49 protein-coding genes, 1 tRNA gene and 1 pseudogene (2 of these 51 running past the window's edge) are annotated in these 57016 nt (G+C 71.6%); 27 read left to right on the forward strand and 24 right to left on the reverse strand.

Going from position 1 to position 57016, the window contains the following annotated elements; translation table 11 throughout:
• The 4 genes from ABZX75_RS11540 to ABZX75_RS11555 all read left to right on the forward strand — a co-directional run.
• On the forward strand, positions 1–900 hold the 3' portion of the coding sequence (locus tag ABZX75_RS11540) for a methyltransferase domain-containing protein (RefSeq protein WP_355410124.1). It extends 279 nt beyond the left edge of the window; 900 of the gene's 1179 nt are visible here — the last part of the coding sequence; its start codon lies beyond the left edge, outside the window; its stop codon occupies positions 898–900.
• Between the two features lie 52 nt (positions 901–952).
• A complete protein-coding gene (gene nth, locus ABZX75_RS11545) occupies positions 953–1825 on the forward strand; it encodes an endonuclease III (RefSeq protein ID WP_355409957.1) in 873 nt (290 codons plus the stop codon).
• 115 nt (positions 1826–1940) lie between these two features.
• Complete coding sequence (locus ABZX75_RS11550) at positions 1941–2654, forward strand: CoA pyrophosphatase (RefSeq protein WP_355409958.1); 714 nt, start codon at positions 1941–1943, stop codon at positions 2652–2654.
• Between the two features lie 13 nt (positions 2655–2667).
• On the forward strand, positions 2668–3870 hold the full coding sequence (locus ABZX75_RS11555; protein ID WP_355409959.1) for a MarP family serine protease: 1203 nt from the start codon (positions 2668–2670) through the stop codon (positions 3868–3870).
• A gap of 42 nt (positions 3871–3912) precedes the next feature.
• Here the strand turns inward: ABZX75_RS11555 and ABZX75_RS11560 are convergent, their stop codons facing one another.
• From ABZX75_RS11560 to ABZX75_RS11585, 6 genes are all read right to left on the reverse strand, one after another.
• A complete protein-coding gene (locus ABZX75_RS11560) occupies positions 3913–4086 on the reverse strand; it encodes a hypothetical protein (protein WP_355409960.1) in 174 nt (57 codons plus the stop codon).
• 129 nt (positions 4087–4215) lie between these two features.
• Complete coding sequence (locus tag ABZX75_RS11565; RefSeq protein ID WP_355409961.1) at positions 4216–5184, reverse strand: alpha/beta hydrolase; 969 nt, start codon at positions 5182–5184, stop codon at positions 4216–4218.
• Positions 5181–5639, reverse strand: coding sequence for a phage holin family protein (locus ABZX75_RS11570; protein WP_355409962.1), 459 nt, complete (start codon positions 5637–5639; stop codon positions 5181–5183). The genes ABZX75_RS11565 and ABZX75_RS11570 overlap by 4 nt, the downstream gene beginning before the upstream one ends.
• A 53-nt stretch (positions 5640–5692) precedes the next feature.
• The gene (nhaA, locus tag ABZX75_RS11575; protein ID WP_355409963.1) at positions 5693–7123 is read right to left on the reverse strand and encodes a Na+/H+ antiporter NhaA; all 1431 of its coding nucleotides are present in this window, start codon (positions 7121–7123) and stop codon (positions 5693–5695) included.
• 215 nt (positions 7124–7338) lie between these two features.
• The gene (gene acs, locus ABZX75_RS11580) at positions 7339–9336 is read right to left on the reverse strand and encodes an acetate--CoA ligase (protein ID WP_355409964.1); all 1998 of its coding nucleotides are present in this window, start codon (positions 9334–9336) and stop codon (positions 7339–7341) included.
• 214 nt (positions 9337–9550) lie between these two features.
• Positions 9551–11962: a SulP family inorganic anion transporter gene (locus ABZX75_RS11585; protein WP_355409965.1), complete on the reverse strand. Its 2412-nt coding sequence runs from the start codon at positions 11960–11962 to the stop codon at positions 9551–9553.
• Between the two features lie 235 nt (positions 11963–12197).
• Between ABZX75_RS11585 and ABZX75_RS11590 the strand changes: the two genes are divergently transcribed.
• On the forward strand, positions 12198–13535 hold the full coding sequence (locus ABZX75_RS11590) for a hypothetical protein (protein ID WP_355409966.1): 1338 nt from the start codon (positions 12198–12200) through the stop codon (positions 13533–13535).
• On the opposite strand, the gene ABZX75_RS11595 is transcribed toward ABZX75_RS11590, so the two are convergent.
• Complete coding sequence (locus ABZX75_RS11595) at positions 13489–14601, reverse strand: ATP-binding protein (protein ID WP_355409967.1); 1113 nt, start codon at positions 14599–14601, stop codon at positions 13489–13491. The two genes, ABZX75_RS11590 and ABZX75_RS11595, sit on opposite strands and share 47 nt — an antisense overlap.
• A 109-nt stretch (positions 14602–14710) precedes the next feature.
• Between ABZX75_RS11595 and ABZX75_RS11600 the strand changes: the two genes are divergently transcribed.
• The gene (locus ABZX75_RS11600) at positions 14711–15592 is read left to right on the forward strand and encodes an oxidoreductase (protein WP_355409968.1); all 882 of its coding nucleotides are present in this window, start codon (positions 14711–14713) and stop codon (positions 15590–15592) included.
• Positions 15593–16064: 472 nt separating this feature from the next.
• Here the strand turns inward: ABZX75_RS11600 and ABZX75_RS11605 are convergent, their stop codons facing one another.
• Entirely contained in the window at positions 16065–16946 is an 882-nt protein-coding gene (locus ABZX75_RS11605) for an HAD-IB family hydrolase (protein WP_355409969.1), read from the reverse strand.
• Positions 16947–17478: 532 nt separating this feature from the next.
• Here ABZX75_RS11605 and ssd point away from each other — a divergent pair.
• From ssd to ABZX75_RS11640, 7 genes are read left to right on the forward strand one after another with little or no spacing between them, the layout of a single operon-like run.
• Complete coding sequence (ssd, locus tag ABZX75_RS11610) at positions 17479–18627, forward strand: septum site-determining protein Ssd (RefSeq protein WP_355409970.1); 1149 nt, start codon at positions 17479–17481, stop codon at positions 18625–18627.
• Positions 18624–19772, forward strand: a complete 1149-nt coding sequence (locus ABZX75_RS11615; RefSeq protein ID WP_355409971.1) for a TadA family conjugal transfer-associated ATPase — start codon at positions 18624–18626, stop codon at positions 19770–19772. Before ssd ends, ABZX75_RS11615 begins: the two co-directional genes overlap by 4 nt.
• Positions 19769–20653: a type II secretion system F family protein gene (locus ABZX75_RS11620; RefSeq protein ID WP_355409972.1), complete on the forward strand. Its 885-nt coding sequence runs from the start codon at positions 19769–19771 to the stop codon at positions 20651–20653. Before ABZX75_RS11615 ends, ABZX75_RS11620 begins: the two co-directional genes overlap by 4 nt.
• Positions 20653–21429, forward strand: coding sequence for a type II secretion system F family protein (locus tag ABZX75_RS11625; protein WP_355409973.1), 777 nt, complete (start codon positions 20653–20655; stop codon positions 21427–21429). The genes ABZX75_RS11620 and ABZX75_RS11625 overlap by 1 nt, the downstream gene beginning before the upstream one ends.
• Positions 21430–21464: 35 nt before the next feature.
• A complete protein-coding gene (locus tag ABZX75_RS11630) occupies positions 21465–21662 on the forward strand; it encodes a DUF4244 domain-containing protein (RefSeq protein ID WP_355409974.1) in 198 nt (65 codons plus the stop codon).
• Between the two features lie 16 nt (positions 21663–21678).
• Positions 21679–22026 (forward strand): TadE family type IV pilus minor pilin, encoded by a 348-nt coding sequence (locus ABZX75_RS11635; protein WP_355409975.1) that lies wholly within the window; start codon positions 21679–21681, stop codon positions 22024–22026.
• Between the two features lie 47 nt (positions 22027–22073).
• Positions 22074–22475, forward strand: coding sequence for an Rv3654c family TadE-like protein (locus ABZX75_RS11640; RefSeq protein WP_355410125.1), 402 nt, complete (start codon positions 22074–22076; stop codon positions 22473–22475).
• Here the strand turns inward: ABZX75_RS11640 and ABZX75_RS11645 are convergent.
• Positions 22381–24930 carry a DEAD/DEAH box helicase gene (locus tag ABZX75_RS11645; protein ID WP_355409976.1) on the reverse strand — a complete coding sequence of 850 codons (2550 nt, stop codon included), beginning with the start codon at positions 24928–24930 and terminating at the stop codon, positions 22381–22383. The two genes, ABZX75_RS11640 and ABZX75_RS11645, sit on opposite strands and share 95 nt — an antisense overlap.
• Before the next feature lie 81 nt (positions 24931–25011).
• Here ABZX75_RS11645 and bldG point away from each other — a divergent pair, with 81 nt between their 5' ends.
• The 10 genes from bldG (at position 25012) to ABZX75_RS11695 (ending at position 41433) form a co-directional block, all read left to right on the forward strand.
• Positions 25012–25353, forward strand: a complete 342-nt coding sequence (bldG, locus tag ABZX75_RS11650; RefSeq protein ID WP_073917433.1) for an anti-sigma factor antagonist BldG — start codon at positions 25012–25014, stop codon at positions 25351–25353.
• 100 nt (positions 25354–25453) lie between these two features.
• Entirely contained in the window at positions 25454–25894 is a 441-nt protein-coding gene (locus ABZX75_RS11655) for an ATP-binding protein (protein ID WP_355409977.1), read from the forward strand.
• A 461-nt stretch (positions 25895–26355) separates the two neighbouring features.
• The gene (locus ABZX75_RS11660; protein WP_355409978.1) at positions 26356–28758 is read left to right on the forward strand and encodes a sodium-translocating pyrophosphatase; all 2403 of its coding nucleotides are present in this window, start codon (positions 26356–26358) and stop codon (positions 28756–28758) included.
• 162 nt (positions 28759–28920) lie between these two features.
• The gene (locus tag ABZX75_RS11665) at positions 28921–29484 is read left to right on the forward strand and encodes a small secreted protein (protein WP_355409979.1); all 564 of its coding nucleotides are present in this window, start codon (positions 28921–28923) and stop codon (positions 29482–29484) included.
• Between the two features lie 317 nt (positions 29485–29801).
• A complete protein-coding gene (locus ABZX75_RS11670) occupies positions 29802–31313 on the forward strand; it encodes a methyltransferase (protein WP_355409980.1) in 1512 nt (503 codons plus the stop codon).
• A 166-nt stretch (positions 31314–31479) separates the two neighbouring features.
• Positions 31480–31677 (forward strand): hypothetical protein, encoded by a 198-nt coding sequence (locus tag ABZX75_RS11675; protein WP_355409981.1) that lies wholly within the window; start codon positions 31480–31482, stop codon positions 31675–31677.
• 267 nt (positions 31678–31944) lie between these two features.
• Positions 31945–34767, forward strand: a complete 2823-nt coding sequence (topA, locus tag ABZX75_RS11680) for a type I DNA topoisomerase (protein ID WP_355409982.1) — start codon at positions 31945–31947, stop codon at positions 34765–34767.
• 226 nt (positions 34768–34993) lie between these two features.
• Positions 34994–38218 carry a dTMP kinase gene (tmk, locus tag ABZX75_RS11685; RefSeq protein WP_355409983.1) on the forward strand — a complete coding sequence of 1075 codons (3225 nt, stop codon included), beginning with the start codon at positions 34994–34996 and terminating at the stop codon, positions 38216–38218.
• Between the two features lie 128 nt (positions 38219–38346).
• Positions 38347–39558, forward strand: coding sequence for a DNA polymerase III subunit delta' (locus ABZX75_RS11690; protein ID WP_355409984.1), 1212 nt, complete (start codon positions 38347–38349; stop codon positions 39556–39558).
• Between the two features lie 306 nt (positions 39559–39864).
• Positions 39865–41433, forward strand: coding sequence for an alpha/beta hydrolase (locus tag ABZX75_RS11695; protein ID WP_355409985.1), 1569 nt, complete (start codon positions 39865–39867; stop codon positions 41431–41433).
• Between the two features lie 52 nt (positions 41434–41485).
• On the opposite strand, the gene ABZX75_RS11700 is transcribed toward ABZX75_RS11695, so the two are convergent.
• The gene (locus ABZX75_RS11700; protein WP_355409986.1) at positions 41486–43018 is read right to left on the reverse strand and encodes an MFS transporter; all 1533 of its coding nucleotides are present in this window, start codon (positions 43016–43018) and stop codon (positions 41486–41488) included.
• 190 nt (positions 43019–43208) lie between these two features.
• Between ABZX75_RS11700 and ABZX75_RS11705 the strand changes: the two genes are divergently transcribed.
• Positions 43209–43282: transfer RNA gene (locus ABZX75_RS11705), tRNA-Thr, on the forward strand.
• Positions 43283–43330: 48 nt separating this feature from the next.
• Here the strand turns inward: ABZX75_RS11705 and ABZX75_RS11710 are convergent.
• The 14 genes and pseudogenes from ABZX75_RS11710 to ABZX75_RS11775 all read right to left on the reverse strand — a co-directional run bounded on the left by ABZX75_RS11710 (position 43331) and on the right by ABZX75_RS11775 (position 54572).
• Entirely contained in the window at positions 43331–44716 is a 1386-nt protein-coding gene (locus tag ABZX75_RS11710) for a tyrosine-type recombinase/integrase (protein ID WP_355409987.1), read from the reverse strand.
• A 63-nt stretch (positions 44717–44779) separates the two neighbouring features.
• The gene (locus ABZX75_RS11715; RefSeq protein WP_355409988.1) at positions 44780–44980 is read right to left on the reverse strand and encodes an excisionase family DNA-binding protein; all 201 of its coding nucleotides are present in this window, start codon (positions 44978–44980) and stop codon (positions 44780–44782) included.
• Positions 44981–45255: 275 nt separating this feature from the next.
• Positions 45256–46392 (reverse strand): annotated as a pseudogene (locus ABZX75_RS11720) (DUF3631 domain-containing protein); the annotation flags it as partial.
• Positions 46389–46745: a hypothetical protein gene (locus tag ABZX75_RS11725; RefSeq protein ID WP_355409989.1), complete on the reverse strand. Its 357-nt coding sequence runs from the start codon at positions 46743–46745 to the stop codon at positions 46389–46391. The pseudogene ABZX75_RS11720 and the gene ABZX75_RS11725, both read right to left, overlap by 4 nt.
• Complete coding sequence (locus tag ABZX75_RS11730) at positions 46742–47644, reverse strand: bifunctional DNA primase/polymerase (RefSeq protein WP_355409990.1); 903 nt, start codon at positions 47642–47644, stop codon at positions 46742–46744. Before ABZX75_RS11730 ends, ABZX75_RS11725 begins: the two co-directional genes overlap by 4 nt.
• A 71-nt stretch (positions 47645–47715) precedes the next feature.
• Positions 47716–47895 (reverse strand): hypothetical protein, encoded by a 180-nt coding sequence (locus ABZX75_RS11735; protein ID WP_355409991.1) that lies wholly within the window; start codon positions 47893–47895, stop codon positions 47716–47718.
• Positions 47896–47908: 13 nt separating this feature from the next.
• Positions 47909–48394 carry a hypothetical protein gene (locus ABZX75_RS11740; protein ID WP_355409992.1) on the reverse strand — a complete coding sequence of 162 codons (486 nt, stop codon included), beginning with the start codon at positions 48392–48394 and terminating at the stop codon, positions 47909–47911.
• Positions 48395–48624: 230 nt separating this feature from the next.
• Positions 48625–50688 (reverse strand): hypothetical protein, encoded by a 2064-nt coding sequence (locus tag ABZX75_RS11745; protein WP_355409993.1) that lies wholly within the window; start codon positions 50686–50688, stop codon positions 48625–48627.
• Between the two features lie 2 nt (positions 50689–50690).
• Entirely contained in the window at positions 50691–52304 is a 1614-nt protein-coding gene (locus tag ABZX75_RS11750) for a hypothetical protein (RefSeq protein WP_355409994.1), read from the reverse strand.
• Positions 52305–52383: 79 nt separating this feature from the next.
• A complete protein-coding gene (locus ABZX75_RS11755; RefSeq protein WP_355409995.1) occupies positions 52384–52725 on the reverse strand; it encodes an RRQRL motif-containing zinc-binding protein in 342 nt (113 codons plus the stop codon).
• Positions 52725–52949, reverse strand: coding sequence for a hypothetical protein (locus ABZX75_RS11760; protein WP_355409996.1), 225 nt, complete (start codon positions 52947–52949; stop codon positions 52725–52727). The genes ABZX75_RS11755 and ABZX75_RS11760 overlap by 1 nt, the downstream gene beginning before the upstream one ends.
• Positions 52946–53983, reverse strand: coding sequence for a DUF2637 domain-containing protein (locus ABZX75_RS11765; protein ID WP_355409997.1), 1038 nt, complete (start codon positions 53981–53983; stop codon positions 52946–52948). The genes ABZX75_RS11760 and ABZX75_RS11765 overlap by 4 nt, the downstream gene beginning before the upstream one ends.
• Positions 53980–54306, reverse strand: coding sequence for a DUF6303 family protein (locus ABZX75_RS11770; protein WP_355409998.1), 327 nt, complete (start codon positions 54304–54306; stop codon positions 53980–53982). Before ABZX75_RS11770 ends, ABZX75_RS11765 begins: the two co-directional genes overlap by 4 nt.
• The gene (locus ABZX75_RS11775; protein ID WP_355409999.1) at positions 54303–54572 is read right to left on the reverse strand and encodes a DUF6284 family protein; all 270 of its coding nucleotides are present in this window, start codon (positions 54570–54572) and stop codon (positions 54303–54305) included. The genes ABZX75_RS11770 and ABZX75_RS11775 overlap by 4 nt, the downstream gene beginning before the upstream one ends.
• A 548-nt stretch (positions 54573–55120) precedes the next feature.
• On the opposite strand from ABZX75_RS11775, the gene ABZX75_RS11780 reads away from it, so the two are divergent.
• The 3 genes from ABZX75_RS11780 to ABZX75_RS11790 form a co-directional block, all read left to right on the forward strand.
• Complete coding sequence (locus ABZX75_RS11780) at positions 55121–55501, forward strand: GntR family transcriptional regulator (protein ID WP_355410000.1); 381 nt, start codon at positions 55121–55123, stop codon at positions 55499–55501.
• A gap of 185 nt (positions 55502–55686) precedes the next feature.
• Entirely contained in the window at positions 55687–56811 is a 1125-nt protein-coding gene (locus ABZX75_RS11785; protein WP_355410001.1) for a hypothetical protein, read from the forward strand.
• An 18-nt stretch (positions 56812–56829) separates the two neighbouring features.
• Positions 56830–57016 carry the beginning of a creatininase family protein gene (locus tag ABZX75_RS11790; RefSeq protein WP_355410002.1) on the forward strand. It continues 524 nt past the right edge of the window, so the window shows 187 of its 711 coding nt (coding positions 1–187); the start codon lies at positions 56830–56832; the stop codon falls past the right edge of the window.

Here is a 57016-nt window from a genome sequence, read left to right on the forward strand (position 1 = left end):
GTCCCGTCCAGCTCGAATTCCATGCCGACCATGGTTTTCTCGATGCTCGACGCGCTGAACGTCGGGCCGGGACACAAGGTGTTGGAGATCGGCACCGGCACCGGCTGGAATGCGGCGCTGCTCTCCCACCGGGTCGGTGCTGAGAACGTCGTCACGGTGGAAGTGGACGAGGCCAGCGCGAGAGATGCGCGGGGCCGTCTGAAAGCGGCTGGATTCGAGCCGCTTACCGTCGTCGGGGACGGGGCCGAGGGATACGCCGACGGGGGCCCGTATCACCGCGTAATCGCCACGTGCTCAATCGGCAGCGTGCCCCGGCAGTGGATCGCGCAGACAAAGCCGGGCGGGCTCATCGTCGCGCCGTGGGGACCGACGTACGGCGGGGAAGCTGTGGCCCGTCTCGCTGTGGCCGAGGACGGAACGGCTACCGGATGGTTCCTCGGGTCGTCTGCGTTCATGCGGCTACGCGCCCAGCGCACGGAGCGGACGCACGTCCGGGAATACCTCAAGGGCCGGAAGTGGCCAGCGGACGGACGGCAAAGCATGACCAGCATTTCCCCGGAATCGGTGGGGGACTGGCCGGTCATGTTCGCAATCGGGGTGCAGGTTCCCGGCGCATTCCCGTGGGCCGAGAACTACGGCGACGGCTCGTACACGCTGTGGCTCCGGGATACGGAAGTCACGTCGTGGGCAACCGTGGATTTCGTGCCCGGCCGCGAGGAATTCGAGGTCTACCAGTCCGGCCCGCGCGATCTCTGGAATGAGGTGGTGACGGCTTACCTCTGGTGGGACGAACAGGGACGGCCGGGGTTCGAGCGGTTCGGCCTCACCGTGGACGACGGCGGCGAGCGGGTGTGGCTCGACCGGCCAGACAACCCCGTGCCCGTTACCGGGGGTCCCTGACAGTCCGCTGCGGCCCGCTGGTGGCCCCGTCTGTGCGCTTCCCCCATGGCGCATGGGCGGGGCCTTTACGCTGGCCGGTATGGCGGAAGAGACCCGGTTGGCGATGGTCCGGCGGGCACGGAAGATCAACCGTGCTCTTGCCGAGGTGTACCCCTATGCGCACTGCGAGCTAGACCACGTGAACGCGTGGCAACTGTTGGTGGCAACGGTGCTCAGCGCTCAGACGACAGACCTGCGTGTGAACCAAGTGACCCCGGCGCTGTTCGCCAAGTACCCGCGTCCGGCTGATCTGGCCGGGGCCGACCCGGCAGACGTTGAGGAGCTGATCCGGCCCACGGGGTTCTTCCGTGCCAAGACTCGGAGCATCACCGGGATTGCCGCTGCTGTGATGGCCGACCATGACGGCATGGTGCCGCGCACCCTCGCTGAGCTGGTGAAACTTCCCGGGGTCGGCAGAAAGACGGCGTTCGTCGTGACCGGCAACGCGTGCGCCTGCGAGGCAAGCCGGGCGGGTGATCCTGACCATGGTGCTAATGTGACGGACCCCTTCGGCGTCCCCGGGATCACCGTCGACACCCACTTCGGCCGGCTGGTCCGCCGCTGGAAGCTGACCGAGCAGGAGGACCCGGAGAAGGTCGAGGCGGAGATCTGCGCGATCTTTCCGAAGAGCGAGTGGACGATGCTCTCGCACCGCGTCGTCTTCCACGGCCGCCGCGTCTGCCATGCGCGCAAGCCCGCGTGCGGCGCCTGCGCGATCGCCCCGCTGTGCCCGGCGTACGGGGAGGGCGAGACCGACCCGGAGAAGGCGAAGAAGCTGCTCAAGTACGAGATGGGCGGATACCCGGGCCAGCGCCTGAACCCGCCGCCGGACTACCCGGGCCGGCCGGCCCCGCCGCTCGGCGGCTCGGGCCCTGCCGCAGATTGAGGCGGGTCCGGGGCGGCCGCCCCGGCACGGCGCCGGCAGCGGCGAAGCGGCCGTAGGAACGAATCGGTATCCGGACCGCGTTTGGCGGTGTGGGAGAACACGGACAGGGGTGCCTATGACGCGCGGTACACGGGACGAGGCCACAGCGGCCCGCGAAGGCAGCGGCCTGGCCGTCACCACCGACGGGCTGCCCACCTGGCTCGATCCCGTCGCGGCGGCCGCCCGCACCGTCGAGCCGCGGCAGCTCAGCCGCTTCCTGCCGCCCGAGGACGGCCGCGGCCGCCAGTCCGCCGTGCTCATCCTCTTCGGCGAGGGCCCCCGCGGCCCCGAGCTGCTGCTCATGGAGCGCTCCGGCAGCCTCCGCTCGCATGCCGGCCAGCCCTCCTTCCCCGGCGGCGCCCTCGACCCCGAGGACGGCGACCCGCGGACCAGCGGCCCGCTGCGCGCCGCGCTGCGGGAGGCCGAGGAGGAGACAGGGCTGGACCCCGCGGGTGTCCAGCTCTTCGGGGTGCTGCCCCGCCTCTACATTCCCGTGAGCGAGTTCGTCGTGACCCCGGTCCTCGGCTGGTGGCGTGAGCCGAGCCCGGTCGGCGCCGTCGACCCGGCCGAGACGGCCCGCGTCTTCACGGTTCCGGTGGCCGATCTCACGGATCCCGCGCACCGTGTCACGGTCGTCCACCCCGGCGGCTACCACGGCCCCGCCTTCACGGTCGAATCGGCCCTGGTCTGGGGTTTCACCGCCGGGGTGATCGACCGGATCCTGCACTTCGCGGGCTGGGAGCGCCCCTGGGACCGCTCGCGCCAGGTCCCGCTCGACTGGCGCGCATGAGACGGTGGCTCACGTGAACGTGCTGGACATCCTGTTGTTGCTCGCTGCCGTGTGGTTCGCGATCGTCGGCTACCGCCAGGGGTTCGTCGTCGGCATCCTGTCGGTGATCGGCTTCCTCGGCGGCGGTCTCATCGCCGTTTCCCTGCTTCCGCTGGTCTGGGACCGGGTGACCGACGACGGCACCCAGGTGTCCACCACGGTCGTGGTCCTCGCCGTGGTCGTGATCATCGTCTGCGCCTCGATCGGCCAGGCCTTCACCACCCATCTCGGCAGCAGGCTCCGGCGCCACATCACCTGGTCTCCGGCGCGCGCGCTCGACGCGACCGGCGGAGCCCTGGTCAATGTGGTCGCGATGCTGCTGGTGGCGTGGCTGATCGGTTCGGCGCTCGCCGGGACCTCGCTTCCCACGCTGGGCAAGGAGGTCCGCAACTCCAAGGTGCTCCTCGGCGTGTCGCGGGTGCTGCCCGACCAGGCGAACACCTGGTTCTCGGACTTCAGTTCGACTCTGGCGCGCAACGGCTTCCCCCAGGTGTTCAGCCCGTTCTCCAACGAGCCCATCACCGAGGTCAGGGCGCCCGACCCGGGGCTCGTCGACAGCCCCGTCGCCGAGCAGGCCAAGCGCTCGATCGTGAAGGTCGTCGGCACCGCGCCCAGTTGCAGCAAGGTGCTGGAGGGCACCGGCTTCGTCTTCGCGCCCGGCAAGGTGATGACCAACGCGCACGTCGTCGGCGGGGTCGGCGAGCCGACCGTGCAGGTCGGCGGCGAGGGCAAGCTGTATGACGGCAAGGTCGTGCTCTATGACTGGGAGCGCGACATCGCCGTCCTCGACGTGCCCAAGCTGAAAGCCCCGCCGCTGGAGTTCTCCGACAAGGACGCGGTGAGCGGCAGCGACGCGATCGTCGCCGGATTCCCGGAGAACGGCGCGTACGACGTCCGCGCGGCCCGTGTCCGCGGCCGGATCAACGCCAACGGTCCCGACATCTACCACCGGGGTACGGTCCGCCGCGACGTCTACTCGCTGTACGCGACGGTCCGCCAGGGCAACTCCGGCGGCCCGCTGCTGACGCCCGACGGCAAGGTGTACGGGGTCGTCTTCGCGAAGTCGCTGGACGACCCGAACACCGGTTACGCGCTGACGGCGGACGAGATCCGCGACGACATCCGGATCGGCAAGACCGCCGATCGCCGGGTCGAAAGCCAGGGCTGCGCCCTCTGAGCCGTACGGGCACGGCGGCCCGTACGACCCGTGGGGGCGGCTCTACGTCCGCGGGTGGCGCAGGCGCGCCGAGACCCAGCGGGCCCGGCGGCGCAGGATGCGTGGAATCCCGAGCCGGAGGTCGCGGCCGTGCCGGCCCGGCCTCTCCTGGGTGCCCGGCGTCACTGCCGAGCGGCGTTCGTGTGCGGTGTCACCGTAGTCGTGCGTCCAGCTCATACTCCGAGCTGTGCCCGTGGCCCAAGGTCGGTAACCCCGTCCGGGGCGGCCAATTGGCGTATGCGCCGGGCAATTGAATGCTTGTAAGACAGACGTACGAGCTTGCGTACGCGCCGACCTGTCGGTCCGTCAGCGGTCCGGCTCGGGATCCTTAAGCCAGTTCACCAGCTCGGTTGAGAAGGCCACGGGATCCTCCTCGTGCGGGAAGTGCCCCAGACCGTCGAACAGCCGCCAGCGGTACGGGGCTTCGACGTACTCCCCGGACCCGGCCGCACTGCGCGTCCGCATCACCGGGTCGAGCGAGCCGTGCAGGTGCAGCGTCGGGACCCGCACCGGCCGCTTCATCCGGCGGTTGAACTGAAGCCCGTCCGGGCGCGCCATCGACCGCATCATCCAGCGGTACGGCTCGATCGAGCAGTGCGCGGTGGACGGGATGCACATGGCCCGCCGGTACACGGCGAGGGCCTCGTCGGCCGAGTCGTCCTGGAGCCGGGGCCCCGACCAGTCCCGGATCAGCTCGCCCACGAGCGCCCCGTCGTCCGCGACGAGCTGCCGCTCGGGCAGGAACGGCCGCTGGAATCCCCAGATGTGCGAACTCGCACGCGTCTGCCCGAAGTCCGACAGCATCGCCGACCGCCAGCGGCGCGGATGCGGCATGGAGGAGACGACGAGCCGGCGCACCAGCTTGGGCCGCATCACGGCCGCCGTCCAGGCGAGGTAGCCGCCCAGGTCGTGCCCGACGAGCGCGGCGTCCGGCTCGCCGAGGGATCGTACGACCCCGGTGATGTCGAGCGCCAGGTTGGCGGGGTCGTAGCCGCGCGGGGTGCGGTCGCTGCCGCCGACTCCGCGCAGGTCCATCGCGACCGCGCGGTATCCGGCGTCGGCGAGCGCGGTCAGCTGGTGCCGCCAGGTCCACCAGAACTGCGGGAAGCCGTGCAGCAGCAGCACCAGCGGCCCGTCACCGAGCTCGGCGACGTGGAAGCGGGCGCCGTTGGCGGCGACGTCCCGGTGCGTCACCGCTCTGCCGCCGGGGAGGTCGAGCCGTACCGCCGTGGCAGCAGTGGGGGGATTGCTGGAGTCCGGGGTGGGCGCTGTCATGAGGACGAGCGTGCCACACCCACGGCCTTGTCACTCACCGGCCGCGGGTGCGGCTTGACGGTTCCGACGAGCGCCGCGGTCCGCTTGACGGAGGCGATGGACTTCTCCGGCGGCTTGACCTTCTTGAACTTGCGTACGGCGATCAGCCCGAGCAGGGCCGCGATCAGCCAGAACGCCACACCGACGATCAGGAAGGACGCCCAGAGCGGCAGCCCGAGGTTGTGGATCCCGTAGGCCGCGGCGAAGCTCAGCACCGGCAGGGAGAAGAGCACGAGCACCCCCGCGACGACGGCGGCGCCGCCGCCGATGCCCGCGCGCTTGACGTCCAGGCGCAGTTCCGCCTTGGCGAGGGCGATCTCGTCGTGCACCAGGGCGGACATCTCGGCGGTGGCCGAGGCGACCAGCTGGCCGAGTGTGCGCTCGGCTCCCTGCGCCTCTTGGTCCACTGCGCTCATCGCTCTCTCCCTCTGTCGTCTACTGGCGGCGGCTGTCCTCCGCGTGTGTCCGATCATGCCGGACGGTCGCCCTTGTTGCTGGACCCCACCGCCGCCGTCTCGGCCTTACGGCGGTGTTCCGCGGCCCGCTCCTCGTAGATCTTCGCCATCCGGAGGTGGTAGTCGGGCTTGTCCTCCTCGTAGATGTCCGGGATGCCGTCGTGGTCCTCGTCGCGCTCCTCGGCCTCGGTGAGCGCCTTGTACGTGCGGTTGCGGAGCTTGAGCATGACGCCCGCGAGCACGGCGGCGATGAGCGAGCCGATCAGGACGGCGGCCTTCACCTCGTCGGTGAGGACCTGATCGCCGGCGAAGGCGAGCTCGCCGATCAGGAGGGAGACGGTGAAGCCGATGCCGGCGAGCGTGGCCACGGCGAGCACGTCCGGCCAGGCGAGGTCCTCGTTCAGTTCGGCCCGGCTGAAGCGGGCCGCCAGCCAGGTGCCGCCGAAGATGCCGACGGCCTTGCCGACGACCAGGCCGAGGACGACGCCGAGGGTCTCGGGCCGGCTGAAGACCTGCCCGATGGCCTCGCCGGAAAGGGAGACACCAGCGGCGAACAGCGCGAACAGGGGCACGGCCAGACCGGCCGAGACGGGCCGGACGAGGTGCTCGATGTGCTCGCCGGGGGACTGGAGCTCGCCGTCCTTGCGGGAGCAGCGGAGCATCAGGCCCATGGCGACGCCGGCGATGGTGGCGTGCACGCCGCTGTTGTACATCAGGCCCCAGATGACCAGGGCGAGCGGGACGTAGACGTACCAGCCGTGGACGTTCTTGCGGAGCAGGAACCAGAAGAGGGCCAGGCCCGCGACCGCGCCGGCGAGGGCCGGGAAGTTGATGTCGCTGGTGAAGAAGACCGCGATGATCAGGATGGCGAAGAGGTCGTCGACGACGGCGAGGGTCAGCACGAAGGCGCGCAGGGCGGACGGCAGCGAGGTGCCGATGACCGCGAGGACGGCGAGCGCGAAGGCGATGTCGGTGGCGGTGGGCACGGCCCAGCCGTCCATCGATCCGTTGCCGAAGGTGTTGACCAGGACGTAGACCAGGGCGGGCACGGCCATGCCGCAGAGGGCGGCAATCACGGGGAGGGCGGCCGCCTTGGCGTCGCGCAGGTCGCCCGCTACGAGCTCGCGCTTGAGCTCGATGCCGGCGACGAAGAAGAAGACGGCGAGCAGGCCGTCGGCCGCCCAGTGCTGGAGCGAGAGGTCCAGGCCGAGGGAGGCGGGGCCGATGTGGAAGGACCGGACGCTGTCGTAGCCGTCCGCCACGGCCGGGACGTTCGCCCAGACCAGGGCGGCGATCGCGGCCAGCAGGAGCAGCACACCACCGACGGTCTCGGTGCGCAGGGCGCCGGCTACGAAGCGGCTCTCGGGGAACGACAGCCGGCCGAGCACCGTGCGGCTCTGGTTGCGGCTGTGGTTCTGGTCGTCGGTGGGGGCGGGCGCGGCCACGAGGGGGACCTCCGGTTGGTCGACGGCATGGCGAATGCGGTTGCCGACCAGACTTCCCGGCGCACCCTGTGGTCTTTCCTTACGCTTTCAATATTTTACAAGGGCGATCTTACGAGGGCGCACGTACGGGCGCATCCGGCGATCAACACTTTAAGTGCGAAAGGGGCATCCGGCGCGGCGCGCCGGATGCCCCTCACAGCTGGCGTACGGGGGTCTCAGTCCTCGCTGCCGGCGGCCGGAAGCTTGTTCTGGATCAGGTCCATGACCGAGGAATCGGCGAGCGTGGTGACGTCGCCGACCGCCCGGTTCTCCGCCACGTCGCGCAGCAGACGGCGCATGATCTTGCCCGAGCGGGTCTTCGGCAGCTCCTGCACCGGCAGGATCCGCTTCGGCTTGGCGATCGGGCCGAGCGTGGCACCCACGTGGCCCCGCAGCTCGGCGACCAGCGTCTCGGTCTCGGAGGCGCTGCCGCGCAGGATCACGAAGGCCACGATGGCCTGACCGGTGGTCTCGTCGTTGGCGCCGACCACGGCCGCCTCGGCGACCGAAGGGTGCGAGACGAGCGCCGACTCGACCTCGGTGGTCGAGATGTTGTGGCCGGAAACCAGCATGACGTCGTCCACCCGGCCGAGCAGCCAGATGTCGCCGTCGTCGTCCTTCTTGGCGCCGTCGCCCGCGAAGTACTTGCCCTCGAAGCGTGACCAGTAGGTGTCGATGAACCGCTCGTCGTCGCCCCAGATCGTGCGCAGCATCGACGGCCACGGCTCGGTGAGGACCAGGTAGCCGCCTCCTCCGTTCGGGACCTCGCGTGCCTCGTCGTCCACGACGGTGGCGCAGATTCCGGGCAGGGCGCGCTGCGCGGAGCCCGGCTTGGTGTGGGTGACGCCCGGCAGCGGGGAGATCATCATCGCGCCGGTCTCGGTCTGCCACCAGGTGTCCACGATCGGGCAGCGGTCGCCGCCGATGTGCTTGCGGTACCAGATCCAGGCCTCGGGGTTGATCGGCTCGCCAACCGAGCCCAGTACGCGCAGGCTCGACAGGTCGAACTTCGCGGGGATGTCGTCGCCCCACTTCATGAACGTACGGATGGCCGTGGGCGCCGTGTAGAGGATGGTGACGCCGTACTTCTGCACGACCTCCCAGAAGCGGCCCTGGTGCGGAGTGTCCGGCGTGCCCTCGTACATCACCTGGGTGGCGCCGTTCGCGAGCGGCCCGTAGACGATGTACGAGTGCCCGGTCACCCAGCCGATGTCGGCGGTGCACCAGTAGACGTCGGTCTCCGGCTTCAGGTCGAAGACCGCGTGGTGCGTGTACGCCGCCTGTGTGAGGTAACCGCCCGAGGTGTGCAGGATGCCCTTCGGCTTACCCGTGGTCCCCGAGGTGTAGAGGATGAAGAGCGGGTGCTCGGCGTCGAAGGCCTGCGGCGTGTGCTCGGCCGACTGCCGACCGACCACGTCGTGCCACCAGAGGTCCCGGCCCTCGGTGAAGGCGGTGTCCTGGCCGGTACGGCGTACGACGAGGACGTGCTCGACCTGCGGGCACTTGGCCACGGCCTCGTCGATGGCGGGCTTCAGGGCGGAGGGCTTGCCGCGCCGGTAGCCGCCGTCGGCGGTGATGACCAGCTTCGCGTCGGCGTCCTGGATGCGGGAGGCGACGGCTTCGGCGGAGAAACCGCCGAAGACGACGGAGTGCGCGGCGCCGACACGGGCGCACGCGAGCATCGCGACGACCGCCTCGGGGATCATCGGCAGGTAGACGGCGACGCGGTCGCCGGCCCGCACGCCCAGCTCAGTCAGGGCGTTGGCGGCCTTGGAGACCTCGTCCTTGAGCTCGGCGTAGGTGATCGCGCGGCTGTCGCCGGGCTCGCCCTCGAAGTGGAGGGCGACGCGGTCGCCGTTGCCGGCCTCGACGTGGCGGTCCACGCAGTTGTAGGCGACGTTCAGGGTGCCGTCCGCGAACCACTTCGCGAAGGGCGGGTTGGTCCAGTCGAGCGTCTCGGTCGGCTCGGTGTCCCAGGTCAGCCGACGCGCCTGCTCGGCCCAGAAGCCCAGCCTGTCCGCGTCGGCCTGTGCATACGCAGCCTCTGTCACATTGGCAGCGGCGGCCAGGTCGGCAGGCGGAGCGAAGCGTCGCTCCTCCTTCAACAGATTGGCCAGGCTTTCATTGCTCACGACATCTCCCTTTCCCAGGGTGTCCGTTGTGTCCCCGGGCATAGCTCATCAGTCAGCGGCCCAGGTGACAAGAGGTAGCCGAGAATTGGTTTAGACCTATAGCACGTCCGGGCTTCGGGTGGGAACGGCCTACCCACGCGTGCGACCGGCGTACCGACGGCGGACGAATGGGGTACGAGCGGCGTACGAATGCCCCCTCCCGCTGCAGGGTGCGGGAAGGGGCCAACCGATTGCACGGATACGGGAGGCTATCGGTTCAGGTGTTCTGGCCGACGCTGTCGAAGACGCGGCAGTCGAAGAAGTCCTCGCCCTCGGCCAGCAGGTACGCCTGCGCCTCGCCGACGTGGAAGTACATCCCGTGCAGCTCCAGCGTGCCCTCGGCGAGCCGTCGGGCCACCGACTCGTGGGCGCGCAGGTGCTCCAGCTGCTGCACCACATTGGTCAGGCACAGCTGCTCCACGGCGTCCGCCGGGAGCCGGCCCGCGATCCGGGCCCAGGCGTGGTGCCGGCTGCGCATCCGCTCCAGGCTGGGCAGCCCGTGCCGCAGCCACCGCCGGAGCGGCGTCGTCGGAGCCCCCGGCGAGGAGTTCAGCAGCGCCTGCATGGCCCCGCAGCCCGAGTGCCCGCACACCGTGATGCTGTCCACCTGGAGCACGTCCACGGCGTACTCGATGGCCGCCGCGACCGAGTCGTCGGCTCCGGGCAGCGGGACCAGATTGCCGACATTGCGCACCGTGAAGAGGTCCCCCGGGCCGCTGGCCGTGATCATGCTGGTCACCAGCCGGGAATCCGCGCAGGTGAGGAAGAGCTGCGAGGGCTGCTGCCCCTCGCGGGCCAGCCGGGCCAGCTCGTCCCGCACGCGGGGGGCCGTGTCGCGCTGGAAGGCGCTGATACCACTGGCCAGTTGGCCGGCTCCGGGTCGGCGGCGGGGCGTGGTGGCCGGGGCCTCGGAGGCCGCTGGGGTGTCGGCCGTACGGGTCCCGGTCGGCCGGTGGTCGCAGTGGTTCTTCCACGGCGTCCACGGCCGGCAGCACTGGTGCGCCCCGCGCTGGGGGCCGCGCCGGGCACCGGAGGCCCACTCGTTCCAGTCGGCCCGGGTGGCCCGCTCGGTCCCGGAGATCCGGGCCGTGCCCGAGCGGCCGGTTACCTCGACGGAGCCACCGTGCGCCAGTTGGGAATTCCGCCAGTCCTGGAGCGTCTCGTAGGCCGCGTGATCCATGAACGAGCCGTCCAGCTCGATCACCGCGTGTCCGTCGTGCGGGATCTGGTTCAGCACCCGGCTCAGCCGCGGCACGGCGAGGAAGGTCAGCTGCCCGCGCGCGCAGACCTGGTGGACCCCGCTGTCCAGGATCTCCACCGTGATCCGGGTACGGGCCAGCCGGTGCAGGGCCAGCGCGACGGCCACCGCGATGCCGATGGCGACGCCCTCCAGGACCCCGCCGAGCACCACCGCGACGATGGTCGTGCCGTAGACCACCACCTCCCGGTGCCGGGTGACGCTGCGCAGGTGCGTGATGCTGACCATCTGCACACCCACCGCCATCACCAGCGCCGCCAGCGCGGCCAGCGGGATCAGGTCGAGGACCGGGACGAGCAGTGCGGATGCGAGCAGCACCCAGAAGCCGTGCAGCATGGTCGACCTGCGGCTGACCGCACCGGACTTGACGTTCGCCACGCTGCGGACGGCCACGCCCGTGATGGGCAGTCCGCCCAGCGCGCCGGAGACGATGTTCGCCGCGCCCTGGCCGCGCAGCTCCCGGTTGAGATCGGCCCGGGGCGGGCGATTCGCCGTACCCCTCTCGGAGGCGATCAGCTTGTCGGTCGCGACCGACGACAGCAGGGACTCCACGCTGCCGACCAGGGTGATGGTCAGCACGGCGGCGATGATGCCGAGGACCGGACCCGCGGGCAGCTCGGGCAGCGCGTGACTGCTCCAGGACGGCAGGTCCACCCGGGGCAGGGTGAGCCCGGCCAGCGTGGCGACGGCGGTGGCCGTGGCGACGGCGGCGAGCGCGGCCGGCACCTTGCGCAGGGCGCGGCCGGCGCGCCCGGGCAGCCGCGGCCAGCTGAGCAGGACGAGCAGCGTCAGCGCGCTGACGCCGAGTGCGGCCGGATGCAGGTCGGCCAACTGGCCGGGCAGCCCTTGCACATTGGCGACGGCGGAGCTCTGCGGGGTGCCGCCGAGCACGATGTGCAGCTGGGCCAGCGCGATGGTCACGCCGATGCCCGCGAGCATGCCGTGCACGATGGCCGGGCTGACCATGAGCGCGGACCGGGCGGTGCGCAGGAGGGCGAGGCCGAGCTGGCAGAAGCCCGCGAGCACGGTGATGGCGCAGGTGGTGCGCCATCCGTAGTGCTGGATCAACTCGGCGGTGACGACGGTGAGTCCGGCGGCAGGGCCGCTCACCTGGAGCGGAGCGCCGCCGAACCGCCCGGCCACGATCCCGCCGACCGCCGCGGCGACCAGCCCCGCTTGGAGCGGTGCGCCGGTGGCCAGGGCGATACCCAGGGAAAGCGGCAGGGCGATCAGGAAGACGGCGATGGAGGCGGAGAGGTCGGCGGAGAGGCCGGCCGGTAGGTGCTTGCGGGGACCCGACGGGGGGCCGGAGCCGGTGGGGAGCTCTTCGGCGGGGTCTTGGGCGGGGTGTGTGCGTGAGGTAGCTGTCATAAGGTCCCGTCTCCTCGTGGGAGGGATGAAGGGGCGGGAGTCTCAACACTCGGTAAATGGATGGTAATGGAGAGTAAAGACCCTCGGGGGGTAATACGGGCAAATGGCCGACAAATTAGCGCGTGGGGGTGATTAAGCATTTTGTACGGCTTGTCACATCCTCCTCAAAGTGGGCCGCATGGGACGTTGCGGCCCGGAAGTCCTGCGATGGCACTGTGAGGGAGAGGTGGGGCGGATGATCGCCGCCACGAAGAAGATCGCCGCCATGAAGAAGACCGCCGGCGGCTTGGTCGCCACGGCGCTGGTCCTGGGAGCGGCGGGATGCGGCTCCTCCGAGCGTGCCGGGCCCGCGGGTTCCGGAGGGCAGGGCACGAAGGGAGGCGCCCGCGCCCCAGAGGCGCCCGGGAGTGTGAACCGGCCCATCGGTGACGGCTCGACCGCCTACACCGGCCCGCAGCCGAACGTACAGAAGGTGCGGAAGCTGAAGCCCGGCGAGAAGCCCCCGCAGTTCGTGGTCTTCTCGTGGGACGGGGCCGGCGAGGACAGCCAGAAGCTGTTCTCGCACTTCCGCGCGGTCGGCAAGAAGTACAACGCCCGAATGACGTACTTCCTCAGCGGCGTGTACATGCTTCCGGAGGAGAAACGTTCCCTCTATATCGCCCCCCAACACGCCCCCGGCCGCTCCGACATCGGCTTCGGTGACCTCCAGGGCATCAAGGACACCGCCACGCAGGTGCGCGCGGCCTGGCTGGAGGGCAATGAGATCGGCACCCACTTCAACGGCCACTTCTGCGGACCCGAGGGCGGCGTCGGCACCTGGTCCGTGGACGAGTGGAAGAGCGAGATCATCCAGGCCAAGTCATTCGTCAAGAACTGGAAGACCAACGCGGGTCTGAAGGGCATGCAGGCGCTGCCCTTCGACTACGAGAAGGAACTCATCGGCGCCCGCACCCCCTGCCTCGAAGGCCAGAAGAACTTCATGCTGGCCGCCAAGGCCATGGGCGGCTTCCGCTACGACTCCAGCGGCATCAGCAAGCAGATCTGGCCCAAGAAGAAGGACGGCCTCTGGGACCTTCCGCTGCAGCTCGTGCCCATCCCGGGCCGCGCGTTCGAGACCCTGAGCATGGACTACAACTTCATGGTCAACCAGTCCGGCTCGACCTCCCAGGGCGATCCCCTGCAGCACCGGTACTGGGGCGACCAGATGCGCGACGGCCTGCTGAAGGCCTTCGACCGGGCCTACCAGGGCAACCGCGCACCGCTGATCATCGGCAACCACTTCGAGTCCTGGAACGGCGGCACCTACATGCGCGCCATTGAGGAGTCCATCAAGGCCATGTGCACCCAGAAGGAGGTCCGCTGCGTGCCCTTCCGCGAGCTGGCCGACTGGCTGGACGCCCAGGACCCGAAGACCTTGGAGCGGATGCGCACCCTCGATGTCGGCCAGGCGCCGAAGGAGGGCTGGACGAAGTTCCTGACGGCGGGACCGCCGACGCCGTCGGCCGTGCCCGCGGGTCCGGCAGGGGTCAAGCCGGCTGAGGAGCCGGCTGATGCGGATGAGGACGAGGGCTGACGAGGTCCCCCTGCTCCTCCTGGGCGTCCCCGGCCTGTCCGATCGTCTCTTCCCGCCCCTCGTGGCTCTCCCGCCCCTCGCGGCCCTCTGGTTCCCCGCGGAGTTCCTCCCGCAGGACGAAGCCGGGGTCGACCTGGTCCGCCAGGTCGACCCCGGTCTTGGCGTTCCCCCAGCTCTCCGCGTTCTTGAGGTGGAAGCGCACCATCTGCTCGGTGTACCGGTCCCAGTCGCGGTGCGCGTACGAGTCGTCGGCCGCGTCCTGGAGGGCCTGGAGGGCGAGCCGGTTGGTTGCCTCCAGCAGCTCGAAGGCGGCCGGGCGACCCTTCTCCATGGCCCGTACCCAGTCGGAGTGCCCCACGGTCACCAGCAGGTCCTCGCCCACCTCGTCCTGGAGGAACTCGATGTCCTCCGGGCCCTGCACCTTGTTGCCGATGACCTTGAGCGCCACCCCGAAGTCCCGCGCGTACTCCTTGTACTGGCGGTAGACGGAGACGCCCTTACGGGTGGGCTCGGCGACCAGGAAGGTCACGTCGAAACGGGTGAACATGCCCGAGGCGAAGGAGTCCGAGCCGGCCGTCATGTCGACGACGACGTACTCGTCCGGGCCGTCGACCAGGTGGTTGAGGCAGAGCTCGACCGCCCCGACCTTGGAGTGGTAACACGCCACGCCGAGGTCGGACTCGGTGAAGGGCCCGGTGGCCATGAGCCGTACGGGGTCGCCGTCGAGCAGGACCGTGCGCGCGCAGGCCTCGTAGACCGGGTTGTCCTCGGTGACCCGCAGCAGGCGCGAACCCGTGCCCGGCGGGGTGGTCTTGATCATCATCTCGGCGGACGCGATGCGCGGATTGGAACCACGCAGATACTCCTTGATCAGGGGCAGGTGCGCGCCCATGGCGGGCAGTTCGGCGGCCTCGTCCTCGCCGAGTCCGAGCGCGGCGCCCAGGTGCTGGTTGATGTCGGCGTCCACCGCGACGACGGGGGCTTCATTGGCGGCGAGGTGGCGGATGAACAGGGAGGACAGCGTGGTCTTGCCGCTGCCGCCCTTACCCACGAAAGCGATCTTCATGTTCACCAAGGGTAGTGGACTGATCGCGCCTCGTGGTCAAGGTGAGTGAAGAAGACCACTCCAAGGAGGGGTCGGTGCTATGGGTGCGCAGTGCGTAGGCTCCCTACTTATGAGTAGCGCTTCTGACCCCGCTTCGGCCTCTGCTTCCGCGCCCGCTTCCGCGCCTCGCCCGGCCGGTGCGGCCGACCCGCTGGCGCCGCTGGGTGCGCTGCCGGGTGTCGCCGAGTCCGTGGATTCCGTACGCAAGGCCGTGGACCGGGTCTACGGGCACCGCGTGATGCGCCGCCGCAGTGCGGAGATCACCTCGGAGGCGGCGCTGCGCGGCGCTCGCGGGAGCGCTGCCCTGTCGGGGGCCGACTGGGCGCTGGAGGAGGTGCGCCGCCGGACCGACTTCGGGTCGGAGCCGGAGGCGTTGACGGTCGGTGCCGCGTTGCGGCTGACCGCCGAGGCCGGCCAGCTGCTGAGCATCTGGCGCCAGTCGCCGCTACGGGTTCTGGCGCGGCTCCACCTCGTCGCGTCGGGGTCGACGGCGGACGGGGACGTGGTGGGCCGCCCGCGCCTCGCGGGCGAACCGGTGGACGAGCCCCTGGTGACGCTTCCCCTACCGAGCGCCGAGGAGGTCGCGGGCCGGCTCGACGGCCTGTCCCGTCTGATCATCTCGGGCGGCTCCGCCCCGGCGCTGATCACGGCGGCGGTCGTGCACGGCGAACTGCTGGCCCTGCGTCCCTTCGCCACCTACAACGGGCTGGTCGCGAGGGCTGCCGAGCGCATCGTCCTGATCAACAGTGGCCTGGACCCCAAGGCGATCTGCCCGGCGGAGGTCGGTCACGCGGAGCTGGGGCGCGACGCCTATCTGGCCGCCTTCGAGGGGTACGTCTCCGGTACTCCGGAGGGGATGGCCGCCTGGATCGCGCACTGTGGGCGCGCGATCGAACTCGGTGTCCGCGAGTCGACGGCGGTCTGCGAGGCCCTGCAGCGCGGCGCGGCGTAACGGCTGCCCGCCGTCTCTGCTCGCTCGGCCATAGGGGCGTCGCGGCTCCGGCCGTCCCCCGACATGGGTTGCGGCGACACCGTGTTGCTTTGGTGCCGCCGCTGGCAATCACGCCGAGTTACCAAGCGTCCTCGATGGTTGCCCATCAGGCCGGGAACTTTGCCCGACACCTGGTGCGGCTGGCCCGTAATCGACGGGTCGACGTCGCGTGGGTGCCCGACGTTCATGCTTCGGTCCGTGGGCCTTACTGCGTTAAAGATGATCCTCTCGGATGTTCTTTGGTCTCGCGGGCCTTGACTCCTTTGTACTCCGCTGGGCAAGCAAGCGAAACCCCTAGCCGCACTTCTTTACTTATTTGGACAATTTCGGGTCAATCGGACAGGTGTTATCGCCACGCGACAGGACATTCGGACCTGTCTGCCTCAATGCTTCGACCCTTCAAGGCCTTCAAGGCCTTCAAGATCTCAGGGCCTCACCTGGCGACGGAGGTGGCAGCGGCGAGCGCTCCGGCCCGGCGTCGGCTCGCGTACCAGACCAGTCCGGCCGTCGCGGCCGCTGCGCCCACGGCGGCCGCGGCGACCAGCGCCGGCCGCGCGGGCATCGACAGCCCCGGCAGCCGCTGCTTCAGCCGCACCGGCCGGTTGAACACCAGCACCGGCCACTGCCGCGCCACGGCCTCCCGGCGCAGTGCCCGGTCGGGATTCACGGCGTGCGGGTGTCCGACCGCCTCCAGCATCGGGACGTCGGTGGCCGAGTCGCTGTAGGCGTAGCACCGAGCGAGGTCGTACCCCTCGGACTCGGCGAGCTCCCGTACGGCTTCCGCCTTCGTGGGGCCATAGGCGTAGTACTCGATCTCGCCGGTGAAGCAGCCGTCCTCCCCCACGACCATGCGCGTGGCGACGACGCGGTCCGCGCCGAGCATCTCCCCGATCGGTTCGACGACTTCCGCGCCGGAGGTCGAGACGATCACCACGTCGCGGCCCGCCGTGTGGTGGGCCTCGATGAGGGACGCGGCCTCGTCGTAAATGATCGGGTCGATCAGGTCGTGCAGGGCTTCGGCGACGATCTCCCGCACCTGCTGCACGTTCCACCCCTTGCAGAGGGCGGACAGATACTCGCGCATCCGCTCCATCTGATCGTGGTCGGCGCCGCCGGCCAGGAAGATGAACTGCGTGTACGCGGTGCGCAGCACGGCCCGCCGGTTGATCAGGCCGCCTTGGTAGAAGGACTTGCTGAACGTCAGAGTGCTCGACTTCGCAATGACCGTCTTGTCCAGGTCGAAGAAGGCTGCGGTGCGAGGCAAGGAGTGCGGCAAGGGCTGATTTTCCACGACCCGAGCATATGCGCCCACCATTCGGCGTAAAGTGTGGCGCGTGGGTTTGCCTGAGAAGGCTCTCGGGTACACCATGGAAGTCACGGATCGTTCGCGACCGTGCTAACCCGGTCTGGCTCCTCCCCCCCCGAGTCGGACCGTGGGGACGACCCCCGCTCTCCCCCCCGGCGGGGGTCGTCGCATGTCCGGACGCGGTTGGCGTCCCTGCCTTCGGCCCAAGTGATCATCCCTCTGGCTCCTTCCTCGTACCGGGGCCTGCGCGGCGAAGGCCCTCATCCCATCAGACTCGTGACGGTGCGTAGTAGTTCCGCAGCACTCCGGAACTCACCTGTGAGAGTGACCGGGTTATTCACAGTCGGCTGGTTATCCACAGTTTTTGAGCAAGATCCTCTTCTTTTTCCTGATCGCTGCACGGTGATTCCAGCCGCGAAGTCCGCGGCGCTGGATTTGCAGTGAGAAGGGGGCGGAGATCGTGGCTCGATCGAAGTCGTGTCAAGCGCCGAAGCCTGCGGAGACCGGTGGGAAGGGGCTGCCGACCCGTGCGGGTGGGGCGGTGCCGGGCGGCGGGCGGCCGCTGATCATCACCGAGGATCCCCTGTTGCTCGACGACCTGCTGCGGCTGTGCGCCGCCGCGGGCGCCGAGCCGCATGTGCAGCACGCGATGCCGGAGCAAAGCGCCGCGGGCGGGGACCCGGTCGCGGAAAGCCTCGGGAGCAGCGGGACCGGCGGGAGTGCCGAGAGGGATGGGAGCGTCGGATGGGACTCGGCGCCGCTCGTCCTGGTCGGGGACGACGCCGCCCGGCGGGTCCGCTGGGCGGCACCCCGCAGGGACGGGGTGTTCCTCGTCGGCCGAGACCTGGACGACCCCCTCGTATGGCAGCGGGCGGTGGAGATCGGCGCCGAGGAGGTGCTGCGGCTCCCCGACGCCGAGAACCTCCTCGTCGACCGCATCGCCGATGTGGTGGAAGGAGCCGGGCGGCCGGCCCTGGCCGTCGGGGTGATCGGGGGCAGCGGCGGAGCGGGAGCCTCCACCCTGGCCTGCGCGCTCGCCCTCCGGGCCGCCCGCGCTGGGGAGCGCACCATCCTCATCGACGGTGACCCCCTGGGCGGCGGTATGGACGTCCTGCTCGGAGGCGAGGCCGCGCAAGGACTGCGCTGGCCGGACTTCGCGGGCTCACGGGGGCGGGTCGGCGCCGGTGCCCTGGAGGAATCCCTGCCCGAGCTGCACGCACTGCGGGTGCTCAGCTGGGACCGCGGGGACCGGGTGGTGGTGCCGCCCGCCGCGATGCGGTCGGTGGTGGCCGCCGCGCGCCGCCGTGGCGGGGTCGTGGTGGTCGACCTGCCCCGGCGGGTCGACGAAGCCGTGGCCGAGGTCCTGGCCCAGCTCGACCTGGTGCTGATGGTGGTGCCGGACGAGGTGCGGGCGGTGGCCGCGGCGGGCCGGGTGGCGGCCGGGGTGCGGATGGTGGCTCGGGACGTGCGCGTCGTCGTACGGGGCCGCTCCCCGGGAGGTCTGGATCCCGAGGCCGTGGCCGGGCTGCTGGGCGCGCCGCTGGCCGGCGAGGTGCCGGTCGAGGTGGGGCTCCCGGGGCGGGTGGCCGAGGGCGAACCGCCGGGAGCCCAGGGACGGGGCGCGCTGGCCCGGTTCTGCGACGGCTTCTGGCAGCGGGCGCTCGGCTCCGCCCAGGGGGTGGCGGCATGAGCGCGGTACTGCTGGACGCGGTGCGCCAGCGGCTCGCCGAGAGCGGGGCGGAACCGACTCCGGCCCGCGTCGCGGCGGCGTTGAGGGCCCAGGGCCGGCTGCTCGGGGATGCGGAAGTGCTGGGTGTGGCGGCCGAGCTGCGGTCCGAGCTGGTGGGCGCGGGTCCGTTGGAGGCGCTGCTGGCCAACCCCGAGGTCACCGACGTACTGGTGGCGGCTCCCGACCGGGTGTGGGTGGACCGTGGTGGAGGACTGGAGCTGACGGGAGTGACCTTCGCCGATGCCGCGGCGGTGCGCAGGCTCGCCCAACGGCTGGCGGCCGTCGCGGGCCGACGGCTGGACGACGCGCGGCCCTGGGTGGACGCCCGGATGCCGGACGGCACTCGGCTGCACGCCGTGCTGCCTCCCGTCGCGGTGGGGTCGGCCTGTCTGTCGCTGCGGGTGGTGCGCCCGAGGGCGTTCACGCTGGAGGAGCTGGTCGAGGCGGGAACACTGCCGCCCGGCGGGCAGCGGCTGCTCCGTGACATGGTCGAGGCCCGGCTGTCGTTCCTCGTCTCAGGCGGGACCGGGACGGGCAAGACCAGCCTGCTCAGCGCCTTGTTGGGGCTGGTCGGACCGGGTGAGCGGATCGTGCTGGCAGAGGATTCGGCCGAGCTGCGCCCCGACCATCCGCATGTGGTGCGGCTGGAGACGAGGCCGGCCAATCAGGAGGGTGCCGGCCTGGTCACTCTGGCGGATCTGGTCCGCCAGGCGCTGCGGATGCGGCCCGATCGGCTGGTGGTCGGCGAGGTGCGTGGTCCGGAAGTCGCGGATCTCCTCGCGGCCCTCAACACCGGGCATGAGGGCGGCTGCGGCACGGTCCACGCGAATGCCGCCGCCCATGTACCGGCCCGGCTGGAGGCACTCGGGACGGCCGCGGGACTTGACCGGGCCGCCCTGCACAGCCAGTTGGCGGCCGCGCTGACGCTGGTGGTCCACCTGGTCCGGGACCGGGAGGGGCGGCGCCGGGTCGCCGAGGTCCATGTGCTGGAGCGGGACGCCGCCGGGCTGGTGGTCACCGTGCCGGCGCTGCGCTGGGCCGCGCGGGGCTTCGTACGGGAGCGGGGCTGGGAGCGGCTGCGCCCGCTGTTGCGAGGTGTCCGATGAGCGCCGGGACGGTGATGCCCCTGCCGGTCTTCGCCGGGGTGCTGTGCGCCGGGGCGGCCGCCTGGGTGCTGGCCGGGGGCGACCGGGTGTCCCGGCGGGCCCGGATGGTGCTGGCGGGCGGCGGGCCGGTGGTCCCGGGCGGGCCGGTGCGCTGGGAGCGGCTGGTGATCGCCGTACGGGTACGGGCGGCGCGGTGGCGGGAGTGGGCCTGCCTCGGCGCCGGGCTGGCGGTCGCCCTGCTGGGCGGGTCGGTGATCCCGCTGGCGGCGGGGGCGGCGGCGGTGCCGCTGGTGCGGCGGTGGCTGCGGGGCCGGGAGCGGGAGCGAGCCCGGGTGGCGCGGGCAGCGGAGGTGGTGGCGCTGTGCGGTGCGGCGGTGGGGGAGCTGCGGGCGGGGGCGCAGCCGGGGCAGGCGCTGACCGCGGCGATGCGCAGGACCGTCGCGGGCCCGGGCGGGCCGGGCGCGGCGGAGGCGGGGGTACTGGCCGCCGCGGCATTCGGTGGCGATGTGCCCGGGGCGCTGCGGCAGGCGGCGCGGGAGCCCGGAGCGGAGGGGCTGGCCGCGATGGCGGCCTGCTGGCGGGTGTCGGTGGACGGCGGTGCGGGGTTGGCGGCCGGACTGGACCGGCTGGAGGGGGCCCTGCGGGCGGAGCGGGACCGGCGGGAGTCCATGCGGGCCCAGTTGGCCGGGGCCAGATCGACGGCGGTGGTGCTGGCCCTGCTTCCGCTGGTCGGCCTGTTGATCGGCACCGGCCTGGGCGCCGATCCGCTGCGGGTGCTGCTGCACACCCCGGTGGGCTGGGGCTGCTTGCTGGCGGGCGGGCTGCTGGAGGCGCTGGGAGTGCTGTGGTGCCGACTGATCGTACGGACGGGGGAGCGGTGATGGGCGCTTTCACCGTCCACAGGCTGGGGATCGCGCTGTGCCTCGCGGCGGCGGTGCTCTGTATGGCATCGGCGGTGGCGGCGCGGGTCCGGGCGCGAGCGTCCGGGCGCAGGATCGCGGCCCTGCTGGGGGCGGAACCAGGACGCCGACGGCCGGTGCTGGGCTCCCGGATGCGCGGCCGGGTGGCGGGCTGGGCCTGGCCGGCCGGGGCGGTGCTGGCGGGCTGGGTGCTGATCGGCGGGGTGGGCGGCGTGGCCGCCGGGTGCGCGGCGGCGTACGGGGTGCGGCGGTGGCAGGGCAGAGCGCAGGCGCCGAGCGCGGTGGACCCGCGGGAGGCCGAGAGCCAGCTTCCCTTCGCGGCGGATCTGCTGGCCGCGTGCCTGGCGGCCGGAGCGGGGCCCGTGGAGGCGGCGGAGGTGGTGGGCGAGTCGCTCGGCGGCCCGGTGGGGGAGCGGCTGGCGCTGGCGGGGGCGGAGCTGCGGCTCGGCGGCGAACCGGGGGCCGCGTGGGGGAGGTTGGCGGAGATACCCGGCGCCCGGACGCTCGCGGAATGCCTGGAACGGGCCGCCCGCACGGGCTCGCCGGCCGCGGAACCGGTCTCCCGGCTCGCATCGGCCCTGCGAGCGGACCGGAGCCGCCAGGCGATCGCCCGGGCACAGCGGGCGGCGGTGCTCGTCACCGCGCCGGTGGGGCTGTGTTTTCTCCCGGCATTCCTCGCGATCGGGGTCGCTCCGGTGGTGATCGGGATGGCTTCCGGTCTTCTCTCGAACACCTGAAATCACTGCAAGAACAAAAAATCAAGGAGGTTGCCATGAGGATCATCTGGTTTCGTGTGCGGACGGCGCTGAGCGGTCGTGGGAGCGACGCGGGGATGTCCACTTCGGAATACGCCATGGGCACGATCGCGGCCTGTGCATTCGCGGCCGTTCTGTACAAGGTCGTGACGAGCGAAGTGGTCGCCACGGCCCTTCAGTCGACCATCGGGAAGGCGCTCGATGTGCCGTTCTGAGGGAAAGTCCCGGGAAATGAGTGACCGGGGTTATGTGACGGCGGAGGCCGCCCTGGTGATCCCGGCGCTCGTGCTGTTCGCTGCGCTGCTGGTGTGGGCGCTGATGGCGGCGGCAGCGCAGATCCGTTGTGTGGACGCGGCCCGGGCCGGTGCCCGGGCGGCGGCCCGCTCCGAGACGTCGGAGGTGGCGGTGGCGGCGGCTCGGGCGGCCGCGCCGCCGGGGGCCGAGGTGGAGGTGGAGCGGACGGGCGACCTCTGGCGGGTCCGGGTGGCGGCGCCGGCGCCGGGGCCGGGCGGGCTGCCCGTACGGCTGGGCGCGCAGGCGGTGGCCCTGGCGGAGGACAGCGTGGGGCCGCCGCCGTGAGCCGGGACCGGGGCTCGGCCACGGTGTGGGCGGCGCTGGTGGCCACGGTGCTGGGGGCGGTTTTCGGCGGCGTGCTCCTGCTCGGTCAAGCCGTGGTGGCCCGCCACCGGGCGGCGGCCGCCGCTGACCTGGCGGCCCTCGCGGCCGCGGCGACCTGGGCGCACGGCCCGGAGACCGCCTGCGCGACGGCACGACGGGTCGCCCGCGCTCAGGCCGCGGCGCTGACCGCCTGCCGCGTCGAGGGTGAGGTGGCGGAGGTGACGGCCCGCGCCGCGACGGGGCCCTTCACCCCGGGGATCCGGGCCCGCGCGGGTCCGCCCCCCGACACGCCGCCCCGGCCGGGATCCGCTGCCGTCACGGCCGAGGCGGCCCGTGCCCCGAGGTGCCCGGGAACTGCTGAGTGTCCGGAGCGGGTGGGGTGGGCGGCGCTTCGGAGAGGAGGCGGGTGAGGAGGCGGATGGCGCCGCGCTTGTGAAGGGGGTCGTTGCCGTTGCCGCATTTGGGCGACTGGATGCAGGACGGACAGCCGGCCTCGCATTCGCAGGAGGCGATCGCGTCACGGGTCGCCGTCAGCCAGGCGTGGGCCGTGTGGAAGGCCCGCTCCGCGAAACCGGCGCCGCCGGGGTGGCCGTCGTAGACGAAGACCGTCGGGAGGAGGGTGTCGGGATGCAGCGGCACGGAGACGCCGCCGATGTCCCAGCGGTCGCAGGTGGCGAACAGCGGGAGCAGGCCGATGGAGGCGTGCTCGGCGGCGTGCAGGGCGCCGCCGAGGATCTCCGGGTTGATCCGGGCCTCGTCGAGCTGCTCGTCGGTGACCGTCCACCACACGGCCCGGGTGCGCAGGACGCGGGGCGGCAGGTCCAGTTTGGCCTCGCCGAGGACCTCGCCGGTGATCAGTTTGCGCCGCAGATAGGAGACGACCTGGTTGGTGACCTCGACGGAGCCGTAGCAGAGCCGGCCGCGGCCCCACGGGATCTCGGTCTCGGTCTCCAGGACGGAGATGGAGGTGATGTCGCGGGCGGTGGTGGAGAAGGGCGGGTTGGCCTCCTCCACGAGGGCCACCGGTCCGTGCGGGTCGTCCAGGTCCAGGCGCTGCACCAGATAGGTGCGCCCTTGGTGGAGGTGGACGGCCCCGTCGTGGACGGCGGTGTGCGCGGCCGATTCGTCGACCGTGCCCAGCAGCCGGCCGGTCTCGGACTCGACGATCTGCACCGGGCGGCCGCCGCCGCCCCGGATGTCGGTCAGGTCGGAGGCCCTCTCCCGGCGGGTCCAGTGCCAGGCCGTCGCCCGGCGGCGCAGCAGCTTGGCCGCCTCCAGCTGGGGGATCAGTTCTGCGGTCGCCGGACCGAACAGCGCCAGGTCCGGCTCGGTCAGTGGCAGCTCCGCCGCTGCCGCGCACAGGTGGGGGGCGAGGACGTACGGGTTGTCGGGGTCCAGCACGGTGGCCTCCACCGGCTGCTGGAACAGCGCCTGCGGGTGGTGGACGAGGTAGGTGTCCAGCGGGTCGTCCCGGGCGACCAGCACGGCCAGGGCGCCCTGGCCGGCGCGGCCGGCGCGGCCTGCCTGCTGCCACAGGGAGGCCCTGGTGCCGGGGTAGCCGGTGATCAGGACGGCGTCGAGCCCGGAGACGTCCACGCCCAGCTCCAGGGCGGTCGTAGCGGCCAGACCCAGCAGCTCGCCGGAGTGCAGGGCCCGCTCCAGGGCCCGACGCTCCTCGGGAAGGTAGCCGCCCCGGTAGGCCGCGACCCGCCGGGCCAGAGACCGGGAGCCCGTGGCGCCGGCCGCCGATGACGCTTCGGAGAGCCGCTCCTGGGTGATCAGCGCGATCAGCTCGGCGCCGCGACGGGAGCGGACGAAGGCGACCGTACGGACCCCTTGGAGGACAAGGTCCGTGAGCAGGTCGGCGGTCTCCGCCGTGGCGGTGCGGCGTACGGGAGCGCCCCGCTCGCCCCGCAGATCGGTGAGCAGCGGCGGCTCCCACAGGGCGAAGACCACCTCGCCGCGCGGGGAGGCGTCATCGGTGATCTCCGTCACGGGGAGCCCCGTCAGCCGGGAGGCGGCGGCCGCCGGGTCGCTCGCGGTGGCGGAGGCCAGCAGGAAGACCGGTTCGGAGCCGTAGCGGGCGCACAGCCGCCGCAGCCGGCGCAGGACCTGCGCCACGTGGGAGCCGAAGACCCCGCGGTAGGAGTGGCATTCGTCGATCACGACGTAGCGCAGGGCGCGCAGGAAGGAGGACCAGCGCGGGTGGGCCGGAAGGATCCCGCGGTGCAGCATGTCGGGATTGGTGAGGACGTAGTTGGCGTACTGGCGCACCCATTCGCGTTCCTCGACCGGCGTGTCACCGTCGTAGACCGCGGGGCGGACCGCGTTGCCGAGCGGGGCGGCCAGTTCTCGTACGGCGCGCCGCTGGTCGGCCGCCAGGGCCTTGGTGGGGGCGAGGTACAGGGCCGTCGCGCCCCGGCCGTTAGGGGCCTCGGCGCCGTCCGCGAGGGCGGACAGCACGGGCGCGAGATAGGCCAGCGACTTGCCCGAGGCGGTACCGGTGGCGACGACCACGGATTCGCCGTCCAGGGCGTGCTCGGCGGCCGCTGCCTGATGCTCCCACGGATGTTCGATCCCCGCGGCCTGGATGGCGGCCACGACATCCGTTCGGATGCGGTCGGGCCAGACTGCATGACGGCCCGCCCGAGGGGGCAAGTGCTCCGTATGAGTGATGCGAGCAGCTCGCGAAGGCCCCCGTGACAGCCGGTCCAGGACCGTGCCGGGGGTGGGTCTGGCGTCCTCGGGTGCCGTGGGCCGACCGGGACGGTGAGTATTGGCCATTGGAACCGAGTGTGTCACTGGCGTGCGGGACAATGGTCCGAAGGCGTCGTGCGCGCCTGCCGGTAAGTGATTGAATGCCATCGCGGCAGCCAATCCCTCCCCAACCTTCGGGCGGGGAGGCCCCTAGGGGGCGCCGCTCGATAGCAAGGTGCTGGAGGATCCGTGGACCTGTCCCTGTCGACTCGCACTGTCGGCGACCGCACGGTCGTAGAGGTCGGTGGCGAGATTGATGTGTATACCGCGCCCAAGCTGCGCGAGCAGTTGGTCGAGTTGGTGAACGACGGCAGCTACCACTTGGTTGTCGACATGGAGCGAGTGGACTTCCTCGACTCCACCGGACTTGGTGTGCTTGTGGGAGGCCTCAAGCGCGTCCGCGCGCACGAGGGTTCGCTGCGCCTGGTGTGCAATCAGGAGCGCATCCTGAAGATCTTCCGCATCACCGGTCTGACCAAGGTGTTCCCGATCCACACCACTGTGGAAGACGCCGTCAGCGCCACCGACTGAGGGCTCCTGCGGCAAGGAGCCGACGAGGAGAACGGGGGTACCGGGCCACGGGTGGCCCGGGCCCCTGTCAAGGCACGCCCGTAGTCCGAGGGGGACGCGCATGGCCACCGTTGAACTGCGCTTCAGCGCCCAGCCCGAGCATGTCAGGACGGCCCGCCTGGTCGCGGCCGCCGTGGCCCGCCGGGCCGGCGTGGAGGAAGCCGTCCTCGACGAGGTCCGCCTCGCCGTGGGCGAGGCCTGTTCGCGCGCCGTCGGACTCCACCGCAGCAACGGACTGGCCGCGCCCGTCCGGGTCGTGCTGACCGAGGAGGAGAAGGTGTTCTCCATCGAGGTCGGCGACGAGGTTCCCGGACCGGCCGGCAGCTCGGGTGATGCCGTGTCCGGCATCACGGCCGTCCTGGACCCGGACATCGAGGGGGAGGACGAGATGGGCCTCGCCGTGATCAGCGGGCTCGTCGACGACGTCGAGGTGACCACGGGGGAATCGGGCGGGACCATCCGGATGAGCTGGCCCGTCTTCGGGGCATCCGAGCTCCACTAGCGCCGACCCGGCCGCGTCGGCTCCGCCACCCGGTCCGAGCCCGGTCCGCCCGGCCACGCCCTCCCCGGCGCCTCGTCTCCCGCCCGGATGGTGGTCGGCCCGCCCGCCCGCCCGGAGCCCCCCCCGCCGCCCGCCCGGCGCGCACCGCGCTGCCGCGCGCCCTGAACATCGTATCTCCCGATCTTTATCAAGGCCCTGCTGAGCAGGGCCTTTTTCGTTCCTCGCAGCAATCTCCGAACCGGCCCGCGGTTCGTTCCGGGGCCGGCCCCAAGGCCGGTTTCGTGATCGCTGATCATGCGTCAACGCCTTTGTCCCATTACTCATTTCGAGGGTAATGGAGTGACGAGATCTATTGCTGAGGAGCAAGTGCAAGCCAATTCCGTTTCCCGCGCACTGTTTTGATCAGGATCCGCTCCCTACAATCCGTCCACATCTTGAGCTCATCACGTCAAGGAGGACGAATGACGGGGCTCTTCACCCCTATCGCGCCGGATCGCACCACTGATCTGGCAGCCGCAGTACTCACTGATGACAATCGGCTCATCGTGATCATCATCGCGGCCGTGGCACTCGCCGCGCTCGTCGTCGCGCAGATCCTGGTCCGCCAGGTCCTCGCCGCCGGCGAGGGAACCGACAGCATGAAGAAGATCGCCGCCGCCGTGCAGGAAGGCGCCAACGCCTACCTCGGCCGGCAGATGCGCACTCTTGCCATCTTCGCCGTCGTGGTGTTCTTCCTGCTGTTCCTGCTGCCCGCCGACACCTGGTCCCAGCGGGCGGGACGTTCCGCCTTCTTCCTCGTGGGCGCCCTCTTCTCGGCGGCCACCGGCTACATCGGCATGCGTCTCGCGGTCCGCGCCAACGTCCGCGTCGCCGCCGCCGCGCGCGAGGCCACCCCCGCCGAGGGCGAGCCCGCCAAGGACCTGACCGAGGTCTCCCACAAGGCGATGAAGATCGCCTTCCGCACGGGCGGCGTGGTCGGCATGTTCACCGTCGGCCTCGGCCTCCTCGGCGCGTCCTGCGTCGTGCTGGTCTACGCGGCCGACGCCCCCAAGGTCCTGGAGGGCTTCGGCCTCGGTGCCGCGCTGATCGCGATGTTCATGCGCGTCGGCGGCGGCATCTTCACCAAGGCCGCCGACGTCGGCGCCGACCTGGTCGGCAAGGTCGAGCAGGGCATTCCGGAGGACGACCCGCGCAATGCCGCGACCATCGCCGACAACGTGGGCGACAACGTCGGCGACTGCGCCGGTATGGCGGCCGACCTCTTCGAGTCGTACGCCGTCACCCTGGTGGCCGCGCTCATCCTCGGCAAGGCCGCCTTCGGCGACCTGGGCCTGGCCTTCCCGCTGATCGTGCCCGCCATCGGCGTCGTCACCGCCATGATCGGAATCTTCGCGGTCTCTCCGCGCCGCTCCGACCGCAGCGGCATGACCGCCATCAACCGCGGCTTCTTCATCTCCGCCGTGACCTCCCTGGTGCTGGTCGCGATCGCGGTCTACGCGTACCTGCCGGCCACCTACGGCGAGCTCGTCGGCGTCGAGGACGCCGCGATCCTGGCCCACCCCGGCGACCCGCGGGTCCTGGCCGTCGTCGCCGTCGCCATCGGCATCGTGCTCGCGGCCCTGATCCAGCAGCTGACCGGCTACTTCACCGAGACCAACCGCCGTCCCGTCCGGGACATCGGCAAGTCCTCCCTGACCGGCGCGGCCACCGTCGTCCTCGCCGGGATCTCCGTCGGCCTGGAGTCCGCCGTCTACACGGCGCTGCTCATCGGCCTCGGCGTCTACGGGGCGTTCCTGCTCGGCGGTACGTCGATCATGCTGGCGCTCTTCGCGGTGGCCCTGGCCGGCACCGGCCTGCTCACCACCGTCGGCGTCATCGTCGCCATGGACACCTTCGGACCCGTCTCCGACAACGCCCAGGGCATCGCCGAGATGTCCGGTGACGTCCAGGGCGCCGGTGCGCAGGTCCTGACCGACCTGGACGCCGTGGGCAACACGACCAAGGCCATCACCAAGGGCATCGCCATCGCCACGGCGGTGCTCGCCGCGGCCGCGCTCTTCGGCTCGTACAACGACGCGATCGCCAACGCGGTCAGGGACGTCGGGGCCAAGGCCGGGGAGATGAACCTCAGCCTGGACATCGCACAGCCCAACAACCTCGTCGGGCTGATCCTGGGCGCGGCCGTCGTGTTCCTGTTCTCCGGCCTCGCCATCAACGCGGTCTCCCGCTCCGCGGGCGCCGTGGTCTACGAGGTGCGCCGCCAGTTCCGCGAGCACCCCGGGATCATGGACTACAGCGAGAAGCCCGAGTACGGGCGCGTCGTCGACATCTGCACCAAGGACGCGCTGCGCGAGCTCGCCACGCCCGGCCTGCTCGCCGTCCTCACCCCGATCGCCGTGGGCTTCTCCCTCGGCGTCGGCGCGCTCGGCTCCTTCCTGGCCGGCGCCATCGGCACGGGCACGCTGATGGCAGTCTTCCTCGCCAACTCCGGTGGCGCGTGGGACAACGCGAAGAAGCTCGTCGAGGACGGCCACCACGGCGGCAAGGGCAGTGAGGCCCATGCCGCGGTCGTCATCGGCGACACCGTCGGTGACCCGTTCAAGGACACCGCCGGTCCCGCGATCAACCCGCTGCTCAAGGTCATGAACCTGGTGGCGCTGCTGATCGCCCCGGCCGTCGTGCAGTTCAGCTACGGCGACGACACCAGCCCCACGGTGCGGGCGATCGTCGCGGTCCTGGCGATCGGTGTCATCGTCGGCGCGGTGTACGTCTCCAAGCGCCGCGGCATCGCGGTCGGCGACGAGGACGAGGGCGGAGCCGCCGAGCGGGTGGCCAAGTCGCCCGGGCCCGCGACGGTCTCCTGACCCGACGCCGGGCCGAGGGACGGGCAGGGCCGGGCAGGGCCGGCCGTACGCCCGAACGGCGGACAGGCAGCGCGGACTGACGCGCCGTCTGTCCGCCTTTGTGCTTCCCCGGATGGCAGGCGTGTATCTTCCGGGCCGAGAGCCTTCGAAGGGACCAATCCGGTGAACAAGAAGCTTGCGGCCGCAGTGTCAGGCGGTGCGGTACTGATGCTCGTCCTGTCCGGCTGCGGCGGGGACGACGGCGACAAGAAGGCCGACGCCTGGGCCAAGAAGGTCTGCGACCAGTGGCAGCCCGAACTCGACAAGATCGAGGCGGCCAACGCGGAGATCAAGCGCGTGGCGACGGAGAGCAGCAAGCCCGAGGAAGTGCAGAAGACCGATTCTGCGGCATTCGGGACCATGTCCGAGTCGTACAAGAAGATGGGGACGGCGCTGCGGGAGGCGGGAGTTCCGCCGGTCAAGAACGGGCAGGCGACCCAGGACGCGACCGTCAAGGGCTTCGAGGAGACCTCCAAGGGCTACGCCGACCTCAAGGTGAAGATGGACGCCCTCGACGCCAAGGACCAGACGAAGTTCGCCGCGGGCCTCAAGGAACTGGCGGGCGGCCTCGAACAGGCGACCAAGGGCGGCAAGGACGCCCTCGCGCAGCTCAACGCCGGCGGTCTGGACCAGGCGATGAACAAGCAGAAGGGCTGCCAGGTCACCACGCCGACACCGGCCAACTGACGCCGCGGCCAACTGGCGACGCGGTCAACTGTCGGCGCGGTCAACTATCGGCGCGGTGAGCTGACGTCGGACGCCGCCTCGCCGGCGGTACGCCGACCAGGGCGGCCGGGGTCCCGGAAGGGGCCGCGGCCGCCCTCGCGCATGCCGGGCCGCTGGCAGCCGGGCCCTCGGCGCCGCCCACGCGAAGCCGCGCCCACGCGAGGCCGTCGCCCACGCGAGGCCGTCGCCCACGCGAGGCCGTCGCCCACGCGAGGCCGCGCCCACGCCGACGCCCGCGCGGCGCACGGTTTCTCGGCCCCAGCGGACACAATGGACCGGTGAGTACCACCAGCCTTCCCTCGCCCGACCACACCGCCGAACTCCGCAGCGCCCTGCTCGCCGCCGGCTTCACCGCCGACGGGCTGCTCGACCTGCTCGGCGCCCCCGCCTACACCGCGCTGGCCCGCAGCGAGACCGTCCCCGCTCTGCGCGCCACCCGCGGCGACGGCCCGCTCGCGAGCCTGGTCCGGCTGTTCCTGCTGCAGCGGCCGGTGCCGTACGCGCAGGCCCGGGACGCGCTTCCCGTCGAGCTCGCCCTGGCGGACGGCTGGCTGCGGTCGGAGGGCGACGACGTGCGTGCCACCGTCGACGTGCGCCCGTACGGCGGCCCGGACGGAGAGGACTGGTTCATCGTCTCCGACCTCGGCTGCGCCGTCGGCGGGGCCGGCGGGATCGGCAGCCGGGGGCGTCAGGCAGGCACCGGCGTGGTCCTCGGCGTGGGCGGCGCCTCCACCACCCTGGCCGGGATCACCGTCCGCATCCCGGTCGCAACCGCCCTCGACCTCGGCACCGGTTCGGGCATCCAGGCGCTGCACGCCGCCCAGCACGCCACCCGGGTCACCGCCACCGACGTCAACCCGAGGGCCCTGGAGTTCACCCGGTTGACGCTGGCGCTGTCCGGCGCCCCGGAGGCCGAGCTGCTCGCCGGGTCGCTCTTCGATGCGGTCGGCGAGGCGACGTACGACCTGATCGTGTCGAACCCCCCGTTCGTGATCTCCCCCGGCGCCCGCCTCACGTACCGGGACGGCGGGATGGGCGGCGACGACCTCTGCCGGACCCTGGTCCAGGAGGCCGGGGCACGGCTCAATCCGGGCGGGTACGCGCAGTTCCTCGGCAACTGGCAGCACGTGGAGGGCGAGGACTGGCACGACCGGCTCCGCTCCTGGGTGCCGCGCGGCTGCGATGCGTGGATCGTGCAGCGTGATGTGCAGGACGTGACGCAGTACGCCGAGCTCTGGCTGCGCGATGCGGGCGACCACCGCACCGATCCCGCCGAGTACGACCGGCTGTACGAGGACTGGCTGGACGAGTTCGAGGCCCGCAAGACCAAGGCCGTCGGCTTCGGCTGGATCACCTTGCGCCGGACGGACGCGGCCGAGCCCTCGATCGTGGTCGAGGAGTGGCCGCACTCGGTGGAGCAGCCGCTCGGCGAAACCGTACTGGCTCATTTCGCCCGGCAGGACTACCTGCGGGAGCACGACGACGCGGCCCTGCTGGAGGCTCGCTTCGTACTCGCCGGAGAAGTGGTCCAGGAGCAGGTCGGCGCGCCCGGAGCGGAGGACCCCGAGCACGTGGTGCTCCGGCAGAACCGCGGGATGCGGCGCGCCACCAAGGTCGACACGGTCGGAGCGGGCTTCGCCGGAGTGTGTGACGGCTCACTGAGCGCGGGCCGGATCCTGGACGCCATCGCGCAGCTCGTCCAGGAAGATCCGGTCGTCCTGCGGGACCGGACTCCCGAGGCCATCCGGATGCTGGTCGAGCAGGGCTTCCTGGAGCCGGTCGTGGACTGAGACCCCGATTCCGGGGGCGGCCGACCCCGTGATGTAACCCGGGGTTCGCCCGTTGTATCCCCTCGGCTGGCAGGCTCCTGTCAGGGGCGGCTCACGGGAATCCGGGGGGATCCCGAGAGCGGCTCCACGAGCGGCTCCGAACGACTCGGGTCAAGGGGGGAGCGGTATGGACACCGGTCCGGCGATGTTCGCGGCGACGGTGTTCCTGCTGTTCGGAGCCGCTCTGCTGGCCTGGACCGGGGCGCGCGCCGTGCGCCGCGCGCCGGTGGCCGAGGGAGTGCGCCACATCGTGGCCGTCCCGCTCGCGCTCCTCGCCGCCGGCGGCTCGCTCGCCCTCGGAATCTGGTGCCTCGCGCGGCTCTGACGCGGAGGCGGGAACCGGTGTGGATCCGGCCACGGATTCCGGTGTGGCGAAGGGCACGCGGGCGGGGCCAGACGGCCCCCGGGCCACTCTGCCCGGTGATCGGGAAGGGTCCCCCGCGGCATCCGGGCGGCAGAAACGGCGCTTGTCGGGTTACCGTTCGAGTGGCCGTTGCGGGCTTGTGCCGTTTGACACGGGTGCGGGTTGTACCGTCACACTCCGCAGCGTCGCCGTCCAGCGACCGTGTGCCGACCGGAGAGAAGAGCCAAGTTGTCCCCGACTAGCGAGACCGCAAAGGGCGGCCGCCGACTCGTCATCGTCGAGTCCCCTGCCAAGGCGAAGACGATCAAGGGCTACCTCGGCCCCGGATACGTCGTCGAGGCGAGCGTCGGGCACATCCGCGACCTCCCGAACGGCGCGGCCGAGGTTCCCGACAAGTACACCGGCGAGGTCCGTCGCCTCGGAGTGGACGTCGAGCACGACTTCCAGCCGATCTACGTCGTCAACGCCGACAAGAAGGCTCAGGTCAGGAAGCTCAAGGAGCTGCTGGCCGAATCTGACGAACTCTTCCTCGCCACCGATGAGGACCGCGAGGGCGAAGCCATCGCGTGGCACCTGCAGGAAGTCCTCAAGCCCAAGGTCCCCGTCCACCGGATGGTCTTCCACGAGATCACCAAGGACGCGATCCGCGACGCCGTCGCCAACCCGCGCGAGCTCAACCAGCGCATGGTCGACGCCCAGGAGACGCGCCGCATCCTCGACCGCCTCTACGGCTACGAGGTCTCGCCGGTCCTGTGGAAGAAGGTCATGCCGCGGCTGTCCGCCGGGCGCGTCCAGTCGGTGGCCACCCGCCTCGTCGTCGAGCGGGAGCGCGAGCGCATCGCCTTCCGTTCCGCCGAGTACTGGGACCTGACCGGAACCTTCTCCACCGGCCGCGCCGGTGACCCGTCCGACCCCTCGACGCTGGTCGCCCGCCTGAACGCGGTGGACGGCAAGCGCGTCGCGCAGGGCCGCGACTTCGGCTCGACCGGGCAGATCAAGAGCGAGGTGCTGCACCTCGACGAGGCGAACGCCCGGGCGCTGGCCGCCGCGCTGGAGGGTGCCTCGTTCGCCGTCCGGTCGGTCGAGTCCAAGCCGTACCGCCGCTCCCCGTACGCCCCGTTCCGTACGACGACGCTCCAGCAGGAGGCCTCGCGCAAGCTGGGCTTCGGTGCGAAGGCGACGATGCAGGTGGCCCAGAAGCTGTACGAGAACGGCTTCATCACCTACATGCGTACGGACTCCACGACCCTGTCCGAGACCGCCGTCACGGCGGCGCGGGCGCAGGTCACGCAGCTGTACGGAGCCGACTACCTGCCGGAGAAGCCCCGCGTCTACGCGGGCAAGGTCAAGAACGCCCAGGAGGCGCACGAGGCGATCCGCCCTTCGGGTGATCGTTTCCGCACGCCGGCCGAGACGGGCCTGACCGGCGACCAGTTCCGCCTGTACGAGCTGATCTGGAAGCGGACCGTCGCCTCCCAGATGAAGGACGCGGTCGGCAACTCGGTGACCGTGAAGATCGGTGGCCGGGCGAGCGACGGGCGCGACGCCGAGTTCTCCGCTTCCGGCAAGACGATCACCTTCCACGGCTTCATGAAGGCGTACGTCGAGGGCGCGGACGACCCGAACGCCGAGCTCGACGACCGCGAGAAGCGCCTCCCGCAGGTCGCGCAGGGTGACGCGCTCGCCGCCGAGGAGATCACGGCGGACGGGCACTCGACCAAGCCCCCGGCCCGCTACACCGAGGCCTCGCTGGTCAAGGAGCTCGAAGAGCGCGAGATCGGCCGCCCGTCGACCTACGCGTCGATCATCGGCACGATCCTCGACCGCGGATACGTCTTCAAGAAGGGCACGGCGCTCGTGCCGTCCTTCCTGTCGTTCGCCGTGGTGAACCTGCTGGAGACCCACTTCGGGCGGCTCGTCGACTACGACTTCACCGCGAAGATGGAGGACGACCTCGACCGCATCGCGCGGGGCGAGGCCCAGTCCGTGCCGTGGCTGAAGCGCTTCTACTTCGGCGCGGAGGACGCCTCGGCGCCGGTCCCGGCCAGCGGCGACCACCTCGGCGGTCTGAAGGAGCTGGTCACTGACCTCGGCGCGATCGACGCCCGGGAGATCTCCTCCTTCCCGGTCGGCGAGGGCATCGTGCTGCGGGTCGGCCGCTACGGGCCGTACGTGGAGCGGGGCGAGAAGGACGCGGAGGGCCACCAGCGGGCCGACGTACCGGACGACATGGCTCCGGACGAGCTGACGGTCGAGTACGCGGAGGAGCTGTTCGCGAAGCCGAGCGGCGAGTTCGAGCTCGGCAAGGACCCGGTCAGCGGGAACGAGATCGTCGCGAAGGACGGCCGCTACGGGCCGTACGTGACGGAGATCCTCCCCGAGGGCACGCCGAAGACGGGCAAGAACGCGGTCAAGCCGCGGACGGCCTCGCTCTTCAAGTCGATGAGCCTCGACACGGTCACGCTCGACGACGCGCTGAAGCTGATGTCGCTGCCGCGCGTGGTCGGCGTGGACGCGGAGGGCGTGGAGATCACGGCCCAGAACGGCCGCTACGGCCCGTACCTGAAGAAGGGCACGGACTCGCGCTCGCTGGAGACCGAGGACCAGCTCTTCTCGATCACGCTGGACGAGGCGCTCGCCATCTACGCGCAGCCGAAGCAGCGGGGGCGGGCAGCCGCCAAGCCGCCGCTGAAGGAACTGGGCACGGACCCGGTGAGCGAGAAGCCGGTGGTGGTCAAGGACGGCCGCTTCGGGCCGTACGTGACGGACGGCGAGACGAACGCGACGCTGCGGCGGGACGACGACGTCGAGACGATCACGCCGGAGCGGGGCTACGAGCTGCTCGCGGAGAAGCGCGCGAAGAGCCCGGCCAAGAAGGTGGCCAAGAAGGCTCCCGCGAAGAAGGCCCCGGCGAAGAAGGCGACGGCGGCGGCGGGCAAGACGACCGCCGCGAAGAAGACGGCGGCGAAGAAGACCACGACCGCCGCCAAGAAGACGACGGCGAAGAAGGCGGTGGCCAAGAAGGCGTCGACCGCTTCGGCGGACGAGTAGCCCTCGGGCGCCGGGCAGGCGGTTCTGCCCGGTCGGTGGCGCTGCCGGCTCCTTCTGCCCGGCCGCCGCTTCTCTCCGGTCCGGCCCCCGTGCGGCTTTGCACGGGGGCCGGGGCCGTTTGCGGGCGGTGTCGCTCCGCCGCCCGATGCCAGCCGCCGCCTGGGGTCACAGCGGAGGTTGTCCACAGGCCTCCGCACCCGCCATGCTCAGCGGATAGGCTGGGCGGATGACGCGAGCCGAGCAGCCGAGGGTCGTGACCGGCCAAGGGAACCCCACCTACGACGAAGCCCTAGCCGCGGATTCCCGCGAGCGCGCGGTGCGCGCCTTGCTGCGCACTCCAAGGCTGCGCCGGCTGTGGAGCGCCCAGCTGGTGAGCGGCATCGGTGATGCCCTTGCCCTGCTGGTGCTGGTCCTGCTGGCCCTTCAGGCAGCCGTTTCGGAAGGGGGATTCGGCAGCGGATACCGCGGCGCCGCCCTCGCCGTCGCCACCGTCTTCGGGGTCCGGATCCTCGCCACCCTCCTCTTCGGCGCGGTCCTCCTCGGCCCGCTTGCGGCGCTCATCGGCCCGGGCGGCAAGCTCGACCGCCGCTGGACGATGATCGGCGCCGACGGGATCCGGCTCGGGCTCTTCGTCGTCGCCCCGCTGTGGCTCGACTGGATCCCCGGCCACGCGCTCACCGCGCTGCTGGCCACCGTCTTCGTCTCCGGCGCCGCCGAGCGGCTGTGGACCCTGGCCAAGGACAGCGCCGCTCCCGCGCTGCTGCCCGCGCCGCCGCCGGAGGGAGCGACCGTGCGGCCGCTCCCGGACCACCTCGACACGCTGCGGCGCCTGACCGTTCGTACGGCATTCGCGGCGGTGCCCGTCGCCGCGGCCGTGCTGCTCGCCGCCACCCTGATCGGCAAGGCCCTCGGCCTCGGCGTGGACTGGTTCGCGGAGAACCAGGCCGCGCTCGGCTCGTACGTGGCCTCCGGCCTCTTCGCGGCGTCGGTCTCGCTGCTGCTCCCGCTGGTCCTGCCCGCCGGGAAGACCCCGCGGCCCCGTTCCCCGCTGGAGGGACTGCGGGCACCGAAGGCGGGCGACCGGCCCGAGAAGGGCCGTACGGGCGTCATCCCCGTCCTCGTCCTGGCCTGCGCCGCGGTCGCCGGAGCGGTGTCCTGCGCCGTCGCCGTGGCCGTACTGCACGCCTTCGACCTGGGCGGCGGCCCGGCCTCCTTCGCGCTGTTCGTCCTCGCACTGGTCGGCGGCACCGCCGTCGGCATCCGCGCCACCCAGGCCGGGAAGGTGTTGCCCGCCCTGTCGAGGCGCCGCCTGCTCGCCCTCGCCATAGCGGTGACCGGCCTGGCGCTGCTGCTGACCGGCCTCGTCCCGGACACGGCCACCGTGCTGTTCCTGTCGCTGCTCGCCGGCACCGCCGCGGGCGTCGCGGCCAACGCCGGGCACACCCTGCTGGACCAGGAGACCGAGGAGTTCCGCCGGGCGCGGGTCACCCTGCACCTCCAGGCGGTCGTACGGGTGGCCATCGCCGTAGGGGCCCTCGTCGCCCCCGTCCTGGCCGCGGTGATAGGCCCGCACCGGTTGACCGGCGCCGAGGTCGTCTTCGCCCACGGCGGCGCCGCCTTCACCCTGATGCTGGTCGGCGCCCTGCTGCTGCCGGTGGCCGTGGTGGTGCTCGCCAAGGCCGACGACCGCAGCGGCGTACCCCTGCGGCGCGACCTGCGCGAGGCGCTGCGCGGCGGGGAACCGGTACAGGCGGCGTCCACCACCGGTTTCTTCATCGCCCTGGAGGGCGGCGACGGAGCCGGTAAGTCCACCCAGGTGGAGGCGCTGGCCGACTGGATACGCGGCAAGGGCCACGAGGTCGTGGTGACCCGCGAGCCGGGGGCCACTCCGGTGGGCAAGCGGCTCCGCTCGATCCTGCTCGACATCTCCTCGGCCGGCCTGTCGAACCGCGCCGAGGCGCTGCTGTACGCCGCGGACCGGGCCGAACACGTGGACACGGTGGTCCGCCCGGCCCTGGAGCGCGGTGCGGTCGTCATCACGGACCGGTACATCGACTCCTCGGTGGCCTACCAGGGCGCCGGCCGCGATCTCTCCCCGACCGAGATCGCCCGGATCTCGCGCTGGGCCACGGACGGGCTCGTACCGAACCTCACCGTGCTGCTCGACGTCTCGCCGGAGGCGGCGCGGGAGCGGTTCACGGAGGCGCCGGACCGGCTGGAATCGGAGCCGGCGGAATTCCACCAGCGGGTGCGGGCCGGTTTCCTGACCCTCGCCGCGTCCGACCCCGGGCGCTACCTGGTGGTCGACGCGGGCCAGGACCCGGAGTCGGTGAGCACCGTCGTACGGCACCGCCTGGACCGGATGCTGCCGCTCTCCGAGGCCGAGGTGGCCGCCCAGGCGGAGGCCCGTCGCCTCGCCGAGGAGGAGGCCAGGCGCAGGGCCGAGGAAGAGGCGGCGCGCAAGGCGGAGGAGGCCCGGCTGCGGGCCGAGGAAGAAGCACGGCGGGCTCGCGAGGCCGAGGAAGCCCGGATCAAGGCCGAGGCGGAAGCCGCCCGCAAGGCGGAGGAGGAGCGGCTGCGCGCCGAGGAGGAGGCCCGCGCCCGGGCCGAGGCCGAGCGGCTGCGCGCGGAGGCCGAGGAGAAGGCCCGCGCGGCGGAGCAGGAGCGGTTGCGCAGGCAGGCCGAGGAGGAGGCCCGGCTGCGGGCCGAGGCCGAGGAGCGGCGGCTGGAGAAGCAGCGTCGGGCCGAGGAGGCCCTGCTGAAGGCCGAGGAGGCGCGGCGGCTGGCGGCGGCCGCGGCGGCCGAGCAGGCGTCGGCGGCGGCCGCTGCGGCGTCGGCGGCTGCTGCTCCGGCTGCTCCGGCCCCGAAGGTCGGCATGAGGAAGGACCCGCGCTCGGAGCCGCACCCGGACGACGCGCTGACGGTCGAGACGCCGGTGGTCAAGCGGGTCGTCCGGCCCGACGACGTCACCCAAACGGTCCCGGTGCCGAAGACGGAGCCGGCGAGTCGGCCGGTCCGCGCGACCGACGAGACGGCCGTACTGCCGCCCGTACGGCCGGAGGCGGGTCCCGACGAGACGGCCGTACTGCCCCCCGTACGGCCGGAGGCGGGCCCCTCCGCAGGCCCCGCCGGGGCGGCCGCCGGCTCCGGCTCGGACGAGGTGCCCGCACGTCCGGCCCGTACGAGCGGCCCCGCCCGGTCCGCCTCCCGGCCGACGGCCCGGCGCAGCGAGGAGAGCCCGGCCGACCGGGTGCCCCCGGGCATCTTCCGGGACGCCGGCAACGACCGGACCCGGGAGCTCCCTGTCCTCGGCGAGGACGGCCGGCCGCGCCGGGGGCGCCCGGACTGGGCCGAGGAGACCCCGCTGGACGATCTGCCGACGCTGGCGGACGAGCTGCTGGGCCGCCACCGGGACGACGAGGACGACGACGGTGGATCGCGCCGCCGCTGAGCGGGCACGGGCCCGGATTGTCAGTGGCGCGCGCCACACTGTGAAGGCGCCCCGGCGTGCAGGTTCCGGGAAGGCGTAAGGACCGTGCAGGACGACGCACGGACGGAAAGTGAAAGGCGGTGGGCGGGATGCCCGTATGGGACGACCTGGTGGGACAGGAGCGTGTCCAGACGCAGTTGGCCGCCGCCGCCCGTGACGCCGACGCCCTGGTCACGTCCGTCACGGACGGGACCGTGGAGCCGTCCTCGTCCAAGATGACCCATGCGTGGCTGTTCACCGGCCCGCCCGGCTCCGGGCGCTCCACCGCCGCCCGGGCCTTCGCGGCCGCCCTCCAGTGCACCAGCCCCGACCGCGCCCTGGGCGGCGAGCCGGGCTGCGGGTTCTGCGACGGCTGCCACACCACCGTGATCGGCACGCACTCCGATGTGGAATTCGTCCGTACCGATCTGCTGTCCATCGGTGTCAAGGAGACCCGTGAACTGGTCCGCCGGGCGCAGCTCTCCCCGGCGGTCGGGCGCTGGCAGGTCATCGTCCTGGAGGACGCCGACCGGCTGACGGAGGGGGCGGGCAATGTGCTGCTCAAGGCCGTGGAGGAGCCCGCTCCGCGGACGGTGTGGCTGCTGTGCGCGCCTTCGCTGGAGGACGTGCTGCCCACGATCCGGTCCCGCTGCCGGCATCTGACCCTGCGCACCCCGCCCGTCGACGCCGTGGCCGAGGTCCTGGTCCGGCGCGACGGCATCGAGCCCGCTGTGGCCGCGGCCGCCGCCAGGGCGACCCAGGGACACATCGGCCGGGCCCGCCGGCTGGCCACCGACGCGGCCGCCCGCTCCCGCCGGGCCTCCGTGCTGAAGCTCCCGCTGCGGGTCGATGACGTGGGCGGCTGCCTCAAGGCCGCACAGGAGCTGGTCGACGCCGCCGCCGAGGACGCCAAGCAGGTCGCGGAGGAGGTCGACACCAAGGAGACCGAGGAGCTGCGGGCAGCGCTCGGAGCCGGCGCGGGCGCCGGGAGTCGGATGCCGCGCGGCACGGCGGGCGTGATGAAGGAGCTGGAGGACCGGCAGAAGCGCCGCCGCACGCGTACCCAGCGCGACAGCCTCGACCTGGCGCTGACCGACCTCACCGGCTTCTACCGGGACGTGCTGGCCCTGCAGCTCGGCTCGTCGGTGGCCATCGCGAACGAGGAGATACGGCCGGACCTCGACCGGATCGCCCGCGCGTCGGGTCCCGAGCGGACGCTGCGCCGGATCGAGGCGATCATCGCCTGCCGGGACGCCCTCGACCGGAATGTCGCCCCGCTCCTCGCGGTCGAGGCGATGACGATGTCGCTGCGCGCGGGCTGACCGCGCCGGCTGACCGCGCGGGGACTCGCCGGGCCGCCGACGCCGCGGCCGGGCTGGCCGAGGCCGGGCCGACGCCGGGGCCGGGTCGGGCGGGGCGGGCTCGTCGTCGGGAAGGCCTGCGTTGACGGCCTCACCCGTACGAGCGAGCGCGGGCGGCCTCCCGGCGCGCGGGCGGCTCCGGGCGTTGCCGCGGCCCGCTCCCGCAGCCGCGGACCGTCCGCCGGCGCGGGGGAAGGGGTACCGCAGCAGGCCGCCGGAGGGCGTTCGCCGGATCACCCCGGACCCTCCAGGCCGTAGGCTCCAGGGATGGACACCAGTCGCCTGCTGCGTACCACCGGGACCGTGATCGCGGCCGCCGGGCTGCTGCTCTCCGGGTGTACCTCGGGCGGTTCGGGAGGACCCCGGGCCGCCGCGTCCTCCGCCGGGGGCACGAGTGCGTCACCCGCCGACCCGGCCGCCCACGCGGCCGCGATGCGCCCGTACTACGAGCAGAAGCTGAGCTGGCGCGAGTGCGGTGTCCCCGGATTCCAGTGCGCCACCATGAAGGCGCCGCTGGACTACGCCAACCCCGGGTCCGGCCAGGACGTCGACATCGCGGTCGCCCGCCGTCAGGCCACCGGCCCCGGCGAGCGGCTCGGCTCGCTGGTGGTCAACCCGGGCGGCCCGGGCGGCTCCGGCATCGGATACCTCCAGGCCTACGCGGGCATCGGCTATCCCGCGCCCGTCCGCGCCCAGTACGACATGGTCTCCTTCGACCCGCGCGGTGTGGAGCGCAGCAGCCCCGTGGAGTGCCTGTCCGGCCCGGCCATGGACCGGTACACGCAGGTGGACCAGACGCCGGACGACCCGGCCGAGCGGGCCCTGCTGGTGGCCTCCTTCAAGGAGTTCGCGGCGGGCTGCCAGGCCCGCTCGAAGCGGGTCCTGCCGCACGTCTCCACGGTCGACGCCGCCCGCGACATGGACGTACTGCGCGCGGTGCTGGGCGACGAGAAGCTCACGTACGTCGGCGCCTCCTACGGAACCTTCCTCGGGGCGACGTACGCGGACCTCTTCCCCGGCCGGGTCGGCCGGCTGGTCCTGGACGGCGCGATGGACCCCTCCCGTTCGGCGCTCGACCTGAACCGCGACCAGACGGCGGGCTTCGAGACGGCTCTCACGTCCTTCGCCAAGGACTGCGCGACGCAGCCGGACTGCCCGCTCGGAACGGGCGGCCCGGCCGCGGTGGCGGCGCGGCTGAAGGAGTTCTTCCGCAAGGTCGACGCGCAGCCCGTGCCGACCGGCGAACCGAAACGCCCGCTGAGTGAGTCGCTCGCGACGACCGGGGTGATCGCGGCGCTCTACGACGAGAGCGCCTGGCCGCAACTGCGTGAGGCGCTCACCGCCGCCATGAGCGGCGACGGGGCACCCCTGCTGAGCCTCGCCGACAGCTACTACGAGCGTGACGCGGACGGCAAGTACGCCAACCTGATGTACGCGAACGCGGCCGTCAACTGCCTCGACCAGCCCCCGGCCTTCGGCGGCCCCGAGGCGGTCGAAGCCGCCCTGCCGTCCTTCCAGAAGGCCTCCCCGGTCTTCGGCTCGGGCCTGGCCTGGGCCTCGCTGAACTGCGCGTACTGGCCGGTGAAGGCCACCGGCACGGCGAAGGCGCTGACCGCGAAGGGGGCCCCGCCGATCGTGGTGGTCGGCACCACACGCGACCCGGCGACCCCGTACAAGTGGGCACAGGCGCTGGCCCGACAGCTCGATTCCGGTGTCCTGCTCACGTACGACGGCGACGGCCACACGGCGTACGGCCGCGGCAGCGACTGCGTCGACACCTCGATCAACCAGTACCTGCTGGAGGGCAAGGCGCCGGCGGACGGCAAGAAGTGCTGATCGCGCGCTGATCGCGCGCTGAGTGCGCTGCCGACCGGTAGGTGGCTCGTGGCTAGTGGCCCGGTCCGGAGGCCTTGAAGCCCTTCGGCATCATCCACACCACGAGCACCAGCACCGTGCCCGCGATGCCGATCGACACGTACGAGGTCGTGGTCAGAGCGCTGTCGAAGGCGTCCCGCGCCCGTTCCAGCAGCCCGGCGCTCTCGGCGGCCGGAAGCCGCTCGGCGTACTCCTTCGCCCCGCCGATCGACTCGGCCGCCTGGGATGGCGTACCGGCCATGAGCCCGGAGTAGGCCGCCCCGTGGATGGAGCCGAGGAGCGCGACGCCGAGGCCCACTCCCAGCTCGTACGAGGTCTCGGACACGGCGCCCGCCTGCCCGGCCCGCTCCGCCGGGACGGCGGAGACGAGCACGGAGGCGGCGGTGGTGACGGCGAGGCCGTCGCTGAACCCGAGGGTGACCAGGAAGAGGGCGATGTACGCGTACGAGGTCGGGTGCGGGGCCAGGGCCAGCAGGGTGAATCCGGCCACCAGCCCGGCCGTCCCGAACGCCATGCAGGCCCGTACGCCGATCCGGTGCATCAGCGTCGGTGTCAGGAGCGAGCTGACCAGCATGGCGAGGGCGGTCGGCAGGGTGCGCAGGCCGGCTTCGAAGGGGGAGTAGCCGTGGACGTACTGGAGCCACAGGGACACCAGGAACAGCGCGGCGCCGGCGGCGAGCATGGCCATCAGGGTCACGAGCGCGGCGGCGGTGAAGGGCCGGTTCAGGAAGAGCCGCACGTCGAGGAGCGGATCCTCCAGCCGGAGCTGGCGCCGGACGAACCAGGCCAGCAGCGCGACGCCGGCCAGCAGAATCGCCAGGTCGAGGACGTCCGGGCTGCCTTTGGCGACGTGCTTGATCCCCCAGGCGAGCCCGACGATGCCGACGACGGAGACGACGGCGCTGATCCAGTCGAGGGCGTGGTGGCCTGCGTCCTTGAACTCGGGCAGCAGCCACAGCCCGGCGACCACGGTCGCGACGACGACGGGCACGTTGACCCAGAAGGCCGCGGCCCAGCCGTACCGCTCGACCAGCAGCCCGCCGACGAGCGGCCCGATCGCGGCTCCGGCACCGGCCACGGCCGCCCAGATGCCGATGGCGAGGGCCCGCTCGTGGGCGTCGGTGAAGATGTTCCGGATCAGCGAGAGCGTGGACGGCATCACCATCGCCCCGCCGATGCCGAGCAGCACGCGCCCGGCGATGAGCTGCGTCGAGCTCTCGGCGGTGGCGGCGAGCACGGAGGCCAGGCCGAAGAGCACGAAGCCGATCAGGAACAGCTTCCTGCGCCCCAGCCGGTCGCTGACGGCGCCGGTGGTGACGAGGAGGCCGCCGAGCACCAGCCCGTAGATGTCGATGATCCACAACTGCTGGAGCGCGCTGGGGCGCAGGTGGTCGATGAGGGAGGGGAGCGCGACGTTCAGGATCGTGGCGTCCATCGCCACGAGCAGCAGACTCGCGCACAGCACGGCGAGCATCGCCCAGCGCACGGACCCGGACGTCGGACGGCTTCCGGCGGCGGGGCCTGTGGGGTTCACGGCTCGGGCCACGGCATGTCTCATCCGTTCGGGGGGGGGGGCACAGTAGAACGATGCGCCGGATGTGACACATCTGCCCCAGTATGTGACCTCGTTCTCACCCCCGCGCAACTCGGTTCAGGGCACCCCCTCACACCCTGTAGACTTGGCGCCGCTGCTGATGAGGGCCCCTCTTCGAGGGAATACTTGTCTGACCAGCGGTGCCGCCTTAGCTCAGTTGGCCAGAGCAACGCACTCGTAATGCGTAGGTCTCGGGTTCGAATCCCGAAGGCGGCTCTGTAGAAGCCCCAGGACTCACTCGCCGTGACCTGGGGCTTTTGCTATTTAGCGGATCTTGCGACGGCGCCGAGCGCGGGCCGCTCGGGTGCTCTCGGTCTCAGTTCTGGTCTCAGACGGGGGATTGGGGCCAGGCATGAACGCCTCGCCCATCCGGCGCATTGCCTCCCGCGAGAGCTCGGAGCGGCCCTTCACGTAGCGCCGGGTCTGGCTGATCTGGGTGTGCCGGAGAATCTCCATGATCGTCGGCATGTCCACGCCCAGCTCGTTGAGGATCGTGCCGGCCGTGTGGCGGCTTCCGTCGTGCTGACGGCGGTCGCTGATCCCGGCCTCCTCAAGCAGCTCCTTGAACTCCTCCCAGTCGGCTCGCGGGTCGAGCGGCCGGCCGTCGGGCCGGGTGAAGACGGCGCCGCACTCTTCCCAGAGGTCTCCGGCGGCTTGACGCTGCTGGTCCTGCTTCGTCTTGTGCTCGTGAAGGTAAGGCAGGAAGGGCGGCGGGATCGGTACGGGGTTCTGGCTTTTCTTCGTCTTGGGCCGGGTGAAGGCGAGTCCCCCGCCCTTCCGCTCGGGGCAGCTGCTGGCGTGTCGGCGGCAGGTCTTCGGGCAGGGCTGCGGGCAGCCGCGCTTGTAGCCCTTGTGTGCTGAGCAGTCGGGCGGGCAAGGCTCGAACCGGTGGAGCCGGGCGCCGCAGGCGTGCGCGTTCTTGCAACCGTGCTTCCAGGTGAGGCGCTGGAGCTGCCAAGCGGGGTGGAACAGCCCCTGCTCCAGGTCGACATAGGGCCAACGAAGGCCCAGAGCCTCGCCCTGCCGGAAGCCCATGCCGACGCCGATGGCCCACCGCATGAACGTCGGGCGCTTGGCGGCGGCTGCGAGGAATGCCTTCGACTCGTCTCGCGAGAAGGGGTTCGCCTCGGTCTCGTCCACGGACGGCGGGTCCACGAGCGTGGCGACGTTCTCGCTGATGATCCGGCGACGGTGGGCGATTTTAAGGGCGCGGGAGAGGATCCGGTGCACCTTGACCACGTGCGAGGGGGCGTGCCCCTCCTCCAGCATGGCCGCGTACATCACCTCCAGGTGTTCGGGGGCGAGCTTGTCGAGGCGGTGCTTTCCGACGCCCGGGATGATGTCGTTGCGAGTCTTCGACCAGTAGTCGTCCAGCGACCGCGGCTTGAGCTTCAAGCTCGCGATCGTGGTCAGGTACGTGTCCATCCAGTCCGCGACGGTCGGCTTCCGCCCCGCCTTCGTGGCTCGACCTTCGTCGCGCAGCTTCTCCAGCTCGCGGACCTTTTTGGTGACGGCGGTCTCGGTCTTGGCCCGGCGGTGCCGGCGGTCTGGGCCGCCGTCGGGCTTCACGCCCATCGTGACTCGGCCGTGCCACCACCCGTCACTGCCCAGGTAGATGGACGACTCCATGTTCGGCTTACGGGGACTCAAGTTTTCCTCCATGCGGAAGGCGGCCCCGGGGCATCCCCGGGGCCGCCTATGGCTGCGCTGAGATCAGACGGACTGCGGCTGGAGTTGGGCGGCGAACGCGTCGATGTCGTCCCGCCTGATGCGGCGGGCCCGGCCGACCTTGACGAAAGGCAGGTCACCGGAGGCCATCAGCTCGTAGAGCGTGGAGCGTCCGAGTGAGAGCAACTCGGCGGCCAACTCCACCGTGCAGAGGACCGGGGCGACGGGCATGGCTGCGGTGGTCATCGAAGTGCCTCCACGGCGATCGGATGTCGGGGCTCTGCCCCGCCTGTAGAAATCCGCTACTGCCGCTACCTCCGCTACCGCCCTGGTCAGGGGCTTGATCGGGGTAGCGGATTGGGTAGCGGTAGCGGATAGATGCGGCTACCGGCCCGGCCGTTGGGGGCCGGGCCGGTAGCGGGTGTGACTGTTGGGGTAGCGGATGTTTCCGGGCTATCCGCTACCTCCGCAGGGTGTGTGACCTGCGAGGTAGCGGAGGTAGCGGCAGTAGCGGATTCTCAGGGGGTGGGGGGCGGGCAGTACCTCGCCCAGGCGTCCGCGAGGTCGGCCGCGTAGTAGCCCTTGAGGACCGTGGAGCCGGTCTTGATGTTGCGGGGTTCGATCGGTTTGTTGTCTCCGGTCATGTACTCGCCGAGCATCTTCGCCAGGCCCCGGGAGGTGAGGGGCTTGCCGCCCATGTCGGCCCAGGGCGCCTCTTCCAGCGCGTAGAGGCGGTCCAGCACGGCGACGGTGGGCAGCCGCTCGATGCCTTCGAAGACGTGGTCCCGGAGGTCGGTGAGCAGGCGGATGCCGATGCTGCCCTTGTCGTCCTGCTTGGATGCGGCCACGATCTCGGCGCATGCGGAGCGGGCACGGGCCGGCCAGTCGCCTCCGGCGGCGTCCGCGACGGCGATGAGGGGCTCCCAAACGTCCGCGGGCCGGTCGGTGACCTCCTCCGGCATGTCTGGGAACACTCCGTCGACCAGGTGCCGGACGCTGTCGGCCCATACGGCGAGCCGGTCACGGAGGGCGTGGCCCTCGGGAGCGTGCAGGCGGCGGCGGAACGGCTGGACGCGTTCGTTGCGGGCCCGGCGCCGCATCCGGATGATGACCGACCTGGTCAGGATGGTGTCCGGCAGCGAGCCGAGTCCTGCCATGGCGACCACGCAGAAGCTGGGGAACTCCTGGACGGTCTGGTTGGTGCCGTCTCCGACGCACCGCCACATGCCGGCGCCCCGGTGGTGTCCCGCGTTCAGAAACCCGCGCAGCGGTTCGTTGTCCCCCGCCTTCGGACCGAAGATCGTGTCGACCTCGTCGAAGAGGATCGTGGGCCGGGTCTCCAGGGTGGATACGGCGCGGAAGAGGACCGGCGCGGACGCGTTCGCGGCCACCAGCGGCTGGGGGACCAGCGTTTCCACGATCTCCAGCGCGCGGGACTTCCCCGATCCGGGTTCCGGGGAGAGGAAGGCGAGGCGAGGGGTGGAGTCGAAGCAGTCCAGCAGGTGCGCGTGCGCGTCCCACAACGTGACTGCGACGTAAGCGGCTTCGGTGGGGAAGACGTTGAACCGCCGGTGGAAAGCCTCCACCTCGTCCAGCAGCAGCGAGCCGTCGGTGGCGGCCTGCGTGGGTGCGGGCATGGTCTGGGTGTCGAGGGTCATGCGGCCTTCCTCCGGTCGGTGGAGACGCGGCCCAGCGGGCACACGGTGCGGTGGTCGGTGTGGAGCTGAATGAGGGCGAGCACGTTGTTGTGTCCGACCGCACTGCGGTCATGGCCGCACTCGCATTTGGAGTGGCCGGTCGGCACCGCGCCGCGCGGGGCGCAGATGTGGAGGACGGCGACGATGTAGCGGCCGTCCGCTGGGCGCGGGTCAGGGCGAAGAGATGAAGGGACGCCTTCGGCGACGACCTTCGGCGCACCACTGCCGTCCGTGGCCGGGGCCGGTTCGGCGGAGTTGGGGCCGGTGGGGGGTGCGGGGAGGCTCTTCAAGGAGGAGCGGGGACGCTGGTTCATGCCGTCCGCCTCATCGCGTTGCGGGCGATGGACCAGTTCAGACCGGAACGGATCGTGTTGCGGCACTCGGGAGACGACAGGCCAGCCGACTCCCCCGCCCATTGAAGAGCCTCCTCCACCACATCGCGGGGGAGGTCGCCCGCGGCGATGAACCGCCCCAGAGCGCGGGCGGCCCGCAGCAGTGTCCCGTTGCGCTCCCCGGCCTGGGCCGACTCCACCGACGCGACCTCGGCATTCAGGGCAGCAGCTGCGTACTTGCCGGTCCGCAGGGTGGCGGGCCGTCCGGTCAACTTGCGCAGGGCCTGCTTCGGCCCCAGCAGCCCGTACAGCCACGTGGGGAACGGCGCCGGGGCCACCGGGTGGGTGACCTCGTACACCCCGGCGGGTGTGACGCTGCCCGGGGCGACGACGTACCCGCCCCACGCGCGAGTGTCGATCAGCCTGCCCAGACGGCCCGCCGTGTTGCCCAGCCGCACCCCGGCCGGAGCGGTGAAGTACAGGTGGGACCCGCCGGTGGGAGTCCGCACCGAGAGGGTGGCCGGGACGGGCTGCCCGGCGCGCTCGCAGAGCGCTTGGAAGGTTGTCGCGCCGCTAGGCGCGTCCGAACTGCCCTTGCCCTTCGGCACGTCCAGGTCCACGACCACAAGGTGGGACGGGCCAGTCGCGATGCCGACGTTGAACGGGAGCCGGTCCCACGCGCGCCGGATCCGGTCCGGGTCGCTGGTGGCCCGGTCCTCCCACTTGCGGTGCCCGCCGGCGCAGTCACCCAGGGCGGGGCAGTGCTCCTCCCCGTGCAGAGCGGGGCGCTTCTGCCCTGGCCGGAGCGGGAACACGCTCCAGCCGAGGGCAGCGGCATCGAGCGCGGCTGTCAGCAGCGCGGATGCGGGTTGATAGGTCATGCTGGATTCCTCCAGTGGTAGCTGGAAGAGGGCGGCCCGGACTTTGGCGAGACGGGGCCGCCCTCGTCATGTCAGTGGCGGGTGTGGTCGGTGGCGAGGTCGGTGAGGCGCTTGGCCTCGTCGGAGGTGACGGCGCGGTAGCGGACGCTGACGCGGCATCCGGGGTGGAGGCAGCGGACGGTGTGCTTGCCGGTGAGCAGGGCGACCGCGTCAGAGATCAGCTCCGACAGCGGGGCCGGGTCCTGGTTCATGGGGGTTGGCCTTTCAGCGGTTGTTGAGGGTGCCGGTGGCCCGGCCGAACATCCCGGACGCGGTGATGTTCTGGGTGACGTGCTGGACCGGCCCCCCACCCCGGCCCGCTTCGCGCCCGGCGCGGAGGAGGAGCGGGGCGAGGGTCCCGGCGGCGATGAGGGCGATGGCGGCCCAGAGGGCTTCGGTCATGGCGATCAGTCCCGGGGCGGCGTAGGAGATCCCGAACCCGGCGGCGGCGATCCCGCCGCCGACGGTCGGGGCGAGGAGCGCGGTCGTCTTCGCCCACGCCGGGATCGGCTGGACGGCCGGCGCGGGCGCCGGCGGGGTGGGGTGGGTGTAGGCGAGGGTGCGGTAGCCGCCGGGAAGCGTGACCATCTCGACCCCGGGCGGCAGTTCGGGGGGCAGCATGACGGGCTGCTGGATCGCGGTGGGGTGGTAGATCGGGTCGCCGTAGCGGGCAGGCGGGGTGGTGCTCGCGGTCGTGTGCTCATAGGGCATTGCAGGCTCCTGGACGCGGTGCGGGCGTCCCTGTTGGTGGTGGGGCCGCCCGCTTGGGTGGTCGCTCTGCGTGTGTGCGACTACTGCCTACTGCCTACTGCCTACTGCCAACCCGGTACTGCCTACTGCCAAAACGGCTGGTGAAGGCGCCTGGTGGGCAGTAGGAGGCCCGTATCGGGGGTTACTGCCAATTTGGCGGTAGGCAGTAGGCGGTACCGGTGTGTGGCCGCTCAGGCGTGGTCGGGGTGTACGTAGACGGAGTGCGGGCCCCGGTCGCGGTAGTGGAGTTCGCCGCGCTCGGCGGCAGCCTTGAGGGTCTTGCGGACGGCTTCGCGGCTGCGGCCGACGAGGTCGGCGACGGCGGCGGGCTTCATGCCCTCGGGCCCGGCTGCGCGGATCGCCGTGATCGCGTCCGGGAGCCACATCGGCCCGGTCTCCTTGTCGTCGCGGAGCGCGGACAGGTTCAGTCCCGACGGTTCGGCCTTCGGCTCCTCGGGGGTCTGGGGCTGGGGGTTGGTGGTGAACTCGATGCCGATGAGCCGCTCGAACTCGGCGTCGACCGCATCCACCGCCGGGGCGGGGGTGGTGGTGCGCAGGGCGGAGAGGTTCAGGCCCCCGCCCCCGCCCCCGTCCTCGGTCGGGGTGGAGTCGGTGGCCGGGGTGGTGTTCTGGTGCTCGGTGATCCAGGCGGTGCGGGCCTGGTCCCAGCGGCGGGCGTAGTCGGGTCCCGCGGCTTTCGCGGAGACGGGGTCGAGGCGGGGGTGTCGGTCGGAGGTGGCGATGACGATGTCGCGGATCTGGGCGGGCTTGATCCGCCAGGACTTGAACAGGCCGATCCCGGATTCGGGGGTGCCCAGGAATCCGGCGCCCTTGTAGGGGGCCTGGTCGACCTTGAGGCCGCGGGAGCCGGGGAACAGCTTGGACAGGTCCATGCCCTCGGTCTCTCCGCCGGTCAGGGCGGCGCGGACCTTGGCCTCACGGCGGATCATCAGGTCCCCGAGGACGGCGCCGGTCGCGCCCAGAGCGGTCAGGACGGTACGGAGCGCCATGGCGCGGGCGATCCGGATGACCTCCAGGATCTTCCGCGCCAGCACCCGGTGCTGCTTGTCGGTGGAGGCGAGGATTTCGGCGCCCTCATCGATGACGATCTCGATCTGAGGGATCTGCGCGCTCACCGGCAGCAGGTCGGTGTTCGCCTTGGCCATCAGGTCCTGGTAGGCCATCTTGCGGTGCTTGGCCACCCGGATCGCGGTGTCCAGCATGAGCAGGGCCTCTTCGTGGGTGGAGGCGAGCCAGTCGATCCCCGGCCGCACCGCCTCCCCGCCGGTGTTCTCGGTACGGACCCACGGCAGGCCGGCGGATCCTGCGTTGAGGTCGATGACCCAGGTGATGACGTCGGTGCAGCGGGCGAACCCGGCCAGGATCGTGTGGACCATGTTGGTCTTGCCCGATCCGGTGGGCCCGACGACGAGGGCGCACTGCTCGCGCAGGAACACCGGCACCTCGTCGGCGTTCGTCCGCACACCCCAGGGGATGCCGGTCAGGACCGACAGCGGCCCGTAGCTCGCGGGGTAGGGCATCTCCTGCTCCAGGACGTTGACCGTCGTCACGTCGATCAGTACCCGCCCCTGGTGGATACCGCGGCTCGCGGTGGCGGTGCAGCCGTGCGGCAACCGGGCATCGGCGGACAGCCGCGCGGACTCGGTGGCGATCTTGGCGTAGGTGATCCCGCCGGGCGGGAGTTCGGCGTCGATGGTGAATCCGGCGCCGGTCGGCCACATCTCCACCGCCAGGACCTTGATGGTGATGTGGCAGACCCGTTCGATGCGGTCGACCCACTCGGCGGCGATCTCCCGCCGCTCCGCCGACAGCTCCCGTACCACCTGCCGCTCGGCCGCCGCGAGAGCTTCCAATTCGCGGGCCTCCTCGTAGAAGCCGACGGAGCGGGCCGCGGCGCCCATGCCGACCCCGATCACCGCCAGCGACCCGAGGGCGGTCCAGGTCAGCGGGTTGGTGGCCAGGGCCCAGGTGGTCCAGCCGGATGCGAGGAGCCAGGACGCGGCGCGTGCGCCGATCGTGCGGCCGGCCAGCTTCTGGCGAAGGCCAGTCGCGGTGTGACCGATCGCGCCGATCGCGCCGACCGCGAGGGCCCAGGTGGGCGGCATGTGGGCGAGGGTCCCGACGGTGGCGACGGCGAACGCGCCGGTCGTCGCGGACAGGGCCCCGGTCACCGGTCCGTGCCCGGCGGCCCAGTCCAGGGCGAGACCCTCGTGCTTGATGGTGTGAGTGGCCATGATCAGACGTTCCAGCCCTTCTCGGCGTCGGGACCGTTGCGGGGGTCCTCATGGCGGGCGATGTCGGCCTCGTGGGCCTGCCGGAAGACAGCGCCCAGGTCCTCGGCGACGGCGGTGGCCGAGTTGATGGCGCCGTAGATGTCGTTGAAGCCGCCCGCGACTTCCTTCTCCAGCGGGAACTCCGAGTCGGAGCGCTCCGCGAGGATCTGCATGATGTTCGCGATCGAAGCGAGGGCCTGGGGCAGGCCCTCGATCATCGCGAGGATCTCCATGGCGCTCTCGGGCTCGTAGGACTGGGCGGCCTGTTCCATCTCGGCGGCCAGTTCCTCGAACCTGAATCCGGACGTGGTGCTGTCCATCTCGTGTGCTCCTTCGGCGGTGGGAGGTGCGGGTACCTGTCCTTCGGGCCGCTCGACGCGGTCGGTGATCTGCTGCTCGTCGTCCTGCTCCAGCTCGGCCGCCGCTTCCTGCTCGGCGGTCTTCTCGTCCTGGTCGAGCCGGGCGCGGGTCTCCTCGTCGCGGGCCTCGCGCTCGGCTTCGGCGCGGCCGGCGAGGAGGCGGTAGAGACGGCGGCCGGGGTGCATCAGCCACGCCCAGCCGAGCTTTCGCCCGAGCGGGGTGGTGACCATGCCGACCACACCGGCCAGCAGCCCGCACAGCGCCGCCATGGCCCGGCGCCCGTGGAAGCGGGCGGCGGAGCGGAGCAGGGCTTTGCGGGCGGCCTTCTGGGCGGGGGCCTTGAGCTGGGCGACCCTCGCCCGGTGGGCTGCCGACCGGACACCCTGACGGCCGGCGGCCACGGCCCGGCCGGAGCTGCGGTCCCGTGCGGCTCGGGCGGCGCCGACGGCCTTGTCCCGGACGGCGGCGGCCTTGCCCATGCCCTTCGCAAGCGTCCGGGCCGCCGCCCCACGCGGCTTGCCCGTGGTGGTGTTGGCGCGCTCGGCGGTCTTGGCGGCTCGGCGGGCGTCGGCCACCTGGCGGCGGGCCTGCACTGTCGCCGCTCGGGCAGCCGCCCGGGTCGGCGACTGCGTACGGGCCTGGGACCGCAGCGCCTGCACCTGCCCGGCCCGGCCCCCGGCCAGACCGGCAGCCGCACGGGCGGCCCGCTGACGAGCCGACACCCCGGACTTACCCCCGGTCGAGGCGGACCGGCCACCGCCGGGACCGCCCGCACGATGCCGGGCCTGCCCACCGGCAGCGGCTTTTCGAGTGCCGGCGCCGCCACCACCGGCACGCGGTGAGGTGCGGGGCTGGGACGGCACCCGACTCAAGAGGCCGCGGCCACCGGTTCCGCCCGGCGTCCGGGATGACGTCGGGGAGGACTTGGCTGCGGTCTTCTTCACGGCGGTCTTGGATCGGCGCCGGACGGCGGCGGTTCCCAGGACTGCAGCGCCGGTCATCGCGACCGCCGCCGCGATCGGCCCACCGACCAGAGCAGAGGCGGCGAGCAGACCCGCTGTGGTGTTCGCCCCGGACAGGGAGAGCGGCACCACCGGGAAGCCCCCCGGGGTGTGCTCCACCTCCTTGGCCGGCGCGGGCTTGTCAGCGTCCGGCGGGGCCGGGGCGGGGATGGTTTCTTCGGGGGGAGCCTGCGGTTCGGTGAGGATCTCGGTCATGCTGAACGTGCTCCTTCACGGGAGAAGAGGGCCCGGCCGTCGCTGTAGGAGGCCTACGGCCGGGCCCTTGCTGAGTGGTTCAGGCGGCGCACTGTTCGTCGTCGGGGTAGGCGCAGGGGACGCACATGCCGAGCGAGGCCGGGATCACGTATCCGGCATCCCGGCAGCACTGGGGGCAGGTACGCCGGGCCGCGTTGGCCCTTGCCAGTGCGGCCTGCTTGGCGGGGGTCATGGGCCGGACCGGCTGAGCCCGATCAAGCCGATACAGATAGGCCACCAGCGGCCCCCGCCGGTGGCGGGGGCGCTCCACCTGCGCGACCACGTCCTGACCACCCGGGCGGAGGCCCTGGGCGCGAAGCTGGCGACGGGTGGCCAAGCCGTCCGGGGCGAGGCGCCAGGAGTAGCTGGGCAGCGTGCTCATCAGCAGGTGTGGTGGTAGGCGGCCCGGCAGGTGTTGGCGTGCTCGTTGGCGCTCGCACGGGTCAGGCGGAGGCTGTACTCGCTGTGCGTGTCGCCGCAGCCGTGGCAGGACCAGCGGGCGCGGGAGTGGGTGCCGGTGATGTCGACGGCGGCGCCGAGCTGGTTGTGGAAGCGGATGAGGAGGCCGGTCGGCTCTACGGGAGTGGTCTCGGGGGGGAGCTTCACGGGGTGGCTCCTTCCAGGGCGGGGGCGGTGTTCGCGTCGCGCAGTTCCTGGTAGCGGGTGGAGGCCCAGCCGACAGACCAGCCGGTCAGTTCCGCAGCGACCCGGACGGCAAGTCCGGCATGAAAGGCGGCACGTACGGTGGCGCGGGCCTGGTCCTCGGGGAGCTTCTCCGCCGGCGGTCCGGCGGACAGCAGCGCGGCGCGTTCACGCTCGATGCGTTCCTGTTCACGGAGCTGTTCACGGCGTTCACGCTCGGCCTGATCGGCGCGTGCCTGGCGTTCACGCTCGGCCCTCTGCTGGGCCTCCAGTTCGCGCTGCTGCGCGGCCTGGCGTTCAAGGCGTTCACGCTCGGCCTGCTGCTGTTCACGGAGCTGTTCACGGCGTTCACGGGCCTCGCGCTCCGCACGCTCGGACGCCTCCGCCCGCTCCTGCTCCTCGCGGCGGATGCGGTCCTGGCGGTCGGCCTCCTCGCGGACGAGGCGGGCCTGGTGTTCACGCTGTTCACGGGCGATGGCCGCCTCGTGCTCCCGGCGTTCACGGGCCCGCTGTTCGCGGGCGTCCTCGCGGTCCTGGACCGCCTTTGCACGGGCTTGTTCCGTCGCGTGCTGCTCGGCTTCCAGGGCCCGCACGGCGGCGGTCAGGGCCCGCCGGTAGGCGAGTCCAGCCTCCGCCGTCACGATCAGGAGGAGTGGTGCGACGGAGTGGATGGCTACGCCTACCAGGTCCCCGGCCAGGGCGGACGCGCCGATGTTGAGGGCGAGGGTCATGGCGCCGGTCATCCAGCGCAGGGCCACCGGCCAGGCACCGCCGTGCCCGCCGAGACGGGCCAGGACGGAGTCGAGGCGGACCACGATGACCACGGCCGCGTCGACCACGAGGGGCAGGATCGGCGCCGTCCACCGCCATGCAGCGGGGGTGTGTGCGGCCATCAGCGGGGTGACCGTGAGGACGGAGTAGAGCATCGCCCCGCCCACGATCAGCCACGTGCCCACGGCCAGTGCGCGCTCCGCTGAACGCATGTGAACGCTGTTCATGCCGCCCCGCTTTCCAGCGGCCGGACCTTGACCGTGCCGAGGAGGAGGACCCGCACCGGGTGGGGGTGGTACTCCGGCCCGGTGCTCTCCAGCCACTCCCATTCGGCGTCGTCGGCGAGCGTGAACCCCAGTTCCGTCAGGGCGCGGAGCCGCTGATGAACGCTCGGGATCTCCGTGGACGTCGGCCACGTGAACGTCGGCCACTCGCTGACCAGACCGGACATGGCCACGTACATCTGCCAGCACGGTCCGGGCGTCTTTTCCGGCTTGGTGGTACCGCAGCAGCGCAACGACAACTGCGCTCCGAAGATCTGCTTGCTCATGCCGCGTCCCCCGACACCCTGGCGTCGGCGGTGCGGTTGGCCAGGTCCCGCCGGGCCGCCAGGACCCGGTTGTGGGCCCGCCGGATGCGGCGGGCGTCGAACTCGGACGCCGGGCGGTCCAGCAGGGCGATCAGCGCGTCGAGCAACTCGACCTCGGCCAGGACCACGGGCATCTCGGTCTCGATCGCGTCCAACTCCGCGTCCGACGGCTCCAGGCCGTCCGACCACGGGGTAACGAGGTTCTGAAGTGCAGCGATGGACTTCATGGGTCTTGCTCCTTCTGTGGAGGAACGGGACTCAGCAGCCCCCGGCGCGGGAACGCCGGGGGCTGCACTGCGTTGGGGTGAAGCAGGAAGAACTACTCCGGCTCCCCTCAACCCCGCCCGTACGACGCCTTGGGCGCCGGACGGACGAAGGAGGCAACCGGCCGCCGCAAGCCGCGGCGGATTAGGTGACGCGAAGGCCAGCACCGCCACGCCGGCCCAACGTGGCGGCGGCCAAGGGTCTTAAGCGGATCACTTCGAACCTCCAGATCGGATGTGCACAGGTCTCGCACTGCAAGGGGGACCGATGTCCCCACCCTCCGGCCGTTGCTCGCGGTCGCCGGGCCACCTCGCCAGTACGGGCCGAAACCCTGTTCTGCCTGGCCTTTAGCGGGATTGCAGCGTCCCCGCCCTGAGCTGGGCTCCAGACACACGGAGCCCTTGCGAGTTACCTAGGTAACTCTGCGATATGAAGTTACCTAGGTCGCTTGCGCGCAGTCAAGTGTCTGCGGCAAGCCTTCGAAAATGACCTAGGTTGTTACGCTCTACGTATGGACTGGAACCCGGAGAAGCCCCCGACGGCCAAGGAGATCGCCGCCAAGTTCCGCAAGGACATCGGTGGCGGCGTGTACCCGACAGGAAGCCAGCTCCCCGGGGCCAAGGGGCTCGCTAAGAGCCTCGGCGTGGGGCTGATGACCGTCCAGAGTGCGTACAGGCAGCTCGCCGAAGACGGCCTTGTGGTTGGCCGACAGGGGAGCGGGACGTACGTTCTGGACCCCGCGAAGGGTGACCCCACAGCTCAGGACGCCGTGAGCGGCCTTCGTGAACTCCAGAACCAGCTTGCGCATGTCACCTCCCAGCTCTCGGAACTCCAGGACCGGGTCGAGCGCCTCGAAGCGGCTCGGCCTGGTCCGTCTGACGAGCACCAGTAGGCCGTATTTCGCGCCGATCTACAGTGCACAGGGTTAACAGTCGGCCCCTGTTACCTGTTAACTCGCCACGTCAGGGCCGTGCTTGGGCATCATGAGGGCTTGCCGCGTCACCTGACATCGGGGGTGCCATGAAGACGAAGCTGCAAGCAGCACGGTCCGCGCGAGGTTGGTCTCAAGCCGACCTGATGGACGCGATGGAGGATGCCGCCGCGCGGCTCGGCGTCCAGCTCCCCTCGCGATCGAGTCTGAAGGCGCAGATCTCGATGTTCGAGAACGGCCGCAGGCCCCCGGGCTCGGAGTATCAGACGCTGTTCTGCGAGGTCTACCAGGCCACGAGGGTCGAGCTTGGCCTGGCGCTTCCCGCGGCTCCATCTCAGCTCGACATGCTGCCTTCCCTTCCTGTTCCACGTGCCGAGACCTTGAAGATCTCTCCTGACGTCGTGGGGTACCTGAAGGCGGTGTTCGTGCAGCACGTGCAGGCCGAACCGCTGGTGGGCCCCCGGTTTCTCGTACCTGCTGTGCAGAGTCAAATGCCGCTGATCGAAGAGCTCTGCAAGGGGGCTCAGGGGTCGCTCCGGGACGACGCGGTCCGTGTGGGCGCCCGGTACTCGGAACTTCTTGGGTGGCTGCACCAGGACTCCGGGGACTCGCAGTCGGCGATGCTCTGGACGAACCGGGCTCTGGACTACGCGTCAGAGCTGGATGACCCAGCCCTCAGCGCGTACGTCTTCCAGCGGCGCAGCAACATCGCGGCTGAGGCAGGGCAGGCCGGCTACGCGATCGGGCTCGCCAACGCTGCCCTGAAGCACGCTCGCGAGTTACCCCACGACGTTCGGGCCGTCGCGCTCCGAGCCAGGGCATACGCGGATGCTTTGCTGGGGCAGGGGGACGACAGCACGCGCGCCCTCGACGAGGCACGGACGCTTGCCGACCGGGGCCCGGTTGGGGGAGGGCTCGCCCCGTACTGCTCGGTCTCGTACATCAACATGGAGGCCGCGAACTGCTCCCTGTGGCTCGGGCGTCCTGAAGAAGCCGTGGTGACCCTCGAAGCGAGCCTCACCGAGTGGCCTGCTGAGCAGCAGAGGGACCGGGGCCTCTGCCTGGCTCGGCTCGCGACCGCTTATGCCCAGCTTGAGGACGTGGAAGCCGCGTACAACGCCGCGTCACAGGCCGCGTCGATCGCGCAGACCACTGGGTCGGCCCGGATCCTCGCGGAGCTGCTGAGGCTTCAGCCTCTCCTGTCGCCGTGGCGAAAGCTGATCGAGATTGCGGAGCTCAATCGGCTGTTGGGCAGTATGAAAGGGACCTGACCGGACCAGAGGAGAGCTGTGAACCTGCTTCCCACCATCACCACCGTCGATGCCCAGGAACAGGCCCCTCGCGTAGCCGTGCTGCCGATCGGGTCGTACGAGCAGCACGGCAGCCATCTGCCGCTCATCACCGACACCGCCATCGCATGCATCATCGCCCGGGAAGTTGCTGCCGCGTACCCGGTGCTGGCTCTGCCTCCTATCA

This window comes from Streptomyces sp. NPDC003038 (assembly GCF_040611115.1).
Lineage (GTDB): Bacteria > Actinomycetota > Actinomycetes > Streptomycetales > Streptomycetaceae > Streptomyces.

What these genes read in the sequence shown, in the direction of transcription:
- acs (WP_355409964.1), bottom strand. Translation starts at nt 9,336, where the DNA reads ATGCCCGGGGACACAACGGACACCCTGGGAAAGGGAGATGTCGTGAGC.
- ABZX75_RS11615 (WP_355409971.1), top strand. Translation starts at nt 18,624, where the DNA reads ATGAGCGCGGTACTGCTGGACGCGGTGCGCCAGCGGCTCGCCGAGAGC.
- ABZX75_RS11745 (WP_355409993.1), bottom strand. Translation starts at nt 50,688, where the DNA reads ATGGCCACTCACACCATCAAGCACGAGGGTCTCGCCCTGGACTGGGCC.
- ABZX75_RS11675 (WP_355409981.1), top strand. Translation starts at nt 31,480, where the DNA reads ATGGACACCGGTCCGGCGATGTTCGCGGCGACGGTGTTCCTGCTGTTC.
- ABZX75_RS11590 (WP_355409966.1), top strand. Translation starts at nt 12,198, where the DNA reads ATGATCGCCGCCACGAAGAAGATCGCCGCCATGAAGAAGACCGCCGGC.
- ABZX75_RS11620 (WP_355409972.1), top strand. Translation starts at nt 19,769, where the DNA reads ATGAGCGCCGGGACGGTGATGCCCCTGCCGGTCTTCGCCGGGGTGCTG.
- ABZX75_RS11785 (WP_355410001.1), top strand. Translation starts at nt 55,687, where the DNA reads ATGGACGCGATGGAGGATGCCGCCGCGCGGCTCGGCGTCCAGCTCCCC.
- ABZX75_RS11695 (WP_355409985.1), top strand. Translation starts at nt 39,865, where the DNA reads ATGGACACCAGTCGCCTGCTGCGTACCACCGGGACCGTGATCGCGGCC.
- ABZX75_RS11550 (WP_355409958.1), top strand. Translation starts at nt 1,941, where the DNA reads ATGACGCGCGGTACACGGGACGAGGCCACAGCGGCCCGCGAAGGCAGC.
- ABZX75_RS11630 (WP_355409974.1), top strand. Translation starts at nt 21,465, where the DNA reads ATGAGGATCATCTGGTTTCGTGTGCGGACGGCGCTGAGCGGTCGTGGG.
- ABZX75_RS11625 (WP_355409973.1), top strand. Translation starts at nt 20,653, where the DNA reads ATGGGCGCTTTCACCGTCCACAGGCTGGGGATCGCGCTGTGCCTCGCG.
- nth (WP_355409957.1), top strand. Translation starts at nt 953, where the DNA reads ATGGGCGGGGCCTTTACGCTGGCCGGTATGGCGGAAGAGACCCGGTTG.
- ABZX75_RS11595 (WP_355409967.1), bottom strand. Translation starts at nt 14,601, where the DNA reads ATGAAGATCGCTTTCGTGGGTAAGGGCGGCAGCGGCAAGACCACGCTG.
- ABZX75_RS11645 (WP_355409976.1), bottom strand. Translation starts at nt 24,930, where the DNA reads ATGGCATTCAATCACTTACCGGCAGGCGCGCACGACGCCTTCGGACCA.
- tmk (WP_355409983.1), top strand. Translation starts at nt 34,994, where the DNA reads ATGACGCGAGCCGAGCAGCCGAGGGTCGTGACCGGCCAAGGGAACCCC.
- ABZX75_RS11765 (WP_355409997.1), bottom strand. Translation starts at nt 53,983, where the DNA reads ATGAACAGCGTTCACATGCGTTCAGCGGAGCGCGCACTGGCCGTGGGC.
- ABZX75_RS11750 (WP_355409994.1), bottom strand. Translation starts at nt 52,304, where the DNA reads ATGACCGAGATCCTCACCGAACCGCAGGCTCCCCCCGAAGAAACCATC.
- ABZX75_RS11660 (WP_355409978.1), top strand. Translation starts at nt 26,356, where the DNA reads ATGACGGGGCTCTTCACCCCTATCGCGCCGGATCGCACCACTGATCTG.
- ABZX75_RS11635 (WP_355409975.1), top strand. Translation starts at nt 21,679, where the DNA reads ATGAGTGACCGGGGTTATGTGACGGCGGAGGCCGCCCTGGTGATCCCG.
- ABZX75_RS11725 (WP_355409989.1), bottom strand. Translation starts at nt 46,745, where the DNA reads ATGAACCAGCGTCCCCGCTCCTCCTTGAAGAGCCTCCCCGCACCCCCC.
- ABZX75_RS11605 (WP_355409969.1), bottom strand. Translation starts at nt 16,946, where the DNA reads ATGGTGGGCGCATATGCTCGGGTCGTGGAAAATCAGCCCTTGCCGCAC.
- ABZX75_RS11560 (WP_355409960.1), bottom strand. Translation starts at nt 4,086, where the DNA reads ATGAGCTGGACGCACGACTACGGTGACACCGCACACGAACGCCGCTCG.
- ABZX75_RS11735 (WP_355409991.1), bottom strand. Translation starts at nt 47,895, where the DNA reads ATGAACCAGGACCCGGCCCCGCTGTCGGAGCTGATCTCTGACGCGGTC.
- ABZX75_RS11770 (WP_355409998.1), bottom strand. Translation starts at nt 54,306, where the DNA reads ATGAGCAAGCAGATCTTCGGAGCGCAGTTGTCGTTGCGCTGCTGCGGT.
- ABZX75_RS11690 (WP_355409984.1), top strand. Translation starts at nt 38,347, where the DNA reads ATGCCCGTATGGGACGACCTGGTGGGACAGGAGCGTGTCCAGACGCAG.
- ABZX75_RS11740 (WP_355409992.1), bottom strand. Translation starts at nt 48,394, where the DNA reads ATGCCCTATGAGCACACGACCGCGAGCACCACCCCGCCTGCCCGCTAC.
- ABZX75_RS11715 (WP_355409988.1), bottom strand. Translation starts at nt 44,980, where the DNA reads ATGACCACCGCAGCCATGCCCGTCGCCCCGGTCCTCTGCACGGTGGAG.
- ABZX75_RS11775 (WP_355409999.1), bottom strand. Translation starts at nt 54,572, where the DNA reads ATGAAGTCCATCGCTGCACTTCAGAACCTCGTTACCCCGTGGTCGGAC.
- ABZX75_RS11780 (WP_355410000.1), top strand. Translation starts at nt 55,121, where the DNA reads ATGGACTGGAACCCGGAGAAGCCCCCGACGGCCAAGGAGATCGCCGCC.
- ABZX75_RS11755 (WP_355409995.1), bottom strand. Translation starts at nt 52,725, where the DNA reads ATGAGCACGCTGCCCAGCTACTCCTGGCGCCTCGCCCCGGACGGCTTG.
- ABZX75_RS11730 (WP_355409990.1), bottom strand. Translation starts at nt 47,644, where the DNA reads ATGACCTATCAACCCGCATCCGCGCTGCTGACAGCCGCGCTCGATGCC.
- ABZX75_RS11565 (WP_355409961.1), bottom strand. Translation starts at nt 5,184, where the DNA reads ATGACAGCGCCCACCCCGGACTCCAGCAATCCCCCCACTGCTGCCACG.
- ABZX75_RS11570 (WP_355409962.1), bottom strand. Translation starts at nt 5,639, where the DNA reads ATGAGCGCAGTGGACCAAGAGGCGCAGGGAGCCGAGCGCACACTCGGC.
- ABZX75_RS11655 (WP_355409977.1), top strand. Translation starts at nt 25,454, where the DNA reads ATGGCCACCGTTGAACTGCGCTTCAGCGCCCAGCCCGAGCATGTCAGG.
- ABZX75_RS11600 (WP_355409968.1), top strand. Translation starts at nt 14,711, where the DNA reads ATGAGTAGCGCTTCTGACCCCGCTTCGGCCTCTGCTTCCGCGCCCGCT.
- ABZX75_RS11585 (WP_355409965.1), bottom strand. Translation starts at nt 11,962, where the DNA reads ATGACAGCTACCTCACGCACACACCCCGCCCAAGACCCCGCCGAAGAG.